The sequence below is a fragment of the Streptomyces sp. NPDC050549 genome (assembly GCF_040655035.1).
Taxonomy (GTDB): Bacteria; Actinomycetota; Actinomycetes; order Streptomycetales; family Streptomycetaceae; genus Streptomyces.
The window spans coordinates 722,309-776,397 of sequence record NZ_JBFAJD010000001.1 but is presented as its reverse complement, the minus strand read 5'-3'; the positions used below and the strand labels follow the sequence as shown (position 1 = coordinate 776,397).

Below are 54,089 nucleotides of genomic sequence, written 5' to 3'. Positions count from 1 at the left end.
ACGGTGCCGGCTGCGGCAGTACGCCGGCCATCGCGGACAGGTCCGAGTGGCACAGCCCCGTGGCGCGCACCCGGATCCTGACCCGGCCGGGCCCGAAGCCCGTCGCCTCGACGTCGTCGAGGACTTCCAGTTTGTCCTGGCCTATCTCGTGCAGTACGGCTGCGCGCATGGGGCGCTCCCCTCGACTCTGCTCAACTCGGGCCTGGTTCAGGAGTGTTCGACGGTCGTGTCGGCCAGGACGGGCGCGTCGTCCCGCTCCACGGCGCTCACCGCGACCCGCACCCCGGTGTCGCCCTGTCGCCACATGCGGATGCGCAGCGTCTCGCCGGGGAAGACGACTCCGGCGAACCGGGTGTCGTAGGCGCGCACCCGGGTCACATCGCCGTCGAGCAGGGTGTCGACGACGGCCTTGAGCGTCATGCCGTAGGTGCACAGCCCGTGCAGGATGGGCCGGTCGAATCCGGCTACCTTGGCGAACTCCGGGTCGGCGTGCAGTGGGTTCCAGTCGCCGGAGAGGCGGTACAGGAGGGCCTGGTCCTCGCGGATGTGCCGCTCGACCACCTTGTCGGGGGCGCCCGTCGGCGGTTCGAGGCGGGTGGAGGGGCCGCGGTCGCCGCCCCAGCCACCTTCTCCCCGTACGAAGATCTGCGCGTCGTTGGTCCACAACGGGCCGCCGGCGTCGGCGACTTCGGTGCGCATGACGAGGACGGCCGCCTTGCCCTTGTCGTACACGGCGGCGATGCGGCCGGTGCTGGTCGCGGTGCCCTGGACGGGGATGGGCCGGTGCAGGCGCAGGGACTGCCCGCCGTGCAGGACGCGGGCGAGGTCGACCTCGATGCCGGGCATGGACAGGCCGCTGATCACGCCGGGTGAGCCGTTGCCCGCGACGGTGGCGAAGCTCGGCAGGACGTGCAGCCGGGACTCCAGGGTGTAGCGCAGCTCGTCGGGGTCGGTCGCCGGGGTGCCCGCGCCGAGGCCGAGGTGGTAGAGCTGGACGTCCTTGGTGGTCCAGGAGATCTCGCCGGTCCGGGGTTCGGCCGCGAGGGCCAGGGCTGCGTCGATGGGCATGGGGCTCCTGATCGCCGGTGGTCGAAGACCTCGGTGCGGCCGTCCGCACCGTCGGCCGCACCGAGGTCGTCACGGGCCGACCTAGAACGCGTTCCAGTCCGGCGACCCTTGTATAGCCGAGCGCCCCCGAGTTGTGAAGGCTCCTGACACTGTGTCAGGTCTGCGGGGCGATGACATTTGTCCTGCCCGAGTCCGTACAAGCGCATCTGCCGCGCGAGGGGTGCGGCTTCGTAGCGTCGTACCCATGACACAGACAGGTGGGACAGAGCGTGCCGTGTCCTTCGCGGGGGCGGTCAAGACCTTCGGCGCGGTGCGTGCCGTCGACGGGGTGGACCTGGAGATCGGTCGCGGCGAGACGGTCGCGCTGCTCGGCCGCAACGGCGCGGGCAAGTCGACGACGATCTCGCTGCTGCTCGGGCTGAACGCGCCCGACGCCGGCACGGTCGAACTGTTCGGCGCGGCACCGGAGTCGGCCGTACGAAATGGCCTGGTCGGGGCGATGCTGCAGGAGGCGCGGGCGGTGCCCCGGGTCACCGTCGGCGAGCTGGTCGCGTTCGTCGCCCGGCGCTATCCGGCGCCGATGCCCGTCGCCCGGGCGCTGGAGCTGGCCGGGATCGGCGAGCTGGCCGGGCGGCGGGTGGACCGGCTGTCGGGCGGGCAGACGCAGCGGGTGCGGTTCGCCGTGGCGCTGGCGGGGAATCCGTCGCTGATCGTGCTGGACGAACCGACCGCCGCCCTGGACGTGGAGGCGCGGCACGCGTTCTGGCAGTCGATGCGGGCGTACGCGCGGCGCGGCCACACCGTCCTGTTCTCCACGCACTACCTGGAGGAGGCCGACGCGCACGCCGACCGGATCGTGGTCATCGACCGCGGGCGGATCGTCGCCGACGGCACCGGCGAACAGCTCAAGCGGGCGGCCGGCGGCAGCCTCGTCTCCATCGACCTCGCGGGCCGCTCCACCGAGGGCCTGGACCGGCTGCCCGGCGTACGGACCCTCGAAGTGCGCGGCGACCGCGCCCTGTTGCGCACGGACGACTCGGACGCGACGGTACGCGCGCTGGCGGACCTGGACGCGATCCACGGCTTGGAGGTCGCACCGGCGTCGCTGGACGACGCGTTCCTGGCATTGACAGCACGCCAGGCAGAGGGCCCGCGAACCGAAGACGCTGTGGTGACCGACCGTCCGCCGCTGGGAGCAGCCTTTGCCCACCTGAAGGACACGGAGACCGTCCGATGATCGACTACCTGCGCCTCGAAGTCCGCCGGACCCTGCGCGACCTCGGCTTCGTGATCGGCGGGATCGCGATGCCCGTGATGATGTATCTGCTGTTCACCAACCTCGGCGGCGACGACAGCGGCTACAAGGCGACGGCGATGGTCGGCATGGCCGCCTACGGCGCGGTCGGCTCCGCGCTCAACACCGGCGGCGGGGTCGCCGAGGACCGGGCGATCGGCTGGCTGCGGCAGCTGCGGGTGACGCCGATGACCCCGCGCCAGGTCGTCCTGGGCCGGGCGCTGACCGGTTCGGTGACCGTGCTGCCGGCGATCGTCGCGGTGCTCGCGGCGGGCGGCCTGGTCAACGGCGTACGACTCGACGCCTGGCAGTGGGCGCTGATCGCCCTGCTGCTGTGGCTGGGCTCGGTCCCCTTCACCCTCCTCGGTCTCGCCAACGGCTACGGCCTCACCTCCCAGACCACCGGCGTCGCCAACATGGCCTGCAACCTGGGGCTCGCGGTGGTCGGCGGCCTGTGGTTCCCCATCAGCCTGTTCCCCGGCTGGCTGCGTGCGATCTCGAAGTACACCCCCACCAACCGCTTCGCCCAGCTCGGCACCTCCGTCGCCGACGGGCACGCTCCCGCGCTCGGCGCGATCGTGGTGCTGACGGCCTGGCTGCTCGCCTTCGGTTCGTACGCTGTGCTGGCGTACCGCCGGACCGGGCGGACCGTGTGACCGGGGGAGCGGGAAAGATGTCCTGGATGCGAGGGATCAGGTGCCAGGTACGCGCCTGGCGGGCGGCACGGGCCCGGTGGCGGGCCGACATGGCGGAGTTCAAGGCCGCGCAGAAGGAGGCGCGCCGCAAGGGCGAGTGGCCCGAGAACCCGGGTCCGCCGCCGACCGGCTTCTCCCTGCTGCCGTGGCTGCTGATGGGCTTGGGCTCCTTCTCCAACCTCCTCCAGGGCAAGACCTCCAACCCATGGATCGGCGGCCTGGGCCTGCTCGCCTTCAACTCCCTCTACATCTACGTCGTCTTCCGCTCCTTCGTGAAGGAGAAGCGCGAGGCGGTCTCCACCCGGGTGGCACTCGTCGTGATGGGCCTGGTCACCTGTGGCCTCGCCCTCGGCTACGGCGGCACCTGGCTGTACTTCTTCCCGCTGCTCGGTCTCGCCACGGGAGCCTGCGTGCGCGGCCCCCGCCTCGGCCAGGTCGGCCTCGCGCTCACCGCGCTCGCGGCGGCGGTCTCCGTGTTCCGGGCGGGCTGGGACGCCATCAACGTCGCCTACGGCACGTTCCTGTCGACGATGGTGACCGCGGCGATCCTCTCCCTCTCCGAGGCCGTACGCGAACTGCGCGCCGCCCGGGAGGAGTTGGCGCGCCGCGCGGTCGAGAAGGAACGGATGCGGTTCTCCCGCGACCTGCACGACCTGCTCGGGCACACCCTCTCGGTGATCGTGGTGAAGTCGGAGGCGGCCCGTCGCCTCGCACCCCGCGACATGGAGGCCGCGCTCGGCCAGATCACCGACATCGAGGCCGTGGGCCGGCAGGCGCTCACCGAGATCCGCGAGGCGGTCACCGGCTACCGCGAGGGCAGCCTCGCCACCGAACTGGACCGCGCCCGCTCCGCGTTGTCCGCCGCCGACATCGACCCGGTCGTCCGCCAGTCGGGGCCGCCACTGACCCCGCAGACCGAGGCCCTGCTCGGCTGGGTGGTCCGCGAGGCGGTCACCAATGTCGTACGGCACAGCGGCGCGACCCGCTGCGAGATCACCCTCGACGGCGTCCTGGACCGCGCCCGTCTGACCGTCGCGGACGACGGCACCACCGGTTCCTCCCCGGCCGCTCCCGCCGAGGGCGTCGGCGGAACCGGCCTGAAGGGGCTGACCGAACGCCTCGCGGCGGCGGGCGGCTCCCTGCGGGCCGGCCCGTCGCCACGCGGCGGTTTCACAGTGACCGCCGAACTCCCTGTGGAGCAGGCGGACTTGACGTCCTCGGTCGTGGCTACGGCGCCCAGGGAGCCGTGACGACCCAACTCACGTCGTCCGTCCACGAGGTGGCGCTGTCGAAGGCGTTCGAGCCGCCGTCGCTCGCGATGTAGACGTTGTAGTTGTAGTGCCGGAGGTATCTGGTCGGGTAGTTGTACGACGCGAACGAGGTGCCCGTGCCGCTCTTGCCGGTCGAGGCGCAGAACGTGGCGTCCTGTCTGAACTGCGCTGTCCCGACCATGGGTTGGCGGTACAGCTGGTAGTTGTAGTGGCGCAGGAAGTCGCCGGGGTAGTTCCGTGACTCGAAGGAGTAGCAGGAGCTGTCGGCCAGGCCCCGGCGGACGATCCAGGTGGCGTCGCCCTTGTCGAGCGCCGCACTGCTCGACGTGATGGCCGAGAGGACCGCCGCGTTGTTCTGGTGGCGGATGTAGTCGGCCGTGCAGCACGAGGTGGTCGCCCGCAGCGAGATCTCCGAACCGGCCGCGAGCGTGCCGGTGGTGCCGGTCGAGCCGCCGTAGCCGACGGACACGATGTTGGCCTGTACGGAGTTGTCGGCGGCGTCCGTCGGGATGCCGGCCGTCATGACACCCTCGAAGAACGAGCCGATGGAGCCGTTGCTGTTGTCGCCGCCGGTACCCAGGACGATCGCGCCCTCCTGGTGCATGGGCGAGTAACCGCTCGTGGTGGGTTCACCCCCGGAATAGGTGGTCGTGAGACTCCCCGACTGCGCGTTCCCGTATTTCAGCGCGAAATGGTCCTGACCGTTGTTTTTCAGCAAAGCGGTGACGAAGGGCATCGCCCCGGTGCCGGTGTTCGCGGTGTTCTTGCTGTACCCGGAGTCCGACTGGAACAGCCCGTTCTCCAGGTCGGCCTGCACCCAGGGGCCGCTGCCGTAGCAGGGCGCGAACCAGCACTCCGTGCCGAAGTTGATCGCGTCCATGTGGCCGTTGCCGGTGTCCTGGTTGTTGGTCTCGGCGTTGCCGTAGTCGAAGCAGCAGCTGCCGTTGACGTGGGTGCCCGAGGTCACCATGTACATCCCCTCGGCGGCGCCGTTGGTGGCCACGCCCGAGGTGGAGTTGTCGCGGTAGCCCATCCCGGCCGAGATCTCCAGGCCGTAGACCTGATGCCCGCCGACGGTCACCGGCAGGGCGTCCGCGGGCGCCCCGACATCGGCCACGCCTGCCCCGCCCGCGCCCTCGATCGTGAGGTCGTTGTGGCGCGAGGACTGGTCGTAGATCTTGGTGATGATGCACGTCGTACCGGAACAGAACGAGTCCTGGGCCGCCGCGTTGGCGTATCCCCCGGCCGCCAGCAGGCCTATGTTCGCGGTGGCGCTGTCGGAGGCACGCTGCACCTGGTACAGCGAGCCGTTGTACGACGAGTAGAGCGCCCGGACGAGGCTGTGCGCGGCGACGCAGGGTGTCCCGGCGGTGGCGTAGATGTCGCACGGCAGCGAAGTGGCGGCCGACGCCTGCGGAACACCGACGGCCAGTGCGAGGACGGTCACGAGCGCCGACAGCGCGGCCAGGGCCGCGTTTCTCAGCCGGCGCGGCCGAGTGCGGAGGAGTCTCAAGAACACGGTGCACCTCTTTTTCTGTTCCTGGTAGGGCGGTGCGGGGTGGCCGACATCCGGAGGAGCAGACGGTCGATATACCGAACGCCGTTCGATCGAAATTCCGAACCAATTCGCGATCGAAATGTCTAACTGTCGAAAGTTTTCCGAAAGCGGCCTTGCTCGGGGAATTCCAGGATGCCGGTGGAATGCCGAGGCGATTGTTTGCCCGCAGCCGAAGGCCGTCAAGACTCGCGGACGCGAACAATGAAGAGTTTTTGATAACCGCTCCGGGCCTTACGCTTGCCCCGTGGATGAGATGCCCCGGGACCACCGGCCCGCCAAGTCCGTCAGAGTGCTGCTCGCCGAGGACCAGGGCATGATGCGCGGCGCCCTCGCCCTGCTGCTCGGCATGGAGGCGGACCTGGAGGTCGTCGCCCAGGTCGGGAGGGGCGACGCGATCGTGGACGCCGCACTGACCCACCGCCCCGATGTCGCCCTCCTGGACATCGAGCTCCCCGGCATGAGCGGCCTGGACGCCGCCGCCGAACTCCGCGAACAGGCCCCCGCCTGCCGGGTGTTGATTCTCACCACCTTCGGCCGCCCCGGCTATCTCCGCCGGGCGATGGAGGCGGGCGCGGCGGGCTTCCTGGTGAAGGACGGTCCGGTGGAGGACCTGGCCGCCGCGATCCGCCGCGTCCTCACCGGCGAGACGGTCGTCGACCCGGCCCTTGCCGCCGCCGCGCTGAGCGCCGGCCCGAACCCGCTGACCGCCCGCGAATGCGACGTCCTCAAGGCCTCGGTGGACGGCGCGACGGTCTCCGACATCGCCACGAAACTCCACCTCTCCGAGTCCACCGTCCGCAACTACCTCTCGTCGGCGATCGGCAAGACTGCCACCCGCAACCGCATGGAAGCGATGCGGGAGGCCCGTCAGCAGGGCTGGCTGTAGCCCGGCCCTACGCTTCGGGGGCCCGGCGGAACAGCGCCGTCCAGAGGAAGTCCTCCCCGAAACACGGGGATTCGGCCGGTTCGTCGCGCATCCGGCGCAGCTCGACCACCTCCAACTCCCCGAAGATCCACCGCAACTCGTCGGCCGTGTAGGCCAGTCCGCCCTGCAGACCGGAGCCGCGATAGAGCTCGGCGTCGGACAGCTCCGAGCCCATCCCGCCCGCCGCGAAACAGGTCAGCGCGAAGTGACCGCCGGGGGCGAGGACTTGGTCCAGCAGGGCGAGGTAGCTGATGCGCCGGTGCGGGGGCAGGTGGTGGAAGCAGCCGGAGTCGTAGACGAGGTCGTAGGGGCCGGGGAGTTCCGCGCCGACGAGGGCGAACGCGTCCCCGCAGTGGAACCGGACCCGGGCTCCCGAGTCGCGGGCTCTCTCCTCCGCCCACGCGACAGCGGCCGGCGACAGATCCACCCCGTCCACCTCGAAGCCCCGCGCGGCCAGTCGAAGAGCGTTGCGCCCCGGACCGCACCCCAGGTCCAGGGCACGACCACCCCCGGGTATCAGCCCCCGGTCGAGATACCCGGCCAGGCTCTCGTCCGGCTTCGCCACGAAGAACGGCACCGCCCTGTCCCGATCGGCATAGAAGCCGTCCCACCAGGAGGCACCCCGAGAACTCCAACGGTCAGCCTCCGGCGCGAACAGCCCGTCCAGAAGCCGAAGTACGTCGTCGACCGTGCGTATGTCCCGCCGGTGCTGGTTCTGGTCCACCCGGTCCCCCGTTCCGACTCTCCGACTCTCCAAGGCGTCGAGCGTAGAGTCGGACGGACCGGAAGCCCAGGTCAGCCCTCATCCGGGACGTTCGCGTGGAGCCGTCAACTGCCCCCTGCGGGGCCGGAGTCGGCGCCGCGAGGGCGTCACTCCGGCACCGCACCGAACCCCTGCCGGCACCCCGCCCGAGGGCCGCCGGGACGGCTTTCCGGGCCACGGCGACCGCACTTTTCCACGGCACCGGTCAGCCCGAGGCACCGTGCTACTGCGTCACCTTCACCGAGTCGAACTTCGCCCCCTCCGCCCCCACGCACACGAACCAGTTGTCCGGAGAACCGGCCGCCGGGCGGATCGTCGCCTCGTCGCTGTTGACGTCGGCGCCCGCGGCCACCCTGTGGGCCTCGGTGGACGTGCCGTCCTTCCAGGTGCAGAGGACCGTCTGTGCGGTCTTGGCGACCTGGCCGACCACCAGACGCTGGGGGCCGTCGGTCTTCTTCGGGTCCAGGGTGGAGGCGCCCGACTTGAGGTCCGTGCCCGCCATGGTGTCCTGGGGGGAGGCCGAGTCGCCCATCAGGAGGGTCGGGGCTCCGCTCCCGTAGCTCCGCCGTACGAAGTACGTGATCTTGCCGACCAGTGCGGACGCCTTGTCCTTGTCCCACGGCTCCTCGCCGCGATTGGACATGGCACTCAGCTGGGCCTGGGCCTCCGCCTCGGTGCGGGGGGCGCCCCACACGTCGACCGTGACGTACCACGTCTCGCCCTTCTCGGTGCCCGCCGCGAGCATCGTCTCCTGCGGCAGGTACACGTGCCGCTCCTCCGGCGTCGACGGAACCGTCGGTTTCTGAGTCACCGCGGGTGTCACCTCCGCGCCGCCGCCGTCGCGCAGCGAGGCCAGGGCCAGGGTGCCCGACGCGCCCGTGATCACCAGTGCCGCGGCCGCGGCGAGCGCCCAGCGGCGGGCCCGGCGGCGGCGGCCGCCGCGGATCACCGCCTCGTAGGGGGCTGTGCCGATCTCGACCTCGTCCGCCGCGTCGGCCAGCAGGAGGGCGATGTCTGTGTCCGTCATGGTGTGGTTCGTCTCCCGGTCCGCGCTCATCACTTCCGCCCTCCCTGCGTCACCGTCTCGGCGAGTCCTGGTATGGCGCGGAGTTTCGCGATCCCCTTGGCCGCGTTGCTCTTCACCGCGCCGACGGAACAGCCCATCGCCTGTGCCGTCTGTGTCTCGGTGAGGTCCTCCCAGTACCGCAGCACCACCGCCTCCCGCTGCCTCGCGGGCAGTTGGGCCAGCGCCTTGAGCAGGGTGTTGCGGTCCTCGGCCTGGGCGATGCGGTCACCGGTGTCGGCGATCTCGCGGACCAGTCCCGAGTCGTCCTTCGGGGCCAGGAACTCCTTGAGCCGTCTGCGGTGTTTGCGTGCGTGCGCGTTGATCATCACGCGCCGTACGTACGCCTCCGGATCGTCCGCCGTGGCGACCTTGCGCCAGGCCACGAAGACCTGCTCCAACGTCGACTGGACCAGGTCCTCCGCCGCGTGCTGCTCCCCCGTGAGAAGAAATGCCGTCCGCATCAACCGCGGCCAGCGGCCGATGACGAAGCTCTGGAACTCGTCGTCCCGAGTCCCCCGAGCCTCCTTGCGATCCCCCATGGGCACCTCCTAGATGTCTGAAGGAGTCCATGAGCCGCCCGGACCGTTGCCTCATCCCGCAGAACTCTTCGAGATTCTCCTGGGAGCCCACGGCAGCCACACCAGCATCAGCACCACGCCGCCGAGCAGCACCCCCGCCCCCGTACGGAACGCCAGCGCGTACCCCTCCGTCAGCGCCTCCGTAAACACCTCCGGCACACGGCCGTCGCGCCCCGCCGTACTGATCGAACCGACCGCGCCGGCCGCACCCATCGCGCTCGCCGTACGCGCCGCCGCGATCGTCGACATCACGGCGAGGCCCAGCGAACCTCCCATCGTGCGCGAGGTGTTGATCAGCCCGGAGACGAGACCGGCCTCGCCCGGCGCGGCCCCGGACGTGGCGAGCGCTGCGAGCGGGGTGGCGGTCAGGCCCGCGCCCAGCATCATCAGGATTCCGGGGAGCATGATCTCGGTGAGGTAGTCGCCCCGCGCGGTCATCAGCGACTGCCAGCCGAAGCCCACCGCCGCGATCAGTGTCCCGAGGACGGCGACGTTGCGCGCGCCGAAAACCGGCATGAAGCGGGGCGCCGACTTGGAGCCGACGAGGACGGCGAGGGAGCTCGGCACCAGTGCGAGCCCGGCCTCCAGCGGGCTGTACCCGAGGACGTTCTGCGCGTACAGCGTCATGAAGAACCACATGCAGAACATCGCGGAACCGCTCAGGAACATCGCCGCGTTGGCCGACGACACCGCCCGCGACCGGAACAGCCCGAGCGGCATCAGCGGAGCCGCCGTGCGGGCCTCGACGACCAGGAAGAGCGCGATCAGCGCGAGTCCGGCGGCCAGCGGCAGCAGGGTGGCCGCGGCCGTCCACCCCTCGGCCCCGGTCTGCGAGATGCCGTAGGCCAGCACCCCGAGGCCCGCCGTGACCAGGACGGCGCCGGGCAGGTCGAGGCGCCGCCCGTCCCCGGCCCGGCTCTCCGGGAGCCAGCGCAGTGAGCTGAGCAGGACCACCGCGCCGACGGGCACGTTGATCAGCAGCACCCATCGCCACGACAGCGTGTCCACGAGCACTCCGCCGACGAGTCCGCCGGCCGCCCCGCCGCCCGCGCCGACCGCGGTCCAGGTGGCGATGGCCCGGGCGCGGGACGCGCCCTCCGGCACCGCCGAGGTGACGATCGTCAGCGTCGAGGGCGCCAGCACGGCGGCGCCGAGTCCCTGCGCGGCGCGGGCGAGGAGCAGTTGCCAGCCGTCCTGGGCGAGTCCGCCGGCCAGCGAGGCCAGCGTGAACAGCGCGAGCCCGACGAGGAACATCCGCTTGCGGCCGTAGAGGTCACCGGCGCGCCCGCCGAGCAGCATGAACCCCGCGAAGGCGATGGCGTACGCGTTGACCACCCACTGCAGTCCGGACGCGCTCATGCCCAGGTCGGCCCGCATCGACGGCAGCGCCACGTTGACGACGGACACGTCGAGCACGACGAGGAATTGTCCGGCGCACGCGAGCGCCACGACCAGCCAGGCGGGCGGTGCCGCGCCCCTGCTGGACAGGCGGGATATTCGGGAGACATCAGCGGCTCGGGGCATGGTCGTCATACTCTCAACCGGCCTGCGCCCCTGGCATCGGCATTTCGCCTCAGCCGTACCACCGCCGTAGGACCTAAGCCGCCCGCAGCAGGGTGACCACCGCCGCCCCGCCCAGCCCGATGTTGTGGGCGAGCCCCACCTCGGCACCCGGCACCTGCCGCTTCCCCGCCGTCCCCCTCAACTGCCACACCAGCTCGGCGACCTGGGCGATCCCGGTGGCGCCGAGTGGATGCCCCTTGGAGATCAGGCCGCCGGACGGGTTGACCACCCAGCGTCCGCCGTACGTCGTACCACCGGACTCGACGAGCTTCCCCGACTCCCCGGGTTCGCACATGCCGAGGGCCTCGTACGTGAGCAGTTCGTTGATCGAGAAGCAGTCGTGGAGTTCTACGACGTCCACGTCCTCGATGCCGAGTCCGGACCGTTCGTAGACCTGGCGGGCGGCGGCCCGGGACATGGGCTGTCCGACGACGTCGACGCAGGAGCCGGAGGCGAAGGAGTCCTCGGTGTCGGTGGTCATCGCCTGGGCGACGATCTCGACGGGAGAACCCCTCAACTCGCTTTCCTGCGCGAAGCGTTCGGAGACGACGACCGCCGCCGCGGCTCCGTCCGAGGTCGGTGAGCACTGGAGTTTCGTCAGCGGGTGGTGGACGACACGGGCCGCGAGGATGTCGTCGACGTCGTAGACGTCCTGGAACTGGGCGTTCGGGTTGTGCGCGGAGTGCCGGTGGTTCTTGGCGGCGACCGCTGCGAGCTGTGCCTCGGTCGTGCCGTACTTCTCCATGTGTTCACGGGCCGCGTCGCCGAAGATCTGGGCGGTGGGCGGGGTCATCTCGAAGCCGTGCCGGGCGGCCATGACGCCGTAGTGGCGGGCCACGGGGGAGGTCGCGAAGTCGCCGCCGTCGGAGCCACCCCCCAACGCGCCCCTCTTCATCTTCTCGAAGCCCACCGCCAGCACGCAGTCGGCGGCCCCGCCCTCCACGAGCTGGCGGGCGAGCATCAAGGCGGTCGAGCCCGTCGCGCAGTTGTTGTTGACGTTGTAGACGGGGATGCCGGTGAGACCGAGTTCATAGGCGGCGCGCTGGCCGGCGGTCGAGGGCTGGAAGCAGTATCCGATCGGAACCTGTTCCACCTGGTCGTAGGAGATCCCGGCGTCCGCGAGGGCGGCGCTCCCCGCCTCCCGGACCATGTCCCAGTACTGCCACTCCCGGCTCTCCGGCTTCTCGAACTTCGTCATCCCGACGCCGGCGACATAGGCCTTCATGGCGGGCGAGATTAGAACACGTTCCAGTAAATGGCCAGGGGTGACGGAGGGTCAGATATTCATGGGACGGTCAAGGATTCGTTAGTACGCCGAAGCATCGGAATAGTTGCTCATGCATACGAGGTTTACCGTGCACTTATCCCGCACGGATCACTTCACACTTACGGCCTGGAGGCCTCACTCCATGACGCACACGTCGACCGACCAGCCCGCACGGAGGCCGTCCGGCGCCATCGTGCCGGTGCTCGCCTTCGCGGGCATCGTTGTCGCGGTGATGCAGACCCTGCTCGTCCCGGTCATCAAGGACCTGCCGCAACTGCTGAGCACCGAGCCCAGCAACGCCACCTGGGTCCTGACCTCGACACTCCTGTCCGGAGCCGTCGCCACGCCGATCATGGGCCGCCTCGGCGACCTCTACGGCAAGCGGCGGATGCTGATCACCAGCCTGGCCATCATGGTGGTTGGCGCCCTCGTCAGCGCCCTCACCAGCGATCTCCTCACGATGATCGCGGGCCGTACGCTCCAGGGCTTCGCGATGGGCGCGATACCGCTGGGCATCGGCCTGATGCGCGACATGCTGCCCCGCGAGAAGCTCGGCTCGGCCATGGCCCTGATGAGCTCCTCGATCGGCGTCGGCGGCGGCCTCGCGCTCCCGCTCGCAGCCCTCGTCGCGCAGCACGCCGACTGGCACGCCCTCTTCTACGGCGCCGCCGGCCTCGGTGTCCTCGCCATCGTCCTCACCCTCCTCGTCGTACCGGAGTCCCCGATGCGCGCCGAGGGCACCTTCGACGTGCTCGGCGCGATCGGCCTCTCCGCCGGTCTCGTGCTCTTCCTTCTCCCCATCACCAAGGGCAGCGACTGGGGCTGGACCTCCGGCACCACGCTCGGCCTGTTCGCCGCGGCGGCCGTCGTCCTGCTCCTCTGGGGCGTGATGGAACTGCGCGTGAAGGCCCCGCTGGTGGACCTGCGCACCACGGCCCGCCCCGCGGTCCTCTTCACCAACCTCGCCTCGATCATGGTCGGCGTCTCCTTCTACGTCGTCTCCCTCGTCCTGCCCCAGCTGCTCCAGCTGCCGAAGGCCACCGGCTACGGCCTCGGCCAGTCGATGGTCACCGCCGGTCTGCTGGTCGCGCCGCTGGGCCTGACGATGATGTTCACGGCCCCCGTCTACGCCCGGCTCTCGGCGAAGTACGGCCCCAAGGTCACCCTGATCCTCGGCATGCTGATCATCGGCATCGGCTACGGCGCGGGCCTCGGCCTCATGAGCGCCGCCTGGCAGAGCCTCGTCATCGCGGTCGTCCTGGGCGCGGGCATCGGCCTCGCGTACTCGTCGCTGCCCGCGCTGATCGTGGGTGCGGTGCCGGCCTCGGAGACCGGCGCGGCGAACGGTCTCAACACCCTGATGCGGTCCATCGGTACGTCCGTCTCCAGCGCCGTGATCGGCATGGTGCTGGCGAACACCGCGAACCATGTGGGCGGGGTCGCCGTCCCGACCATGCACGGGTTCCGGGTGTCCTTCATGATCGCGACGGGTGCGGTCGCCGTGGGCCTGCTGATGGCGCTGTTCCTCCCCAGGCCGAACCGGGCGCCGCAGCTGAACTTCAGCAGCGAGGAGGAGGCCAATCTTGAGCGTGCGGCGGAGGCGCTGCGGGGGTTTCGGGGGCGTGTTCTGGGCGCCGACGGGTCGCCTGTCGCCCGGGCGAAGGTCACGTTGATCGATCGGCGGGGGCGGCAGGCGGGGGCGACGCTCTCCGACGAGGACGGCATCTACGCCCTCGCGGTCCCGTCCCAGGGCGCGTATGTCCTGGCGGCGCGAGCAAGCGGGCACGGGCCGCTTGCCTCGTCCGCGACGCACGGCGGTGACGAGGTTGCGGTTGACCTTGATCTGTCGTTGCCCGGTGAGAGTGTCAGCGCGTAGTCGGTAGTTCGTTGGGTGCGGGTGTGTGGGGGCTGGTCGCGCAGTTCCCCGCGCTCCTCAAAAGCGCTGCCGTACCCTTGGCCGGGCCCGCCCGCCCTCATCGAAGGAACCCCTATGCCTCCGGCCCCCAAGCCCGAAATCCTCGCCGCGTTCGAGGCGGCGAAGGGATTCATGCCGGCCGGCGAAGGACTGGCCCTGTATGCCGCCGCCGTCGAAGCCGGAAGCCTCGGGCTGCCGTTGCTGGAAGTCGGGACGTACTGCGGGCGCTCCACCATCCTCCTCGCCGATGCCGCCCGCGCGGCCGGTGTCGTCGCACTCACCGTGGACCATCACCGGGGCAGCGAGGAGCAGCAGCCGGGCTGGGAGTACCACGACCCGGAGACGGTCGACCCGGAGATCGGGCTGATGGACACGTTGCCCACGTTCCGCAGGACCCTGTACCGGGCGGGGCTCGAAGAGCATGTGGTGGCCCTGGTCGGGCGGTCGCCGCAGGTGGCGCGCGCGTGGGGCACTCCTCTCGGCCTCGTGTTCATCGACGGCGGGCACACCGACGAGCACGCGAACGGCGACTACGAGGGCTGGGCGCCCCATGTCGCCGAGGGCGGGCTGCTCGTCATCCACGACGTGTTCCCGGACCCGGAGGACGAGTTCACCGGGCAGGCCCCGTACCGCGTGTACCAACGGGCCCTCGAATCGGGCGCGTTCACGGAGGTGTCGGTGGCTGACTCATTGCGGGTGCTACGGCGTACGGGCGCCGGCATCTGAGAGCGACCGCGACTCCTGGCGGCGCCTGCCGCCGCTTCGGCGGGACCGCACCGTCGGACGGCTAGGGTGGCTTCCGTGTCGTACGTTGGTCCGGACTTCGATCCTCCGCAGCCCCGTCGTTTCCGTCGAGGGCCCCTGACCGTGGCGCTGGCCGCGCTGGTGCCGGGGGCGCTGATCGGGTGGTTCGTGTACGAGGCGGTGGGTGGCCCGGGTGACTCGGGCGGGGCGGCGGCCGGTTCGTCGGCACCGGCGTCCAGCGCGACCGCGACCCCCTCGGGCACCGCCTCGAACGACGACAAGCCGCCGAACTCCAGGCCCCTCACGGGCAAGGTCGTCGTCATCGACCCGGGGCACAACGTCACCAACTTCCAGCACACCGCCGAGATCAACCGCAAGGTGGACATCGGCACGAACCGGAAGGAGTGCGACACGACCGGGACGTCCACCAACTCGGGTTACGCGGAAGCCCAGTTCACGATGGACGTGTCCCACCGGCTGCGGAAGATCCTGGAGCGGCAGGGCGCCACGGTGAAGCTGACCCACGACGGCGGCTCCCCGGCCTGGGGACCGTGTGTCGACCAGCGCGCGAGGATCGGCAACGCCGCGCACGCGGACGCGGCGATCTCCATCCACGCGGACGGCGCACCGGCCGGCGACCGCGGCTTCCATGTGATCCTGCCGGCCTCCGTGCACGCGGGCGGCGCCGACACCCGCGCGATCGTCGCCCCCTCCGCCGCGCTCGGCCGCGCCATCGAGGGCGCCTACCGTCGCGCGACGGGCGAACAGCCCTCCAACTACGTCGGCGACGGCACCGGTCTCGTCACGCGTAAGGACCTGGGCGGTCTCAATCTGTCAACGGTTCCCAAGGTGTTCATCGAGTGCGGCAATATGCGCGATAGCAAGGATGCCGCACTGCTGACGAACGGCGCCTGGAGACAGGCGGCGGCGCAGGGTATCTCTGAGGGAATCGTGAGTTTCCTGCGCGGGTAACGATCAGTGGGCCGATCCGGGCGGACACCCTGGCAAGGTGGACGATAGGGTCAACCGACGACGAGACGACCTACGAAGGACCTGAAGTGAATATCCGCTCCCTCACACGAGGCGACGGTGTGGTGATCGGGGCAGCGGTATTGCTCTTCATCGCGTCGTTCCTCAAGTTCTACACGGCCAACGGGTACAACCTGGACATCACCGCGTGGACGAGCCTCGGTAACGGCCTCGGTACTTACATGGGTGGCGTCATCGGTGCCGCTCTCATCGTCGTCAACCGCAGCCTGCCCCAGCCGCGCAAGATCCTGGGTCTGGACCTCGGAACTGTCGGCGTGGCGTTCACGGTTCTCACCGCGTGGGCCCTGTTCTGGACGCTGGTGGACGTCGGGGACAACCTCAGCGCCGGCGCGGGCCTCATCCTCGGCTTCATCGCGGCCCTCGCCCTGGCCGGTGCCGCCGTCGCGACCCCCCTCGTCCCGGCCCTCCAGGCCGCCCTCGTCCCCGCGCCCAAGCCGGCCGCCCCGCAGCCCTACGGCGCCCAGCCGCCCGGCGGCTACGGCTACCCGGGTGCCGGTGCGCCGCAGCCGTCGTACGGCACTCCGCCGCAGCAGGCGCAGACGGCACAGCCGTTCGGGCAGCCCCAGCCGCAGCCGACGCCCCCTCCGGCCGGGGACTTCTCGCCGTTCTGGTTCGCCGTGCCGGTGGCCCGACCGCTGTTCGCGGAGGACGGCTCGCCGTCGCCGATCGCCGAACTCGCGCCGGGTACCTGGTACTTGGCCGTCGAGCAGCGCGGTCCGGCGCTGATCGCGCAGACGCAGGACGGCCGTCGTGGCGTACTGCAGGACACTTCCGGGATCCAGCGCGGCTGAGCCCCGCACCGTCTCCCACGGCCCCTCGCCCTTCCGGGTGGGGGGCCGTTGTCGTACAGTCGCAGCCGTCCCGTCCAGAAGCTGACGACCCGTCAGATGATTGTCTGTGGAGGCGACATGCGGCTCGGTCTCGCACTCGGGTACTGGGGGCGCGGGCCCCGTGCCGACCATGTGCCGCTGGCCCAGGAGGCGGAGCGGCTCGGCTACGACTCGGTGTGGACGGCCGAGTCGTGGGGTTCCGACGCCTTCACTCCGCTGACCTGGATCGCCGCGCAGACGTCAAGGATCAAGCTGGGGACGGCAGTTGCGCAGATGGCGGCCCGCTCACCGACCACCACCGCGATGCACGCGCTCACCCTCGACCATCTGTCGGGCGGACGGATGATGCTCGGGCTCGGGCTGTCGGGGCCGCAGGTGGTGGAGGGCTGGTACGGGCGACCGTTCCCCAGGTCGCCGCTGACCGCGACCCGGGAGTACGTCGAGGTCGTACGGCAGGTGCTGCGGCGGGAGGCGCCGGTCGAGGTGGAGGGGCGGTTCCACGCGCATCCGTACCGGGGCGCGGACGGTACCGGGCTCGGCAAGGCGCTCAAGTCCATCACCCACCCGCTCCGTTCGGACCTGCCGGTCCTGCTGGGTGCCGAGGGACCGAAGAACGTGGCGCAGACGGCCGAAATCGCCGACGGGTGGCTGCCGTTGTACTGGTCGCCGAGCCGACCCGAGGTGTACGGCACGACCGACTTCCGGGAGGGCTTCCTCGTCGCGCCCATGGCGCAGGTGAAGGTCTGTGACGACGTCGCCGAAGGCCTGCTCCCCGTGAAGATGATGCTCGGCTTCTACATCGGCGGGATGGGGCACGCGGCACGCAACTTCCACGCGGACCTGATGGCACGCATGGGGTACGCGGAAGAGGCCCGGCGCATACAGGAGTTGTTCCTCGCGGGACGCCGGGAGGAGGCGGTCCTCGCCGTGCCGGACGCGTTCGCCGACGAGATCTCGCTCGTGGGCCCGCGCGAACGGATCGCGGAGCGGCTGGAGTCGTGGCGCAAGGGCCCGGTGACGGACCTGCTGGCCCTTGCGCCCGACCCGCACACGCTGCGGGTGCTGGCCGAGCTCAACTCCTAGGAGCCACCCGCCAGTTGGCCTGCCGACGGCACCTTCTCGGTCACCTCGGCACCGGCGCTCTTCCCGGCTTCCTTGACCTTGTTGATGATGTCGTCGAAGGAACTCGCCGTCGCGTCGGTCGAGTCGCCCTTGCGCAGCTTGGACGGCAGGTCCTTGAGGGAGTCGATGCCGGCGGTCAGCGGGGCGAGCGCCTTGGAGAGCGTGGGGTCGCCCTGGGCGTTCTTCTTGGCCGCCTTGAGCCGGTTGTACGCGAACGCGCCCGCGAGGCCCGCCTTGACGAGGGCGAACCTGCGTCCGCTCGCCCCCTTCTTGAACTTGCCGGCCTTCCAGGGCTTCACGATCCACTGGTAGGTGGCCCCGGCGGCGAGCCCCGCGTTCGCGACGAAGCGGGTCTTGGCGAGCTTCTGGCGCTCGACGGTGGTGCTGGGGCTCGGGGTGGCAGCGGCGGCCACGACGGCCGCGGCGTTCTGTGTGGCGTCGTCGGTGGCGCTGCCGCAGGCGGTGGCGCCGGCGAGCAGGGCGCAGCACAGGGTGAGCGCCACGCAGAGGCGCCGTATCGGTACGGGCACGGAATCCTCCGGGGTTTTCCCCGAGTGGGTGTCCTTACCCCGGCAGCCTCACCCGGCCCGGGGCGTTGCGCCACCCGGGGGACGCCGTTCGGGTTTCATCACCGTGGAAGCGGCAATCCGGTGGTCATGTCCCCCTACTACCGACGCGGTTCGAATTCCGCCGGCAATGTCATCGTGATCATTGCCGACACCATGGCCCTCATCCTGGGGCTCTGGATTCTGATGTACCTGTTGGACGCCAACCGCGCGAACGACCTCGTGCAGTTCGTCCACCGCACGGCCAACTGGCTCGCGGGCTGGTCCCGCGATCTGTTCACTTTCAACGAGGCGTGGGCGCGAGTCGTGTGCGGTTACGGTCTCGCCGCGATCGTCTACCTGTTCATCGGCCATGCGATCGCCAACCGGGTGAACCGTTCCTGACGGGTTGGCGGCTGCGGGCCGGTGGGGCTGGCCGCGCCTAACAACAATCCGGATCCAGCCCCAGAGGCAAATGCTCGGCGCCGAAGACCGCACACGTCGCGTCATGCCCACCCAGCGCCGCCACCGCGAGCAGCAACGACCCCGCAGTCCACGTAGTCAGCTCACGCGGCCAGATCGCGTCGTCCTCGAAGACGTACCCCGTCCAGTACAGCCCGGTCTCCGCATCGCGCAGGTGCTGTATCGACTGGAGAATCTCCAACGCACGGTCGGACTCCCCCAACACCCAGAGCGCCAGGGCGAGTTCGGCGGACTCGCCGCCCGTGACCCACGGGTTGGGGACGACGCACCGCACCCCGAGCCCGGGCACGACGAAGCGGTTCCAGCCCTCCTCCACGCGGGACTTGGCCTCCGTACCGGTCAACGCACCGCCCAGGACGGGGTAGTACCAGTCCATCGAGTAGCGGTCCTTGTCCAGGAACCGTTCCGGATGCCGGCGGATCGCGTGCCGCAGTGCGCCGACCGCCAACTCCCAGTCGGGCTGCGGCTCTTCGCGCTGTTCGGCGATCGCGAGCGCGCAGCGCAGCGCCTGATGGATCGAGGAGGAACCGGTCAGCAGCGCGTCCGAGGTGTCCGTGCCGTCGGCGTCGCGCTTCCAGCCGATCTGCCCGCCCGGCTGCTGTAGGCGCAGCACGAACTCGACCGCCGCGTAGACCGTGGGCCACAGCCGGTCCAGGAACGTGTCGTCGCCGGTCGAGAGGTAGTGGTGCCACACCCCTACGGCCACGTAGGCGACGAAGTTGGTCTCGCGGCCCCGGTCGGTGACGTCGCGCGCGTCACCGTCGGCGTAGGCCGCGTACCAGGAGCCGTCCTCGTTCTGGTGCCGGGCGAGCCAGCTGTACGCCCGCTCGGCGGCCTCGTGTTCGCCCGCCGCGTCCAGTGCCATCGCGGCCTCGGTGTGGTCCCAGGGGTCGAGGTGATGGCCCCGGAACCAGGGGATCGCCCCGTCCTCCCGCTGCACGGCGAGGATGCCGGCGACGGTCGCGGCGGCCTCCTCCGCGGTGAGGACCCCGGGCAGGACGAGGTGTTCTGTCCGGGGAGCGGTCACTTGGTTTCCGCCAGGGGGAGGTGCGGCTTGGTCGCGTAGGCCACGAAGCTCTTGCCGATCAACGGGTTCAGCGCCTGCTCGGCGACCCGGGTGGCGAGGGGTTTCTTCATGATGTCCCAGACCAGGAGCTTGTGGTACGCCTGCACCGGCAGCACCTTGTCGTTGTCCACGCCGAACGCGCACTTCAGCCACCAGTACGGCGAGTGCAGCGCGTGCGCGTGGTGGGTGCCGTAGGGCTTGAGGCCGGCCTCGCGGATCTTGGCGAGGAGTTCGTCCGCCTTGTAGATGCGGATGTGGCCGCCCTCGACCTCGTGGTAGGCGTCGGACAGCGCCCAGCAGACCTTCTCGGGGCCGTAGCGCGGGACGGTGATGGCGATCCGGCCGCCGGGCTTCAGGACCCGGACCATCTCGGCGAGCACACCCTTGTCGTCCGGGATGTGCTCCATCACCTCGGAGATGATCACGACGTCGAACGACTCGTCGGGGAAGGGGAGTTGGAGCGCGTCGCCCTCCATCGCGGTGGCGGTGGCGCCGGCCGGGGCCTCGCCGGCCTCCTTCATCGCCGCGAACCACTTGGCGACCTCGCGGATCTCCTCGGCGTTCTGGTCGAGGGCGACGACCTGTGCCCCTCGCCGGTAGCACTCGAACGCGTGCCGCCCGGCACCGCACCCGAGGTCCAGGACACGGTCGCCAGGGGCGAGCGGGAACCGGGAGAAGTCGACGGTCAGCACGTGGCCCTGCTTTCGGGATAGACGCCGGTAACACTGGTCGGAGACGGGGATGGAGAGGTCGTACGGCCCGCGATCACCTCGCGGTACCTGGCCGCCGTGCCCTCGGCCGCCTTGGCCCAGGTGAAGCGGGCGAGTACGCGTTCCCGGCCGGCCCGGCCGAGCCGCACCCTCAGTTCCGGGTCGCTCAGCAGTCGGCTCAGGGCGGTGGCCAGCGCGCCGGGGTCGCCCGGCGGTACCGCGAGGCAGGTCTCGCCGTCGCGTCCGGCGACCTCCGGGATCGCTCCGCCGGTCGTCGCGACGAGCGGCGTCCCCGTGGCCATGGCCTCGGCCGCCGGGAGCGAGAAGCCCTCGTACAGCGAGGGCACGCAGGCGACCTCCGCCGAGCGGACCAGGTCGACGAGTTCGGCGTCCGAGATGCCCTTGACGAACTCGACGGCGCCTTCGAGGCCGTAACGCTCGACGGCCTGGGCGACCGGGCCCTCCGCCGGACGTTTGCCCACGACGATCAGGTGGGCGTCGGGGTGTTCGGTGCGGACCTTGGCGAGGGCCTCGACGAGGAAGACGAGGCCCTTGAGGGGGACGTCCGCGCTGGACGTGGTGACGATCCGGCCCGGCACCTGCGGTACGGCGGGGTCCGGGGAGAACTGGTCGGTGTCGGCGCCGATGTGGACGACGTGGATGCGGTCGTCGCGGACACCGAGGTGGTCGATGATCTCCTGGCGGGAGGTGCCGGAGACGGTGAGGACGGAGGGCAGACGGCGGGCGACCCGCTTCTGCATCTGCGTGAAGGCGTACCAGCGGCGCTTGGACATCCGCCGGCGCCAGTTCTCGGCCGCGTCCAGCTCCAACTGCCGGTCCACGGTGATGGGGTGATGGATCGTCGTCACCAGCGGGGCGCCGACGTCGCCCAACAGGCCGTAGCCGAGCGTCTGGTTGTCGTGCACGACGTCGAACTCGCCGCGTCTGGCGCGGAGATGGCGGCGGGCGCGCAGCGAGAACGTGAGGGGCTCGGGGAAGCCGCCGGTCCACATCGTCGCGACTTCGAGGGCGTCGATCCAGTCCCGGTACTCGTCGCGCTTCGGGGTGCGGAAGGGGTCCGGGGAGCGGTAGAGGTCGAGCGAGGGCAGCTCGGTCAGGGAGATGCCGGGGCAGCCCTCGTCGAGGACGGGGTACGGCTGGGAGCCGATGACCTCGACGCGGTGTCCGAGGCGGGCCAGTTCGCGGGAGAGATGGCGGACGTAGACGCCCTGACCGCCGCAGAACGGGTTCCCTTTATAGGTGAGGAGTGCGATACGGAGCGGTCGCTCGCCGTCTGCGGCCGGGCCCTCCTGGGGGCCCGCCTGACTGGCCTCAGCGGTCACTCTGAGCCCCCTTCTGCCTGCACTGTCCCGCGAGATTACGCCGGGACGCTAATCTAGAACAAGTTTCAGACTTGATCGTCCAGGAGGTTCTGAATCTACCGGCCGGTACGGGCGCTGTGAGAAGTGGATCAGGTGATTCACGCCACGGCGGAGACCCTGCCATGATCGGTCCGATCACTCGCCCTCACCGACAGTCACGGGAACAGTCACGGAACGGGAGCCATGCCAGTGGAAGCCAAGCCCGAAGCCACTGCACGGACCTCGCCGCCCCTCACCGAGCGGCAGGAGGCGCGCCGGCGCCGCATCCTGCACGCGAGCGCGCAGCTGGCGAGCCGGGGCGGTTTCGACGCCGTGCAGATGCGGGAGGTCGCGGAGTCCTCGCAGGTAGCGCTCGGCACGCTGTACCGGTACTTCCCGTCCAAGGTGCATCTCCTGGTGGCCACGATGCAGGACCAGCTGGAGCACATGCACGGCACGCTGCGCAAGAAGCCGCCGGGCGGCGAGACGGCGGCCGAGCGGGTCGCGGAGACCCTGATGCGGGCCTTCCGCGCGCTCCAGCGCGAGCCGCATCTCGCCGACGCGATGGTCCGCGCGCTGACCTTCGCGGACCGCAGCGTCTCCCCCGAGGTCGACCAGGTCTCCCGGCAGACCACGGTGATCATCCTTGACGCGATGGGCCTGGAGCATCCGACGCCGGAGCAGCTCTCCGCCGTCCGCGTGATCGAGCACACCTGGCACTCGGCCCTGATCACCTGGCTGTCGGGCCGCGCCTCCATCGCCCAGGTGAAGATCGATATCGAGACAGTGTGCCGCCTGATCGACCTCACGGAGCCGGGCGCGGACCGATAATTCCCCCATGGCGATCATCCACCACACCCACCTCAGGCCCACCAAGCTCGAACTCCTCACCACCTGGCTGCCCACCCGCCCCTGGTACCACGGCCCCGCCGCACCGGAGTTGGTGAAGGCCGGCGGGTTCCGGCTCGACGACCCCGAGGGCGAGGTCGGCATCGAGTTCATGGTCGTCACCGACGGCTCGGGGGCCTACCTCGTGCCGCTCACCTACCGGGCCGCCCCGCTCCCCGGCGCCGAACACGCCCTCGTCGGCACCATGGAGCACGGCGTGCTCGGTCCGCGCTGGGCCTACGACGGCTGCCACGACCCGGTGCTGACCGCCGAGTTGGTCGCGTTCGTCGAGGGCCGCACTGAGGCGCAGGCGCAGAGCGTCTCCCACACTCTGGACCGCGAGGTCGCCCGCTCCTGGACCGGTACGACACCCCTCCGCGCCCTCGGCGATCCCAACGACACCGACGAGACAACCGAGTTCGCCGTACCGGACGGCCCGACCCTGCGGCTGCACCGGGTGCTGAACCCCGGCTCCACACCTCCCGAGGGCGCGCTCGGCCAGGTCACCGGCGCCTGGGCGCAGGCCGACGGCACTCGGGTCCGGGCGCTGTTCGCCACCGTCCAGGACTCCTAGGACGCCAACTCCCCCACTGCCGCTACTCCTCCGGCGGGAACACCGGCTCCCCGCTGCCCAGCAGTGTGATCATGATGGCCTCCACCGGGCAGCCCTCCGCCGCCGCGAGGATCCGCTCGTTGGCGTCGGTCTCCGGTTCGGCCGGGTGGGACTGCATGGCCGAGTCGAGGCGGAAGCGGTCGGGGGCCTGGTGGACGCACTGGGCCGAGCCGATGCAGACGGAGCGGTCGACCTCGACCTGCCAGCGGTCGCCCGCCCCCACGCTCGAATACGCTCGCGCGGGAGGTACCCCCATCCGGCTCACCCCTCCCAGCCGGCCGGCAGGTGGATCATCTTGTGTTCGAGGAACTCGGAGAAGCCCTCGGGCCCGAACTCCCGTCCCAGACCGCTGTTCTTGTAGCCGCCGAAGGGGCCGAGCATGTCGAGACTGAAGGTGTTGACGTTGTAGGTGCCGGTGCGGACCTGGCGGGCGATGTCGATGCCGTGGGCCACGTCGCCCGTCCACACGCTGCCGCTCAGGCCGTAGTCGGAGTCGTTCGCGATCTTCACGGCCTCGCTCTCGTCGCCGTACGGGAGCAGGCAGATGACCGGGCCGAAGATCTCCTCGCGGGCGATGCGCATGGAGTTGTCGACGTCTCCGAAGAGGGTCGGCTCCACGTACCAGCCGCGGTCGAGACCTGGTGGACGGCCGCCGCCCGTAAGGATTTTGGCGCCCTCCTCCTGGCCGATGCGGATGTAGTCGAGGTTGCGCTGCTGCTGGCGTTTGGCGACCAGCGGGCCGACCTGGGTGGCGGGGTCGAGCGGGTCGCCGACCACGAGGGCGCTCGCCGCCGCCGCGAAGGCGTCCGCGAACTCGTCGTAGCGCGAGCGGGGTACGAGGATGCGGGTCTGGGCGACGCACGCCTGGCCGTTGTTCATCCAGGCCGCCGAGACGATGCCGGGGACGGACGTGGCGAGGTCCGCGTCTGGCAGCACGATCGCCGCCGACTTGCCGCCCAACTCCAGTGTCACGCGGGTGAGATGACGGGCTGCGACCTCCATCACGCGCTTGCCGGCCGCGACCGAACCGGTGAAGGAGATCTTGTCGATGCCGGGGTGTCCGACGAGGTACTCGCTGACCTCGCGGTCGGCGGGGAGGATCGACAGGACGCCGTCCGGCAGCCCTGCCTCCTTGGCGATCTCGCCCAACAGATAGGCGTCCAGGGGCGCTTCGGGCGACGGCTTCAGGATCACCGTGCAGCCGGTGAGCAGCGCGGGCGCGAGCTTGGCGGCGGCCACGAACTGCGGAACGTTCCAGGGGACTACGGCCGCGACCACCCCAACTGGCTCCCGCCGTACGAGGATCTTGCCGAGGACGCCGTCCCGGTACTCCTCGTAGGTGAAGTCCTTCGCGACGGTGATCGCCGCGTCCCACACCATCATCGCGCCGAGGGCCTGGCCGAGGATGCTCCAGGAGTACGGCGATCCGTTCTCCGAGGAGATGACGCGGCCTATCTCCTCGTACCGGGCGGCGATCGCGTCCTTGATGCGGGTGACGACCGCGACCCGTTCGTCCAGGGTCATGCGCGGCCAGGGTCCCTCGTCGAAGGCCCGGCGGGCCACGGCGACCGCGCGGTCCACGTCCTCCCTCGACGCGTGCGGGACGCGTCCGATGACCTCCTCGGTGTGCGGGGAGATCACCTCGATGACGTCCTTGCCCAGGGGGTCGGTCAACTCCCCGCCGATGAACAGCTGTCGGTGTTCCACGAGCTCCGTCATGGCCGAACGCCTCCCCGGTGCCGCTGCCTGAACCGCTGTCTGACGATCCATCAGATACGAGGACTGAATACCAGTTCCCGTCGATGGAGTCCACGTATAGTGGCCGGAAGGCGGCGATTGGGGAGTCCATGACGTCCACGGGTCTGGTCCACGACCACGGCGGCGGTGTTCGTTCCATCGAAGTCCCCATCCCCGACAACCCACTTGGGACCACGCTCGTCTACGTCGTCGACACCGACCGCGGCCCGGTCCTGGTCGACACCGGCTGGGACGACCCGGCCTCCTGGGACACCCTCGTCGCGGGTCTCGATGCCTGCGGTACGCAGGTCGGCGAGGTGCACGGCGTGATCATCACCCACCATCACCCCGACCACCACGGTCTGTCCGGGCGGGTGCGCGAGGCGTCCGGGGCGTGGCTCGCGATGCACGCGGCGGACACCGCGATCGTACGGCGGGCCCGTTCGACGGAACCGGGCCGCTGGCTGAGGTACATGACCGCGAAGCTCGCGGCGGCCGGTGCCCCCGAGGAGCACCTCGCCCCGCTCCGGGCGGCCCGTCCGCGCAGTGTGCCGGGGCTCGCGCCCGCGCTGCCCGACCGGGAGATCGTCCCCGGCGAACTCCTCGACCTGGCGGGCCGGCGGCTGCGCGCGATCTGGACGCCGGGCCACACGCCGGGCCATGTCTGCCTGCACCTGGAGGAGGAACACCCGGCCCGGCTCCCGGGCCACGGACGGCTGTTCTCAGGCGACCACCTGCTCCCCGAGATCACCCCGCACATCGGCCTGTACGAGGACCCGGACGACACCACGATCGCCGACCCCCTCGGCGACTACCTCGACTCCCTGGAGCGGGTCGGCCGTCTCGCGCCCGCCGAGGTGCTCCCGGCCCACCAGCACACCTTCACCGACGCGCCCGGCCGGGTACGGGAGTTGCTCACCCACCACGAGGACCGGCTGACCGGACTGCTCGCCCTGCTCTCCGAGCCGCTCACCGCCTGGCAGGTCGCCGAGCGGATGGAGTGGAACCGTCCCTGGGCACAGATCCCGTTCCCGTCAAGGAACATCGCGGTGTCCGAGGCGGAGGCGCATCTGCGGCGGCTGGTGAAGCTGGGCCAGGCGGAGCTCGTGACGGGCAGCGAGCCGGTGACGTACGTGGCGGTGTAATTCGGTCGTGGGGCGAGGGGTCCGGCTGGTACCAACGACCCCATGGACCTGGACCCTTTGCAGCGACTGCTCGCCGAACGTGCCTGCGAGCGCGTCGTCCTGGACTTCGTCCGCCGGCTGGATCTCGGTGAACCGTCCTCCGTCGCCGGGCTGTTCACCGAGGACGGCCGCTGGGAGTGGCCGGAGGGTGACAGAGTGGTCGAGGGACGAGAGGCGCTGCGGAAGTACTTCGGCGCCCGTCCCGCAGGCCGGCTCTCGCGCCGCCTGATGTCGAACGTCCTGGTCACGCTCACCTCCCCCGACACGGCTATCTCGACCGCGTACTTCACGACGTACCGCGTCGACGGCCACCACGGCGGCATGGTCACGGCCGGTCCCCCGGTCCAGGTCGGCCACTACCAGGACACCTTCCGCGAGGTGGACGGGAGTTGGCTGATCAGCGCCCGCACCCTGTTCCTGCCGTTCGGCGGCCCCACACCGCGTCACTGACCGCCGCGTCACCGGCTGACGGCCGCGTACGCGATTCCCTCGTCGTACGTCATCGCCAGGCCCGTCCGGTAGCCGGTCGCGTAGGCGTCGTCGCCGAGGCGTTCGCGGACGCGGAGTTCGCAGGTGCGGCGGGTGGCGATCAGGTCCGGTGAGTCCATCTGGGCACGGCCGGTGAGTTCCCACAGGCGGGTGCCGATGCCGAGGAGACGGGCCGCGCGGTGGGCGTCACCGGCGGTGACGACGGCGGCGGCCAGCAGGTCCAGGGACATGGCGGCGCCGACCGTGTTGTGCAGGAGGGCATGGCCCGCGATCGAGGTGCGGGCGCCGCTCACCGCGGCCCGTATGTCGCCGCGCGCCAGGTCCGCCTGGGCGATCAGGTAGTCGGCGAAGGCCCCGCACCAGTGCTCGCCCTGTATCCGGCTGGCCGTGCGCACCTCGTCGGCGACCTCACGGCCGCGCTCGAACTCGCCGCGCAGCACGTGCGCGAGGGACAGCGCGAGCCGGGCCTGGAGCTGGGCGGCGCCGAACCCGTCGTCCTGGACGGGGAGCCGGGGTGCCGCGTCGAGGACGTCGATGGCCTCGGCCTGCCGGCCGGTGAGTGCCAGGTGACCGCCCCTGAGGTAGGCGGCGGCGACCCGGGCGACCGGGGAGCCCTGTTCGCGGGCCGCGTCGGCGCAGCGCACCGCCCAGTTGGCCGCCGCCTCCTGGTCGCCCTGGAGGATGGCGACCGCGCCGCGCGACCACAGGGCGAGGGTGCGGCCGGGGCCTGGCGGCGACTCGGCGGCGAGGGCCTGGTCGAGGCAGTGCTGGGCCTCGCGGAGGTAGCCGCAGTGCCGCCACAGGAAGCCGACGTGGCCTGCCATCTCCACTGCCGTGGACCGCCTTCCCCCGTCCGGCTCGGCGAGCGCGCAGTCGACGGCCGTGCGCAGATTGGCGTGTTCGGTCAGCACGCGCTCGCACCAGGCGACCTGCCGTCCGGTGTTCCACTCGGCGCAGCCCTCGCGGGCGAGGCGGGCGTAGTGGTCGCGGTGGCGCCTGCGTACGGCGCGTTCCTCGCCGAGGGCGTGCAGCCAGTCGGCGCCGTACTCGCGGACGGTGTCGAGCATCCGGTAGCGGGACGAGATGACGGGGTCGGGCAGCACGATGGACTGGGCGACGAGCCGGTCGAGCAGCCCGGCGATCCGCTCCGGGGGCAGCGGGCCGCCCGCGCAGACCTGCCGGACGGCCCCCAGGAAGAAGCCACCGCTGAAGACGGAGAGCCGCGCCCACAGCAGCCGTTCGAGCGGAGCGCACAGCTCGTGGCTCCAGCCGATGGCGGTACGCAGGGTCTGGTGGCGGGGCGGGCGTTCGCCCGGGGCGGATGCGAGCAGGTCGAGGGGCGAGGACGGGGCGGGTGTGCCCGGCGGCGCGGACGGGTCGGGTAAGGACGGGAGGGTGGGCAGGCGTTCGCCGAGGCGGGTGTGGAGTTCATCGAGGGTGAGGTCGGCGAGGCGGGCGGCGGCGAGTTCGAGGGCCAGGGGGATGCCGTCGAGGCGGCGGCAGACGGCGGCGGCGGTGGCGCGGGCGGCCGGGTCGTCGTCCCTCAGGGGGCGTCCGGCGGCTGCGGCGCGCTCGGCGAACAGGGCTACGGCCTCACCGGCACCGGTCGGGTCGCCGGGCCGGCCGTCCACAGGCAGTGGTTCGAGGTGGAGGACCTCCTCGCCGGGCACTGCGAGCCGTTCCCTGCTGGTGAGCAGGACGCGCAGGCCGGGCAGGCGCGAGCGCAGCGCGGCGGTGAACCTGGCGCAGTCGGCGAGTACGTGTTCGCAGGAGTCGAGGATGAGCAACAGCCTTCTGCCGTGGGCCCATTCGGTGATGACGTCGATCACCGGGCGCGTCGACTGGTCGGCGAGCCGAAGGCTCTCCATGACGGCGAGGTCCACGAGTCCCGAGGTGCGCAGCGGGGAGAGTTCGGTCAGCCAGACGCCGTCGGGGTAGGCGTCCCGGACCCGCGCCGCCGCGCGCAGCGCGAGCCGGGTCTTGCCGACCCCGCCGACCCCGACGACGGTCACCGGCCGGGCCGGCCCCGCGTCCGGGTCCAACGCGGCGCACAGCCGGGCGAGTTCGGCGCCCCGCCCGACGAAACTGTGCGTCTCGGGCGGCAGATTCCCAGGCCTCCCCGGCCTGTTGGAGTTCCCAGGGTTCCCGGGGGTGTGGGAGTCGCCTGGGTTCCCATGGTCAGTCCTGTCCGGCACGAGGCCAGTGTGTCCGTAGGTCACCGGCTCCATGCGAAGGTCCCGGAACGCGGCCCACGGCTGCCCGCAAAAGTCCTCGCGATACCGAAGCCGCCACCCTTTTAGATCATCTTTCGCCCTGATTTGACCAGTTGTGATCGAGAGCCGGTCAACTCCCCGGTGCCGCGGGTACGGAGCCGTGAATTCCGCGATCGTCGTGGCGTGAACGCGATGGACACGAACGCGATGGACGGGGGACGCCGCTTGCTCGTCGCACCGGCCGGCTGTCTGCTGGCGGCCACGCCGGGTCTGCTGATCGGCCGGGTGCAGCCGATCCTGCCGCTGCTGGCGATCGGACCGCTGATGGCCGCCACCTTCCTGGGTGTCCGCCGTACGCTCCTGGTCTGCTGCTGGACGGTGCTGCTCGCGCTGGCGGCGGGGCTCGGCTCGGGGGCACAGCTGAACGCCGGTTTCGCCGTCCGCTGGGGCGGGCTGCTCCTCGGCTGCGCGTGCAGTGTGTACGCGGCGAGACAGCGCGGCCGGCTGCGGGAACGCCTCGCCGAGGCGCGGGAGGTGGCCCGGATCACCCAGGAGGCGATCCTGCGGCCCGTCTCCCGCACCCTCTCCGGCACCCATGTCAGCACCCGCTACCACTGCGCGAACCGCGAGTCCTCCGTCGGCGGCGACCTGTACGACCTCGCGGTGACGCCGTACGGCCTGCGGGTGCTGGTCGGGGATGCGCGCGGGCACGGGCTCGACGCGCTGCGGACGGCGGCCGACACACTCATCGGGTTCCGTGAACTCGCCTATACGGCACCGGACTTGACGACTCTGGCGAAGGCGCTGGACGCCCGGCTCGCCCCGGGTCTCGGCCCCGAGGACTTCGTGACGGCGGTGCTGGCCGAGTTCGGGCCGGGCGAGGTACGGCTCGTCAACTGCGGTCATCCGGCGCCCCTGCGCTCCGGGCAGCGCCTCGAACTCCTCGAACCCCGGGTCCCCGCACTGCCGTTGGGCCTGTGCCCGGACCCGCGGCAGTACCGGGTCCGCCTCCAGCCCGGCGACCGGCTCCTCCTCTACACGGACGGCCTCACCGAGTCCCGCGCCCTCGACGGCACCCCGTTCGCCCTGCTCACCGAGTGCGCGACGGCGTTGAGCGAGCCGACGCCGGACGGGGCGCTGCACGCGCTGTACGACCGCCTGCTCGCGCACGCCGGCGGCCCGCCCACCGACGACCTGGCCCTCGTCCTGTGCCAGCCGACGGGGGTGGCGGCGCCGGTGCGGGTCTGAGTCCGGCCCCCCGTCACCAGTCCCGGATCGGCCCAACTTGCCGACGGAAGGGCGTCGGCCGGTAAGCCTGCCGGTACGACACATCGCTCGGGCGCCCTCAGTCGCGGTAGCGCGGCGCGGGCGGGTAGAAGTCGCCGTAGGGGCCCAACCACCGTTCGTGCAGGGCGCGGAGCGTGCCCGAGGCGCGCAGGTGCGCGAGGACGCCGTTGACGAAGCGGACGAGTTCCGGTGTCGTCTTCGACACGGCGATTCCGTGCGGCTCGTAGGTGAACCGCGGTCCGGTGATGCGGGTGGCGGGGTCCTGGGCGCTCAGTCCGGCGAGGACGTTGTCGGTGGTCGACACGGCGGCCACCTCGCCCTGCTGGAGCAGCAGGAGGCAGTCGGTCCAGTCGGAGACGGTCACCGGCCGCACCTTCGGGCGGGCGCGTTGCAACTCGGTCAGTGAGGTGGTTCCCCGGGCCGTGCACACCTTCTGTCCGGCGAGATCGGCCAGGGTCTTCACCGGGGAGGTGTCGGTGACGAGGACGCGTTGGCCTGAGTCCAGGTAGTCGCTGCTGAACAGCACCTGCTTCATGCGCTCGCAGGTGATCGTCATGGAGTGCGCGACGAGGTCGACCTCGCCGCGTTGCAGTAACCCGATCCGCTGCGCGGACGGCACGGCCCTGAACTGCACCCGGTCGGGCCGCCCGAACAGCGCGCGGGAGATCTCCCGCACCAGGTCGATGTCGAGCCCGTCCAGCTGTCCGGTCTCGGAATTGCGGTAGCCGAAGAGATAGGTGTTCTGGTCCACTCCCACGATCAGCCGTCCGCGGGCGACGATCCGCTCCATCGCCGAACCGCTGGGCATCCTGCCACCCGGCGTCGGCATGCGGGCCGGCGGTTTCAGCGACAACAGCGGATCGCAGTTCTCGGCGGTCCCGGTTCGTGTGCTCGCGGTCGCGCTCTCGGCCGGCGCGCGCTCCTCGACGGGTGAACGGTGATGCGGGGCGGCCGAGTCCGCACAGGACACCGTCAGCGTCATCGCGGCCAGCGACGCCACGACGGCGGCAAGAACCCGGCGGGCAGCCGGCGACCCGCTCTCTTCTCCACGTGCCCGAAGTTCCCCCACACTGCCCCGCAGCCCTCGGAACCCATCCGAAGCCGCCGTCCGGCGCCCCGGCCCCTCACGCACTCGTCGGCGGTGACGCGTTCACGTCGATTCACGGTTCCCGAGGAGATGCGAGCGATCGGATCAACTCCTCTGCCGCACCGAGGAGTTCGACCTCGCGCGGAGTCATCGTCGGGTTCGCCGCACGCCTCCGCCGGGCTTCCGCGAGACCCTCCTCCGTGAGATCGGCGGGGTCGGCGAGGAGTGCGGCGAGCATCGCGCGGGCCGGGTCGGCGATCGGCAGGTCGTCCACGGCGACCTGGGCGATGATGATCGCGGAGAGCCCCCAGTCGAGTCCGGGGTCGCCGTCCTCGGCGGTGCCCCAGTCGATGACCCGGGGACCGTCGGCGGTGAGCAGCACGTTCTCCGGGTGGAGGTCGAGGTGCAGGACCCGGGTGCCGGGGCGTCGGCCGGGGATCGCGTGCAACTGCCGTAGCAGCGCGGCGAGTACGGCCCCCGCCTCCCGGACGTCGATCGTGCCCGCGACCAACGCCTCCAGCATGGTGGGCCCGGTCAGCCGTTCCATCACGAGGTCGGTGCGCGAGGTACGCGAGTCCCCCGGCCGCACCCGGGGCACGGGGTAGCCGTGCGCCCGTACATGCTCCATCACCGCGCCCTCGGCCGCCGCGTCCCCCCAGTCCTCCCGGTTGCGGCGCAGCACCCATGCCTCGTCGATCTCGTACACGTCCGCGGTACGGCCGGACCCGATCAGCTTCCCCGTCACCGACATGGCCAGAACCTATCGGGCCCGCAGGACCGGGCAACCCCCACTCACAGCGCGCGCTCAGGTTGCCCGTACAGTGGCCGGGTCGTCATCACACCCGTACGGGGGAAAGCCGGTGCAATTCCGGCGCTGACCCGCAACCGTGATCCGTCCCCCTCCCGGGGCCGGTGAGCCGGACCGCCCCGCACGGCACGTGACCGGCTCACACGCACCGTCGAGGAATACGGAGCCGAGCCGCCCGGGGGTGATCCCGTGCGCCGCCCTGCTCCCCAACAGGGGAAGGCACCCGCCGATCATGAACGTCCGCCGCAAGGCCGCGGCCCTGGCCGCCGGCATCACCGTCACCGTGATCGCCGCGACGCCCGCCGTCGCCGCAGGTCCGTCGCCGTCCGTGGCGATACCCGCCGGGCTCTACGGCACCTCCGACCCCACCTACGACGGCGTCTGGCGCCAGTCCCTCGCCCTGCTGGCGCAGGATGCCGTCGGTGTACAGCCCGCCGACAAGGCGGTGGCGTGGCTGGCCGGGCAGCAGTGCGCGAGCGGCGCCTTCGCGGCGTTCCGCGCCGACCCCGGCAAGGCGTGCGACGCCAAGGTCATGGTCGACACGAACAGCACGGCCGCCGCCGTACAGGCACTCTCGACGCTGACCGTCTCCTACGACGCGCAGGTGGCCAAGGCCGTCAAGTGGCTGAAGTCCGTCGAGAACGCCGACGGCGGCTGGGGCTACTCCGCGGGCGGCGCCAGTGACGCGAACTCCACCGCCGTCGTCATCGGCGCGCTCGGCGACGCCGGGGTGACCGTGCCGAACGTCCGCAAGGACGGGAAGTCCCCTTACGACGCACTGCGCAAGCTCGCGCTGCCCTGCGACAACGGCACGGACGCGGGCGCCTTCGCCTACCAGCCCGACAAGAAGGGCAGGCTCCTTGCCAACGCGGACGCGACCGCCGCCGCCGTGCTCGGCCTGGACGGCGAGTCGCTGACCGGGAGCCGGCAGGACGACGCCGAGGCCCCCACGGGCTGCGCCGAGCCGGATCCCCATGTCCCCGAGACGGCGCTGAGCCTCAACGGTGCCCGCTGGCTCACCCGGGCCATGGCCAAGGACGGTCATCTGACCTCCCCACTCCCCGGCGCCAAGCCGCAGCCCGACTACGGCAACACGGCCGACGCGATCGTCGCCCTGTCGTCCCTCGGCCTGCACGACCAGGCGGCGAAGCCCCTGCACTGGCTGGAGACCCACTCCAAGGCGTGGGCCGCGCAGAGTGGTCCGGCCGCCTACGCCCAACTCGTCTTCGTGGCGACCACGGCGAAGGGCGCCGACGTCCACGACTTCGGCGGCCAGGACCTCGTCACCCTGCTGAACGCGACCGGCCCGACCCCCGCGGACATCGAGGAGCGGGTCACCGCCGGCCCGGAGGAGAAGACGGCATCCGACGACAACGACGGTTCCCTGAACGTCGCCTGGGCCGTCGGCGGCGCTCTCCTCGTCGTCGCGATCGCCGGTTTCGTCCTGGTCGCCCGTGGCCGCAAGCGCGGACAGCAGCAGTGACCCGCCGCCCCTCCCTCACCCTCCTCCTCACCGCGCTCCTGCTCACCCTCACCGCCAACTCCCCCGCCCAGGCGGCCGGTTACCGCTACTGGTCCTTCTGGGACCGCACCGGCACCCACTGGACCTACGCCACCCAGGGCCCCTCCACCACCCGCCCCGCCGACGGCGACGTCCAGGGCTTCCGCTTCGCGGTGAGCGAGGACTCTGCGGACGCGAAGCAACCCCGGGCCTCATCGGCCGACTTCACGACGATCTGCGCCAACTCCCCGGCCGTGGAAGGGAAGAAGCGCGTCGCTCTCGTCCTCGACTTCGGTACGGCGTCCGACGCGCCCTCCGGTGAGACCCCACCCGCCGGCCGCACCGCCTGCGCCACGGTGTCTCCCGACGCGACGACGGCGGAGGCACTGGCATCGGTCGCAAAGCCCCTGCGCTACGACACGAACGCCCTGTTGTGCGCGATCAGCGGCTATCCGGAACAGGGCTGCGGAGAGCAGATCACCACAACCCATCACGACGGCCCGTCGGTGGGCGTGCTGGCAGGCACGGCAGCCGTCGCACTCCTGGCCACGGCAGCGATATGGCAGACCCGCAGGCGCAAACATGCGTGACTGCAGCACCCCGAACCCCACCCACCCCGGCGCCTGGTGGACCTGGTCCCTCGGCCTCGCCACCGCCGCCACCCGCACCACCAACCCCCTCCTCCTCGCCCTCCTGATCACGGTCACGGCCTACGTCGTGGCAACGAACCGCACCCCCACCCCCTGGTCCCGCTCCTACACCGCCTTCGCGAAACTCGCCCTGGCCGTACTCCTCATCCGCCTCCTCTTCGCGATCGCCCTCGGCTCCCCCGTCCCCGGCACGCACACCCTGCTCACGCTCCCCGAAGTCCCGCTCCCCCACTGGGCGCAGGGCATCCGCCTCGGCGGCAAGGTCACCGCAGAAGGCCTGGCTTTCGCGTTCTACGACGGCCTGAAACTGGCCACGCTGCTCATCTGCGTCGGCGCGGCGAACGCCCTCGCAAACCCGGCGCGGCTCCTCAAGTCCCTGCCGGGCGCCCTGTACGAGACCGGCGTCGCGGTGGTCGTGGCGCTCACCTTCGCCCCGAACCTCGTCGCCGACGTCCAGCGGCTGCGTGCCGCCCGCCGCCTCCGTGGCCGCCCCGACCGGGGCCTGCGCGGCCTGCTCCAGGTCGGACTCCCGGTCCTGGAGGGCGCGTTGGAGCGCTCGGTCGCCCTCGCCGCCGCGATGGACGCGCGCGGCTACGGCCGTACGGCACAGGTGCCCGCCTCCGTACGGCGGACGACGGCCGCCCTCACGCTCGGCGGGCTGCTCGGTGTGTGCGCGGGGACGTACGGGCTGCTCACCGCCGAAGGCGGGGTCTACGGGCTGCCGTTGCTGCTCCTCGGGGTCGTCGCCGCGGCGGCGGGGCTGCGGCTGGGGGGCCGCCGTACGCTGCGCACCCGGTACCGCCCCGACCCGTGGGACGCGCGGGCGTGGCTGGTCGCGGGCTCGGGTACGACGGTCGCCGCGCTGCTGACGCTGGCCTCCGTCCGCGACCCAGGCGCGCTCACTCCCGGTGTGGTGCCGCTGGTCGCGCCGACCCTTCCCCTCTGGCCGGCGGCTGCCGTACTGCTGGGCCTGGCCCCCGCGTTGCCCACTTTCAAGGAGCCGTCGTGATCCGCTTCGAGGATGTCTCCGTGACGTACGAAGGCACAGCCCAACCGGCCGTCCAGGGAATCGACTTCGAGGTCCCGGAAGGCGAACTGGTGCTGCTGGTGGGCCCGTCGGGGGTCGGCAAGTCCACGGTTCTCGGCGCGGTGAGCGGACTGGTCCCGCACTTCACCGGCGGCACCCTGCGCGGCCGGGTCACGGTCGCCGGCCGTGACACCCGCACCCACAAGCCGCGTGAACTCGCCGACGTGGTGGGCACAGTGGGCCAGGACCCGCTCTCCCACTTCGTGACGGACACGGTCGAGGACGAACTCGCCTACGGCATGGAGTCGTTGGGCATCGCCCCGGACGTGATGCGCCGCCGCGTCGAGGAGACCCTCGATCTGCTCGGCCTCGCCGACCTGCGCGACCGCCCCCTCGCCACCCTCTCCGGCGGCCAGCGACAGCGCGTCGCGATCGGTTCGGTCCTCACCCCGCACCCCCAGGTCCTCGTCCTCGACGAACCGACCTCGGCCCTGGACCCGGCCGCCGCCGAGGAGGTGCTCGCCGTCCTCCAGCGCCTGGTCCACGACCTCGGGACCACGGTCCTGCTGGCCGAACACCGCCTGGAGCGGGTCGTCCAGTACGCCGACCAGGTCGTCCTGCTTCCGGCCCCGGGTGCGGCGCCGGTCCTCGGCAGCCCGGCGGAGGTGATGGCGGTGTCCCCCGTGTACCCACCGGTCGTGGCCCTGGGCCGGCTCGCCGAGTGGACGCCGTTGCCCCTGACTGTGCGGGACGCGCGGCGCCGGGCGGACGGACTGCGGGGGCGCCTGGCCGGACGCGAACCGGCCCGTGGCGCAACCCCGTTCAACGGGCAGCTCCCCAACTCCCGCCCGCCAAGCTCCCGTTGGCGCGCACGCAAAAGCCCCGCCCCGACTCCCGTCCACACGGCGGAAGTCCGCGCCCTCTCAGTCCGCCGTGCCGGTATCGACGCCCTCCGCCGCGTCGACCTCACCATCGCCCCGGGCGAGACCGTCGCCCTCATGGGCCGCAACGGCGCCGGCAAGTCCACCCTCCTCAACACCCTCGTCGGCCTGGTCGCGCCCACCTCCGGATCGGTCCGGGCCGGCGGCCTCACCCCGCATCGCACGGCGCCCCGGGACCTCGTACGCCGCGTGGGCCTGGTCCCGCAGGAACCCCGTGACCTGCTGTACGCCGACACGGTCGCCGCCGAGTGCGCCGCGGCCGACGCGGACGCGGGCGCCGAGCCGGGTACCTGCCGTGGCCTCGTCTCCGGCCTCCTCCCCGATGTGACCGACGACACCCACCCCCGCGATCTCTCCGAGGGGCAGCGCCTCGCGCTCGCCCTCGCGATCGTGCTCACGGCCCGGCCGCCCCTCCTCCTGCTCGACGAGCCGACCCGGGGTCTCGACTACGCGGCCAAGTCCCGCCTGGTCACGATCCTGCGCGCGCTCGCCGCCGAGGGCCACGCGATCGTCCTCGCCACCCATGACGTGGAGCTCGCCGCCGAACTGGCCCACCGGGTCGTCCTCCTCGCCGACGGAGAGGTGATCGCGGACGGTCCGACCGCGGAGGTGGTCGTGGCGTCCCCGTCCTTCGCCCCGCAGACGACGAAGATCCTCGCCCCGCAGCAGTGGCTGACGGTCGCCGAGGTACGGGAGGCCCTGACATGAGGGAGACGAGGGGCATGAGGCCGATCCCCCTCACTCCCCGCTCCGCCGCCGCCCTCACCCTCGTCACCGTCACCGGGATCGCGGCCTTCACCTGGCCCTTCCTCGCCCCGCCCGGCTCACAGGTCGCCGCGCACTCGCAGGACGCGCCCTGGCTCTTCGCGGGCCTGCTCGTGCTGCTCGTCGCCGTCGCCGCCGCGGCGATCTCGGAGTCGGGGCTCGGCCCGAAAGCCGTGGCCATGCTGGGCGTGCTCGCCGCGACCGGTGCCGCGCTGCGCCCCGTCGGCGCCGGTACGGCCGGCATCGAGCCGATGTTCTTCCTGATGGTGCTGAGCGGACGCGTCCTGGGACCCGGTTTCGGGTTCGTGCTGGGCAACGTCACGATGTTCGCGTCGGCGCTGCTGACCGGCGGGGTCGGCCCGTGGCTGCCGTTCCAGATGCTGGCGATGGGCTGGTTCACGATGGGCGCGGGCCTGCTGCCGGGCCGGGAGCTGCTGCGCGGCCGTAGCGAGATCGCGGTGCTCGCCTGCTACGGCTTCCTCGCCGCGTTCGCCTACGGCACCGCCATGAACCTGGCGGGCTGGCCCTTCATGGGGGCGCTGGCCTCGTCGGTCGCCTTCGACCCGGGGGCGACGGTTCCCGCGAACCTGGCCCGTTTCGTCGCGTACTGCGTGGCCACCTCGCTGGGCTGGGACCTCGGGCGGGCGGTCGTCACCGTCGTCCTCACGCTGACCGTCGGTCCGGCGCTGCTGCGGGCGCTGCGCCGGGCGACCCGGCGGGCCGCCTTCGAGACGCGGGTCACTTTCGACGGACGAACCGGGTGAAGCGTCCCACATGACCCAAGTCACCAACGATGCGGATTAGTAGGACATCGGCGTGACATGTACGCAGCCCACAGGCCTCTGACCTGGGGTTTGAGAGCCACGTCACACAGTTGACGATTCACCCACATGCGACCACAACTAGTAAAAGGGGTCTTTGCGGACACCGATCGAGAGTGCTTCTGTGGAGCAGTCGCACGGCGCCGACGAGTCCTCACGGGCCTCGGCGCCGACGCCTTGCCGGGGCCTCGCCCCGCGTGACACCGGCAGGCATACGACGTCTCTGTCCCCGAAGAAACAGGTTCTCCGTGTCCGTCTCCCGCATCGTCGCTCGCATCGCCTCCCCGAAGAAGGCCCTGACCGCCGCCGCTCTGGCCGCCGCCACCACCGGTCTGGTGCTGACCTCGGCTCCCGCTCAGGCCGCGACGACCTCCGCCTCCTCCGCCCAGGCGATCGCGCACAAGATGATCCCGAGCGCGGCGCAGTACAACGCGTTCAGCAAGATCGTCGAGCACGAGAGCGGCTGGAACGTCACCGCCACGAACTCCTCGTCCGGCGCCTACGGCCTGGTCCAGGCGCTGCCCGGTTCGAAGATGGCCTCGGCCGGCTCGGACTGGAAGACCAACCCCGCCACGCAGATCAAGTGGGGTCTGAACTACATGAACTCCCGCTACGGCTCCCCCGCCGCGGCCTGGAGCTTCTGGCAGTCCAACGGCTGGTACTGATCACCGGCCCACACACACGCGCACGCAGCGGCGGCCCCCGGCATTCCGGGGGCCGCCGCTACATTGCGTTCATGGACCAGAAGACACAGCCCAAGTCCTACGACCGTGAGGCGCGCGGACTCCGGCTGGTGGTCGTGCTGCTGGGTCTGACCGTGGTCAGCGGGCTGATCGACGCGGTGAGCTATCTGGGCCTCGGTCATGTCTTCACCGCGAACATGACCGGCAATGTGGTGGTCCTCGGCTTCGCCGCCGCCGGGGCACCCGGCTTCTCGGTGTCGCGCACCCTCACCTCGCTCGGTGCCTTTCTGGTGGGCGCGGCGGCCGGCGGCAGGCTCGCGGTGCGGATGGACACCGGCTCGCGCCGGACCTGGGCCCGGGTGAGTCTCGGCGCGGAGGCGCTGCTCGTGGGCACGGCCGCGGTGATCGCGTTCGTGGCGCCGGGCGACAGCGCCACCACGCATCCCTTGATCGCGCTCACGGCCTTCGCGATGGGCCTGCGCAACGCGGTGGTCCGCAAGCTCGGGGTCACCGACTTCACGACCACCACGGTCCTGACGATGACCCTGACCGGACTGGTCGCCGACTCCGTCGCGGGCGGCGGCCGGGGCCCCGGCACCTTCCGCCGTCTCTCGGCGGCCGTGGCGATGGCCGCCGGCGCGTTTCTCGGCGCATGGCTGATCCTGCACCACGATCTGCGCTACCCGCTTCTGCTCGCCGCCCTGGTCGCCGGGGTGTTCGCGGTAATCGCCTCCGGACGGGAGTAGCCCAAAGCCCGCCCAAGAAGGCAGAATTCGTGCGTCTGAGTCCCACGATCAAGAGGATCGATCACACATGATCACGCTCACGAAGGAAGACGGTCCGGCGGATCTGGACGGAGTGACCCATCTGGAGATCGGGGCGTCCTGGGACCCCACCGTCGGCAGCAGCGGCGGCATCATCGGGAAGCTGCGGCAGAAGGCCGGTACGGACCTCGATCTCATCGCCATCGCGATGCAGGGCGCCGACCCGGTACGGCTCGCGGGGCTCGACTCCGTGGACCCGCTGGGCAACGGCTCGCTGGTGCACAGCGGTGACAACCAGACCGGCAAGGGCGAGGGCGACGACGAGACGGTGACCGTCGACCTCGCGCGGATACCCGGCAACATCACGTCGATCGTCTTCGTCGCCGCCGCCTACAAGAAGGGCAGTTCCTTCCAGAAGGCACGGAACATCGCCTTCAAGGTGTACGACGCGACGGGCGGCAGCACCCAGCAGGTCGCCGAGATCTGGCCCAACCTGCTCAGCGACCACAACGGTTGCGCGGTCGCCAAGGCGATCCGGGACGGCGCCAGCTGGAAGCTCCAGGTCATCAACGAGACCGGGAAGATCAAGCAGGGGGACGAGCGGGAACTCATGAAGTTCGCGGTACGGAAGTAAGCACAGCGGTGAACGAGGACGGGCCGGCGGCGCCGGGATGCCGCCGGCCCGAGCTGTGAGTTCACCTCAACCGGCGGTCACCTGAAGCTCTTTGACGCCGTTGATCCAGGCGGAGCGCAGCCGGCGCGGGTCGCCCGTCAGGGTCAGGTTGGGCATCGCGTCCGCGATCGCGTTGAAGATCAGGTCGATTTCGAGGACCGCGAGGGACTTGCCGAGGCAGTAGTGCGGGCCTCCGCCGCCGAAGCCGAGGTGCGGGTTCGGGTCGCGCATGACGTCGAACTCGCCCGGGTTCTCGAAGACTTCGGGGTCGTGGTTGGCGGAGGCGTAGAAGATGCCGACGCGGTCGCCCTTCTTGATGTGTTTGCCGCCGAGTTCGGTGTCCTGGGTCGCCGTCCGCTGGAAGGCGTTGACCGGCGTGGCCCAGCGCACGATCTCCTCGGCGGCGGTCGACGGACGCTCGCGCTTGTACAGCTCCCACTGCTCGGGGTGGGTGAGGAACGCGTGCATGCCGTGGGTGATGGCGTTGCGGGTCGTCTCGTTCCCGGCGACCGACAGCATGAGCACGAAGAAGCCGAACTCGTCGGAGTTCAGGTTTCCCTCGTCCTCGGCGGCGACCAGGGTGCTGACGATGTCGTGGGCCGGACACTGCTTGCGTTCGGCGGCCATTCCCATGGCGTACGCGATGAGTTCGGCGGCGGACTCGGCGCCGACCTGCTCCGTGATGGCGTACTCGGGATCGTCGTAGGCGATCATCTTGTTGGACCACTCGAAGATCTTGACGCGGTCGTCCTGCGGGATGCCGATGAGTTCGGCGATGGCCTGGAGGGGCAGTTCGCAGGCGACCTCGGTGACGAAGTCGAAGGGGCCGGAGTGGGTGCGGGCGTTCGCCACGATGGCCTGGGCCCGGTTGCGCAGGCGTTCCTCCAGAGCGCGGATCGCGCGGGGGGTGAAGCCACGCTGGACGATCTGGCGGACGCGGGTGTGTTCGGGCGGGTCCATGTTGAGCAGGATCAGCCGCTGGGCGTCGATCGAGTCGCGCTCCATGTGCTCGTGGAAGCGGATGATCGCCGTGTTGAGGGTCGAGGAGAAGATCTCCGGGTGAGTGGAGACGTACCGGACGTCGGCGTGCCGGGTAACGGCCCAGTAGCCCTCGTCCTGGAACCCCGCGATGCCCGCGGCTTGCGGAATCCAGCGGACCGGTTCGGCCGCGCGCAGTTCGGCGAACTCCGGTAGGGGCACGCGGTGGTGGAGCAGATCGGGGTCGGTGAAGTCGAACCCTTCGGGCAACGCTGGACAGGGCATCGGCAACTCCCGTCATCTGACGGTCCATCAGGAACCCGGCTGCCGTGAAGGTAATAACGGGTTCTACAAGTAGCAAGAGGCACGGCAGGCCGAATTCCCTGCACGACCCTTGCGGTTGTGGACGGCCTGTCAGCAGACTGCACACAGAACTAGAACGCGTACTAGTTCTGCGTGGCGGGTGGCCGGGACGCCCGCGCCGCGCGGTGGACGAGGAGAGGACGTGTCCCATGGCCGCGGAACCCGTCATCGTGGAAGCCGTACGCACCCCCATCGGCAAGCGCGGCGGCGCGCTCGCCAATCTGCATCCCGCCTATCTGCTGGGCGAGACCTACCGTGAACTCCTTGGCCGCACCGGCATTCACGCCGACTGCGTCGAACAGATCATCGGCGGCACGGTGACCCACGCCGGCGAGCAGTCCATGAACCCCGCGCGCACGGCCTGGCTGACCATGGGCCTGCCCTACGAGACGGCGGCGACGACCGTCGACTGTCAGTGCGGCTCCTCGCAGCAGGCCTCGCACATGACCGCCAACCTGATCGCGGCGGGCGTCATCGACGTCGGGATCAGCTGCGGTGTCGAGGCGATGTCGCGGGTGCCGCTGGGCTCGGGGTCGAAGCACGGACCGGGGAAGCCGTTCCCGGACGAGTGGAACGTGGATCTGCCCAACCAGTTCGAGGCCGCCGAACGCATCGCCCGCAACCGGAAGCTGACCCGCGAGAACGTCGACTCGCTCGGCCTGATCTCGCAGGAGCGGGCGGCCGTCGCCTGGTCCGAGGAGCGGTTCAAGAAGGAGACGTTCGCCGTCCAGGTGCCGACGACGGAGGACGAGCAGCGCGCGGGCCTCGGCATGTGGCGGCTCGTCGACCGGGACGAGGGGCTGCGCGACACGACGATGGAGGCGCTGGCGCGGCTGAAGCCGGTGATGCCGACGGCCGTCCACACGGCGGGCAACTCCTCGCAGATCAGCGACGGCGCCTCGGCGATCATGTGGGCGTCGAAGCGGATGGCAAGGGCGCTCAAACTCCGCCCCCGCGCCCGGATCGTCGCCCAGGCACTGGTCGGCGCCGACCCGCACTACCACCTCGACGGCCCCATCGACGCGACGCGAGCCGTCCTCGGCAAGGCCGGCATGACCCTCAAGGACATCGACATCGTCGAGATCAACGAGGCTTTCGCGTCAGTGGTGTTGAGCTGGGCGCAGGTCTTCGGACAGGACCTGGAGAAGGTCAACGTCAACGGCGGTGGGATCGCGCTCGGCCATCCGGTCGGGGCGACCGGCGCCCGCCTCATCACCAGCGCCCTGCACGAACTGGAGCGCGCCGACAAGGAGTTCGCGCTGATCACCATGTGCGCGGGCGGGGCGCTGGCGACCGGCACGATCATTCAGCGCCTGTAGCCGACCGGTCGGCGGGGGCCAGATGGTCCTCGGCGCAGGCGCGGAAGGCCGCGAGCAGTCGGCGGTTCTCCTCGCCTGCGCGGGTGGCCAGGACGACCGGGATGGGATCCACGCCCTCCAGCGGAACCGTGGTCAGATCGGGCCGCAGGCCCTTCCTGATGGCGCCCACCGGAACGAGCGCGACCGCCTCGCCGGCGGCGATGACTTCGAGCTTGTCCTCCAGATTCTCGACCAGCGGACCGTCCGGCACCCGCCGTCCGTCCGGGCGGGGATCGACGCGCCAGAACGCGTTGAACTCCGGGTCGGGGAAACGGGGTACGGGCTCGTCCGCGATGTCGTCGAGGGTGACGTACTCCTTGCCGGCCAGCCGGTGGCCGACCGGTATCAGCAGCACCCGGGGCTCCTCGAAGAGGACCGTCACGCTCAACCCCTCGGTGGCGAACGGGAATCGGCCCACCACCACGTCCACCCGGTGCTCCAGCAGGGCGGCCGGCATCTCGCCCCAGCCGAGAAAGGAATGCTGCACGTCGGCGTCCGGGAAGCGCCCGCGCAGGGCGCGCACCGCCGGGGTGACGATGAGCCCGGTCATGTACCCGATGACGATACGACTCGGCGCCCCGGCCGCCCGCGCCACGGCGGTCGCCTCCGCCGCGGACCGCAGCAGCGCCTCGGCCCGGGGCAGGAACGCCGCCCCCGCTTCGGTGAGTCGGGTGCCCTGCGTGGTCCGGTCGAAGAGCCGCACCCCCAACTCGCCCTCCAGGCGCCGGACATGACGGCTCAGGGACGGCTGCGCGAGATGCAGTACGGCAGCGGCCCGGCCGAAGTGCAGTTCCTCGGCGACGACGGTGAAACAGCGCACCAGACGCAGGTCCAGGTCGGTCATACATCGACTGTACGACGGCAGGAGCTGCGCTGATACCGGAAGTGAATCACGTCTTCCGGAGTCGGTCTTGGACGGGCCCGGCCAGGCGGGCGCAGGCTGGGAGCACACCACTTCCCGACCCACCTGGGGTGATTTCGTCATGCGTGTTTTCGTCACCGGCGCGACCGGATTCGTGGGCGGCGCGGTCGTCCGCGAACTGCTCGGCTCGGGACACCAGGTCCTCGGCCTGGCCCGCTCCGACACCTCGGCGGAACGGCTGGCCGCGACCGGAGCGGAGGTCCACCGGGGTTCGCTGGAGGACCTCGACGCACTCCGCACGGGTGCGTCCGCCTCCGACGGTGTGATCCACACCGGTTTCATCCACGACTTCTCGAACTACGCCGCGTGCGTCGCGACGGACCTGAGCGCGGTGGAGACCCTGATCGAAGCACTGGCCGGTTCGGACCGCCCCCTGGTCATCAGTTCCGTGATGAGCCACGGCCGCACCGAGGACGAGATCCCCGACCTCGCCGCCCACCCCGAAATGCCGCGCCTCGCAGCCGAGTTGACGACCCTGGCCGCAGCGGACCGGGGCGTGCGCACATCGGCGATACGGCTGCCGCAGGTGCACGGCGAGGGTGACCACGCCTTCGTCCCCACCCTCATCGACATCGCCCGCGCCAAGGGCGTCTCCGCCTACGTCGGCAACGGCACCAACCTCTGGGCCGCCGTCCATCGCGAGGACGCCGCGCTGCTGTACCGGCTGGCGTTGGAGAACGCCCAGGCGGGTTCGGTCCTGCACGCGGTCGCCGACGAGGGCGTACCGGTACGGGAGATCGCCGAAGTCATCGGCAGGCGGCTGGACATACCGGTGACCAGCGTGCCGGTCGAGCAGGCCGGGGACCACTTCGGCTGGCTGGGCCACTTCGTCGCGTCCGACCTCACGGGAACGAGCACGCTCACGCAGAAGCGGTTCGGGTGGACTCCGACCCGACTGGGACTACTGGCCGACCTGGACCACGACTACTACTTCAACCAACCGTCGTAGCGGTCCAGTTGACGAAGGTGGCGAACGCGGCGGGGTCGAGGGTGAGGATCGGCCCCGCCGGGGTCTTGGAGTCGCGGATGGCGAGGGTGGCGGAGGTTGTGGAGCAGGGGGTTTCGGCGATCTCTACGCAATTGCCGCCCTGGTCACTGCTGTAGCTGGACTTGCGCCAGGCCAGCGGGCCGAGCGGCGCGCACTCGATGCAGTTGCCGCCCTGATCACCGCTGTAGCTGGACTTCCGCCACTGCGTCCCCGTCGGCATCGCGTTGTTCCCCATAACGTTCCTCCATCACGCGCCGGATCAGCTCCGCCGAGTCCCTGAGGGAGAGGGCGGCGGCCTGGAGATGATCGTAACGGAGCGAACAGTCCTTGACAGTGTCCGGGTTGGCTGTGGGATGCCCGCTTCCGTAGCTCTCGGTGTAGACGATGGGCGGGTCGCTCGGGAAGCGATAGAGGTCATACGAGCCTTGTAGTCCCGCGTGCGCTCCGGTCGAGTGCGGCAGGATCTGGATGTTGATCCGAGGATTGTTCTCGTGGGCCAACAGGCGGGCCAGTTGGTTCCTCATGGTCCTCCGGCCGCCGATCTCCAGATACAGCGCGGCCTCGCTCAGGATCGCCCAGAAGACCGGCGGCTCCCCCTTCTGGAAGATGCGCTGACGAGCCATGCGTACGGCGGTCCGGTCGTCCAGGTTGCTCTGGTCCAGCGTGCCGAGCACGGCGCGGGCGTACTCCTCGGTCTGGAGGAGACCGTGGATCATCTGCGCCTCGAAGGAGCAGATCTCCAGTGCCCGCGCCTGCAATTCGGCCACCTGCTGGAACCAGGACGGGAGTTGGCTGCGCAGCACCAGATCGAGCAACCGGGTAAGCAGCCCACCCGTGTCGAGCGCCGCATCCACCCGCTGGCTGAACTCCAGCGTGGGCAGCTTGCGGGCCGTCTCGATCTGGCCGATCAGTGACCCGGTGTAGTTGACGATCTTGCCGAGTTCCCGTTGCGTGAGACCGGCCGCCTCCCGGTAGCGGCGCAGCTCGAAGCCGTAGTAGTCCAGCGGCGACGCCCCTGGATCGAGGGTGTTGATGTGCACGCGAAGCCCCTGCCTCCCGACAACCGACCAGAAGTGTCCACCCGTGAACGGGTTGTATTCGTACCGTTGCCGAGGGTAGCGGCGGGACGTCAGCCTCGTAGTGTGAATGAACCAACTCCCCCCGCCATGCTGGCCTTTCCCGACCGCCGGCAGTACGTCATGCACCTCACCGTGGGTGAACACTCCGCCCGGCACATCCGCCGTATCGTCCGCTCGTTCCTGCTGGAGTGGGGCATGCAGGAGCTGTCGGACGCGGTGGAACTGGCCGTGACGGAGCTGCTCGCCAACGTCGTCCGGCATGTCCCGGACCGGCGCTGCGGACTGCGACTGCAACGCCAGGTGGCCGGAATCCGGGTGGAGGTGACCGACAGCTGCCCCGAACTCCCGGCGCTGAACCCGGAGTTGGACACCGAGTCGGAGAACGGCCGCGGGCTGGTCATCCTGGACGCCGTGACCGACAAGTGGGGGGTGTCACCGGCGTCCCGGGGCGGGAAGGTGGTGTGGTTCGAGTGCTCGTGAACTCGGGCCGTCAGCCACCGAGTTCGGCGGTGTCGTCGGCGGGCGGGGTCTTGACGGTCACCTTCTGGTTGATGTCGAGGAAGGTGACGGTCAGGTCGAGCGTGCTGCCGTCGGTGTCGTTCTGCGTGGGATAGGTCTTGCCCCGTACCCGGAACTGCTTGGGCTGGTCGTCGCCGTCGACCCACAGGTCCATGGTGAGGGTGCCGTCGACGCGCAGGGCGACGAACTGGTCGATGCTGTCGGTCCGGCGTTGCCAGGACGCCTTGCCCTTGGCTGCGCTCTGGGCCGCGCGCAGCTCGCGAGTGGTGACCGTTCCCCGGTAGTGCACGGCCTTGGTGCCGTCGACCGACTCGGCGCCGATCCTCCGCACGTTCTTGGAGCCCGCCATGATCGTGGACTGCACGACCGGGCTCCCCTCCATCGAACCCGGCAGCACGCCATAGGAGTTGTTGTCCGCCGCGCCACGCCCCCACACGGCCGGCTCGGCCTTGAGCCAGCTCTTGTTGCCCCACTTGGACGTGTCGACGCCGCTGCCGCCGAGGTAGATCGTCTTGCCGACGAACCGGATGTCCAGCTCGCCGGGCCTACGAGCGCCGACCACGGTCATCACCATGGTCATGACCGCCGGTTTCGTCTTCATCGACGCCTCGGCCGTCAGCCGCCCCCGCTCGGGCACGGTCCCGCTGACCCGATAGTGGAGCGAGGTGATGTCCTCGGCCTTGTCCACCGCCTTGGCCACCGCCGCCGAGGGCGTCAGCTCGGCCGAGTCCTCCTTCGCGGAGTCGCCCCCGCAGCCGACCGCTCCCCCACCGAGCAGCACGGCGGCGAACGCGACACCGGTCGTCGCTCTCCGTGGTACGGACCCCCGAGCCGAAACCCCCACAACTCCCCCTGAAATCAGACGTGTTCACGCCAACCAAGAACACGATCTCATGCGGGGACGGCAGACTGGGCGACGTGACCAGCTTGTCGCGCTTCCAGGACAGACGATTCAACGGATACCTGGGAGTCAGGCTCCCGCATGCACTGGACGCCGAGGTCGATGTTTTCGTCACCGCGTACATGAGCTCTCCGAAGCCGCTCGACATGGGCCCACGGGCCGCAGGCGTGCTGAGCGCCTACGGCCGGCGCATGGCGTCGGTGGCGGTCAGGACCCGGTCCGCCGAACCGCTGCGGCGCGGACTCGTCGCCGTAGGCCTGGCCGAGGCGTGGCTTGAGGACCCGCGCAACAATCTGTACGGGCTCGCCGCGCTCCATGACGGCGCGTCGCTGATCGGCACTCCGTTCTCAGGTCTCATCACCGAGGTGTCCCGCTGTCTCCCGCCGTCCGGCCTGGCGGCACTGCGCGACTTCGACGGACGCCAGGAACGCGCGAAGTCCATCGAAGTGATGGGGATCAGACGGACCGGCGAGGGTGAGACCTTCCTCTACCGGTAGGCCGTCGGCTCCAGCTCGGTGTTGATCTCCGCCGGTTGAGGTCTCGACAACCGCGCCCGCGGCCCCTGGAAGAGGTACGCCAGCCCGAAGCCAGCCGCCACGACCGCCGCGCCGCCGACCGCGTCCAGTACCCAGTGGTTGCCGGTCGCGACGATCGCCGAGACGGTGAAGAACGGGTGCAGGAGGCCCAGAGCCTTCATCCACCACTTCGGGGCGATGATCGCGATGACGACGCCGCACCACAGGGACCAGCCGAAGTGCAGGGACGGCATCGCCGCGTACTGGTTGGTGAGGGCGGTGAGGGTGCCGTAGTCCGGCTTGGAGAAGTCCTGGACGCCGTGGACCGTGTCGATGATGCCCAGGCCCGGGAGCAGGCGCGGTGGAGCCAGGGGGTAGAGCCAGAAGCCGACCAGGGCCAGGAGGGTGGCGAAGCCGAGGGAGGAGCGGGCCCAGCGGTAGTCGACCGGGCGGCGCCAGTACAGGACGGCCATCACGCTCAGCGGGACCACGAAGTGGAAGGACTCGTAGTAGAAGTTGAAGAACTCCCGCAGGAAGTCGACCTTCACGACCCAGTGGTTGACCGCGTGCTCGATGTCGATGTGCAGGAACTGCTCGATCGAGAGGATCTGGTGGCCGTGGTGCTCGGCCGTGGCCCGGCCGCCCGCGTTGGTGCCGCCCGTCGCCGCGAGGCGGACCTGCTGGTAGGCGGCGTAGGTGACGCGGATGAGGAGGAGTTCGAGGAGGAGGTTCGGGCGGGTCAGGACGCGGCGCAGCTGCGGGATCAGCGGGACGTGCTGCCGGCGGGCCGGGACCGGCTCGGCGTACTCCGTGGGGATCGGCCGCCGGTAGTACTCCGAGGTGCGCGGCAGGAACGGCACGACGGTCGCCGCGGCGAGCGCCATGAGCAGGACGACGTTGTCACGCAGCGGATAGACGGCCGCCATGTTCGGCAGCATCATCTTCGCGGGCAGCGTGACCACGAGGACCACCGCCACCGGCCACACATACCGGTCCGAGGCCCGCTTGCCGACCCGGCCGACCACCGCGAGCAGCACCCACAGCAGCTGGTGCTGCCAGGTCGTCGGCGAGACGGCGATCGCCGCGCACCCGGTGACCGCGACCGCGAGCAGCAACTGTCCGTCGCGTGCGTAGCGCACGGCCCGGCGCAGGCCCAGGTAGGCGACGACGGCTCCGAGCGCCAGGAAGACACCGATCTCCAGCGGCCCGGTCAGGTCGAGGCGCAGCAGCGCGCCGTGCAGCGACTGATTGCCGAGACCGTCCGCCTTGCCGCCGAGGCCGACGCCGGCCATGTGGTGCACCCAGTAGGTGTACGAGTCGTGCGGCATCGCCGCCCAGGCGATCACCACGCTCGCGGCGAACGTCAGCGCGGAGGTCACGGCGGCCCGGCGCCGGTCGGTGAACCACAGCAGCGGCGCGAACAGCAGCACCGTCGGCTGGAGCGCGGCGGCCAGACCGATCAGCACGCCGCTGGCCCGCTCGCCGCGCACCGTGAAGCAGGCGAGCAGCACGAGCAGGACCGGGATGATGCTGGTCTGGCCGAGCCAGAGCGTGTTGCGCACCGGCAGCGACAGCATGAGCAGGCTGATCGCGACGGGCGCGGCCAGCAGCGAGGCACGGCGGGTGACGGGCTGCGGCAGGGCCCGGGAGACGACCAGTCCGAGCGCGACGACGAGCAGCAGCGTGCCGAAGGTCCAGCCCCAGCCGAGGGCCTGCTCGGCGGCCCGGGTGAGCGGTTTGAGGACGAGCCCGCCGAAGGGGGTGCCGGTGAACTGCGTCGAGTCGTACAGCGAGCCCTTCACATGCAGCACGCCGTTCGGCCCGACCCAGGTCTCCAGGTCGGTCAGCCGGTCCCCGCGCGGGGTGCTGAGGACCACGGCCACCTGCCGTACGGCCAGGACCGCGGCCACCAGCCACAGGACCAGGCGCGCAACGCGCAGCCGTGCTCTGGCCGTCCCGGCGGCCGTCGACCCGAAAGCTCCTACGGCTCCCGCCGGTCGCCCGCTGTGCTCCACGTTCGCCACGCCTCGTAGGCCTCCCGCCCCGCTCGTCCCACGCGTCACACGCGCGGCTGTTCCCTCTCGGAACCCTATGAGGTTCGCACCCCCTGCGGGAGAGACGCAGGCAACCCCCTCTTCACCTGACGGCCGCCCTCCTTTTGTCCGGATGACGATAGTCGGCCCCGGGTTGCCTGGGCACGGCAAATAACGGCGTATCCGTACAGTGAGTGATTGCACACGAACGGGTCGCAACAATTCTCACCGGATTCACGATCATCGGATTCACGAAGGGCACCGGCACATGAGCGAGTCGCAGCTGTGGAACGACGTCGACGACTATCTGATCGGCCATCTCTCCCCGCACGACGAGGTTCTGGAGGCGACCCTCCGCGACAGCGACTCCGCCGGCCTCCCGCAGATCGCTGTGTCCGCCGCCGCGGGCAAGCTGCTGCATCTCCTCGCCCGGATCCAGGGCGCCGCCCGCATCCTGGAGATCGGCACCCTCGGCGGCTACAGCACGATCTGGCTGGCCCGCGCGCTGCCCGCCGACGGCCGCCTGATCACCTTGGAGTACAGCCCGAAGCACGCCGAGGTCGCAGGCCGCAACATCGCCCGCGCGGGCCTCGACAAGCTCGTCGAGGTCCGGGTCGGCCCGGCCCTCGACTCACTGGCCGCACTCGCCGGCGAGAACGCGGCCCCCTTCGACCTCGTCTTCATCGACGCCGACAAGGCCAACAACCCGCACTACGTGGAATGGGCCCTCAAGCTGACCCGCCCCGGCAGCCTGATCATCGTCGACAACGTGGTCCGCGGCGGCCGGGTCGCCGACCCGGCCAACACGGATCCGGACGTCCTGGGCACGCGCGCGGCGATCGAACTGATCGGCTCGCACCCGCGCCTGTCGGGCACGGCGATCCAGACGGTGGGCGAGAAGGGTTACGACGGGTTCGCGCTGGCCAGGGTCGTTGACTGAGAACTCTTCGCCGGACGTCTCAACTCTCGTGATAGAAGCCGACGTTGACGCTGCGCGGCCCGGTGCGGTCCTTGATGACGATCTCGCCGCTGCCACCACGGGGCAACGGGACGCTCCCGCCGTAACCGACGGTCTGGGCGTACTCCCCGACGATCAGCCGTACCTCGGAGGACGGGTCGGGCTGGGAGCCGCGCAGCCAGCTCACCTGCCAGATGCCCTCGGGTCCGCACAGGAACTCCAGATGGACCCGTGAGATGAACAGCCAGTCGTCCGGTGTCACCAGCCGGCACACCGACTCGTCGCGGCCCACCCGCAGCACCGCGCCCGGGTCGCTGGGCGCCTCGGCCATCAGCATGCCGGCCGTGGCACCCTCTTCCGTCCCGGAGACCGAGGCCATGGTGAGTTCGAGCACGTGCGCTTCCCCCTTGAGGTGTCCTTACACAGCCGCCGCATGATAAATCCCCCGGCCACGCCACGTCCGGCACAATGGAGTCATGACCGAGCGAAAGCCACCGGGTGTGTCCTTCGAGATGGGGGTCCCCCCGCTCGAACGTAGTTGAGAGTGGGGGAGGGTCGACAAGCAGATCCGGGACGTCGAGCGAGCCGGCGAGTTCGCCCAACTCCCGGGCGCGGGCAAGCCGTTGCCCTCCGGTTCCGACACGACGTACGACGAACTGTGGTGGATCAAGCAGAAGATGGCCCGCGAGGGCATCTCCGTGCTCCCGCCGACGCCGGCACTGCGCAAAGAGGCCGAGGACGCCCTGGCTGCGGCGTACTCGGCCCCTTCGGAGCGGATCGCTCGGCAGATCATCACCGAAGTCAATGTGAAGATCCGCGACATGATGTTCAAGCCGCCGCCCGGCCCTCCGCTGGGGATGGAGCCGTACGACGTGGAAGAGGTCGCACGGGAGTGGCGGGAGCGCCGGGCGGTTGACGGGGCCGGTGGACCGGGCGGGTCAGATGTGTAGAAGCCGCTCCGTCAGTTCGCGGTAGTCCCGCAGGGCCAGCCGGAGTTGCTCGGTGTCGTCCGAGCCCTTGGACTCCCAGGAGCTGTGCAGGGTGTCACGGCGCTTGGTGACGGCCTGCGTGAGGCGGTCGGCGACCTCCTCCAGGACGTGGGCGGCCTCCTCGACGGCGGAGCGGGGCTCGTCGACGAACCCGGTGACCGCGTGCTGCAGCCGCAGGTTGAACTTGTCGCTCTCGTCGTGCGGCAGCAGGTTCCCGTTCCCGGTGTCCAGCCGGTCGTGCCGCTTGTCGGCGGCGCCGGACGCGGGAGGGGGCTCGGGGGCGTGCACGGGGGCCGCCTTGTCGGCCTGGCGATCGGCCTGCCGGTCCGACGGGCGGTCGGTCTGCCGGTCCGACGGGCGGTCGGTCTGGCGCGGGATCGGGGTGACGGTCGTGGCCTCCCGCCGGTCGCCGGCCTTGGCCGGGTCCCGCGGGTCAGTGCCCGTGCCCGTGCCCGTGCCCGTACCGATACCCGTACCGATGCCCGTACCGATGCCCGTACCGGTGTCCGTACCGGTGTCCGTACTCGCGCCCTTGCGCTCGCCGCTCTCGTCGCTCGTGTCGCCGTTGGGTCGTGTCACATCGGTCATGCGGCTCAACTTCCCTTCACTGCTTGCTTGTTGAATGAGCCGAACGTGTGGCGCCCGGTATGCCCGCGGCTGTCGCCGGTGCCGCGCCCGCCGCCGTTGTCAGCGCCGATCAGGTCGTCGAAGAGGGCGCGGGCTTCGAGCATGGCCTCGCGCATCTCCTCGGTGCCGGCCTGGCTGTCCGGTGTGCCGTTGGTGCGCGACTGGACGACGCGGTGCACGCGCCGGTAGCCGTGGACGTGGTCCGCGTGGTGCACGGACAGCGCGTCGAACTGCTTGTCGTACTCCTCGACGCCGGGGAAGCCCCGGGCCCCGGCCACCTCGCCGAGCAGCTGGTCGACGTCGGCCACGGCCTGGCGGGGCGAGTCGACGAAGAGCTCCTGGGCGGCGGCCCAGCGGGCCTGGTACTGCTCACGGGCCGCGGGCTCCAACGGCTGCTCCTGCAGCGAACCGTGCTGCTGGACGCGCTCGCCGAGCTCCCGCTCGGCGGCCTTCGTGTCGCCGTCGTGCCGGGCCACGGTCCGGTCGTACTCGGGCCCGAAGCGCCGCTTCAGACCCGAGCCGCCCATCGCGCCCCGGGCACGCGGTACCAGGGCCGCCGCGGCAGCGACCACGCCGACCAAGATCACGATCAAAACGATGATCACGCCTGTGGACATGAGTGCCTTCCGGATTCTTGGCCAACCGGCTCTCGTAGTCGGTCGGTTCCCTTACCGGGTTGCCGCAAAGGCCCCCTTCAAACGACGGCCACGGCTACGGGGATTCCGTGGTGCCGGTGTGTCGATTCCGCCCCGGCCCGATCGACGCATGAGTAAAGAACCGGTTGAGGAAATCGAGGAGATCGTCATGGGTGAGGTCATCGCACGGCTGGCCATGTCGCTGGACGGGTACATCGCGGGACCGGAGTCGGGGCGGGAGCATCCGCTCGGGATCGGCGGGGAGCGGCTGCACTCGTGGGTGTTCGGCCTGCGGAGCTTCCGTCGTATGCAGGGCATGGCGGGAGGAGACACCGGGCCGGACGACGCACTGCTCGCCGAGTGGATCGAACGACCGGGCGCGGTGGTCATGGGCCACGGCATGTTCATCACCGGGGAGATCCCGTGGGGCGACGAACCCCCCTTCCACGCCCCCGTGTTCGTCGTCACCCACCACCCGCGCGAACCGGTCGTCAAGAAGGGCGGCACGACCTACCACTTCGTCACCGAAGGCCCCCACCGCGCACTCGAGCTGGCCCGAGAGGCGGCCGGCGGCCGGGCCGTCTCCCTCGCCGGCGGCGCCGACCTGGTCCAGCAGTTCATCCGTGCCGGGTGGCTGGACGAACTCCTCCTCCATGTCGTACCCGTGCTCGCGTGCGGCGGACGACGCCTGTTCGACAACGTGGGCGACCAGCACATCGAGTGGCGGAAGACGCAGGTGCTGGACTCTCCGGAGGTCACCCATATTCGGTTGCGCAAGGCCGACCCGGTCGACTGACATACGGCCCATGACCTGGACCATCACCCCCGAGCCCTACGACTCCCCGGTCGCCGCCGCGCTCTGGCGGGCGTACTACACCGAGGTCAGCGACCGCTGGTACCTGCTCCACGAGAACCGGCGGACGGATCCGGCGGAACTGGAGCGCGAGATCGCCGCCGTCACCGGCGCCGAGCTATCCCCGCCCGGCGGCCGGTTGCTCGTCGCGTGGCACGAGGGAGCGCCGGCCGGATCGGCGGGCGTACGGCTCCTCTCCCCGACAACCGCCGAGCTGAAGAGGGTCTTCCTCTACGAGGGGATGCGCGGCCGGGGCGGCGCCGCAAGGCTCGTGACGGCGGCGGAGCAGGCCGCCCGCGACCTCGGAGCCAACACCATGATCCTCGACACCCGCCACGACCTGGTCGAGGCCCGCACCCTCTACAC

57 protein-coding genes and 1 riboswitch (2 of these 58 running past the window's edge) are annotated in these 54,089 nt (G+C 70.7%); of the genes, 31 read left to right on the top strand and 26 right to left on the bottom strand.

Features of this window, described 5'->3' with window-relative positions:
- Both AB0I51_RS03515 and AB0I51_RS03510 read right to left on the bottom strand, forming a co-directional pair.
- Positions 1-169: the 5' portion of a Zn-dependent alcohol dehydrogenase gene (locus AB0I51_RS03515; protein ID WP_362970934.1), read on the bottom strand. The gene continues 908 nt to the left of window position 1, outside the view; 169 of the gene's 1,077 nt are visible here — the first part of the coding sequence; its start codon is at positions 167-169; its stop codon lies beyond the left edge, outside the window.
- A gap of 38 nt (positions 170-207) precedes the next feature.
- Positions 208-1,068, bottom strand: coding sequence for a MaoC/PaaZ C-terminal domain-containing protein (locus AB0I51_RS03510; RefSeq protein WP_362970932.1), 861 nt, complete (start codon positions 1,066-1,068; stop codon positions 208-210).
- Positions 1,069-1,312: 244 nt separating this feature from the next.
- Here AB0I51_RS03510 and AB0I51_RS03505 point away from each other — a divergent pair, with 244 nt between their 5' ends.
- Genes AB0I51_RS03505 through AB0I51_RS03495 form a run of 3 tightly spaced genes read left to right on the top strand, consistent with a single transcriptional unit; the run spans position 1,313 to position 4,307 of the window.
- On the top strand, positions 1,313-2,305 hold the full coding sequence (locus AB0I51_RS03505; protein ID WP_362970930.1) for an ABC transporter ATP-binding protein: 993 nt from the start codon (positions 1,313-1,315) through the stop codon (positions 2,303-2,305).
- Positions 2,302-3,018, top strand: a complete 717-nt coding sequence (locus tag AB0I51_RS03500; RefSeq protein ID WP_362970928.1) for an ABC transporter permease — start codon at positions 2,302-2,304, stop codon at positions 3,016-3,018. The genes AB0I51_RS03505 and AB0I51_RS03500 overlap by 4 nt, the downstream gene beginning before the upstream one ends.
- A 17-nt stretch (positions 3,019-3,035) precedes the next feature.
- On the top strand, positions 3,036-4,307 hold the full coding sequence (locus AB0I51_RS03495; protein ID WP_362970926.1) for a sensor histidine kinase: 1,272 nt from the start codon (positions 3,036-3,038) through the stop codon (positions 4,305-4,307).
- On the opposite strand, the gene AB0I51_RS03490 is transcribed toward AB0I51_RS03495, so the two are convergent.
- Positions 4,285-5,847 carry an alpha-L-arabinofuranosidase B gene (locus AB0I51_RS03490; protein ID WP_362970924.1) on the bottom strand — a complete coding sequence of 521 codons (1,563 nt, stop codon included), beginning with the start codon at positions 5,845-5,847 and terminating at the stop codon, positions 4,285-4,287. The genes AB0I51_RS03495 and AB0I51_RS03490 overlap by 23 nt on opposite strands.
- A 292-nt stretch (positions 5,848-6,139) precedes the next feature.
- On the opposite strand from AB0I51_RS03490, the gene AB0I51_RS03485 reads away from it, so the two are divergent.
- Positions 6,140-6,772: a response regulator transcription factor gene (locus AB0I51_RS03485; RefSeq protein WP_362971147.1), complete on the top strand. Its 633-nt coding sequence runs from the start codon at positions 6,140-6,142 to the stop codon at positions 6,770-6,772.
- A gap of 7 nt (positions 6,773-6,779) precedes the next feature.
- Here the strand turns inward: AB0I51_RS03485 and AB0I51_RS03480 are convergent, their stop codons facing one another.
- The 5 genes from AB0I51_RS03480 to AB0I51_RS03460 all read right to left on the bottom strand — a co-directional run bounded on the left by AB0I51_RS03480 (position 6,780) and on the right by AB0I51_RS03460 (position 12,006).
- Entirely contained in the window at positions 6,780-7,568 is a 789-nt protein-coding gene (locus AB0I51_RS03480; protein WP_362970922.1) for a class I SAM-dependent methyltransferase, read from the bottom strand.
- A 229-nt stretch (positions 7,569-7,797) separates the two neighbouring features.
- The gene (locus AB0I51_RS03475; RefSeq protein WP_362970920.1) at positions 7,798-8,601 is read right to left on the bottom strand and encodes a hypothetical protein; all 804 of its coding nucleotides are present in this window, start codon (positions 8,599-8,601) and stop codon (positions 7,798-7,800) included.
- A 29-nt stretch (positions 8,602-8,630) separates the two neighbouring features.
- A complete protein-coding gene (locus AB0I51_RS03470; RefSeq protein ID WP_362970918.1) occupies positions 8,631-9,179 on the bottom strand; it encodes a SigE family RNA polymerase sigma factor in 549 nt (182 codons plus the stop codon).
- A gap of 51 nt (positions 9,180-9,230) precedes the next feature.
- The gene (locus AB0I51_RS03465; protein ID WP_362970916.1) at positions 9,231-10,751 is read right to left on the bottom strand and encodes an MFS transporter; all 1,521 of its coding nucleotides are present in this window, start codon (positions 10,749-10,751) and stop codon (positions 9,231-9,233) included.
- Positions 10,752-10,815: 64 nt separating this feature from the next.
- Positions 10,816-12,006 (bottom strand): lipid-transfer protein, encoded by a 1,191-nt coding sequence (locus AB0I51_RS03460; RefSeq protein WP_362970914.1) that lies wholly within the window; start codon positions 12,004-12,006, stop codon positions 10,816-10,818.
- A 184-nt stretch (positions 12,007-12,190) separates the two neighbouring features.
- Here AB0I51_RS03460 and AB0I51_RS03455 point away from each other — a divergent pair, with 184 nt between their 5' ends.
- From AB0I51_RS03455 to AB0I51_RS03435, 5 genes are all read left to right on the top strand, one after another.
- Positions 12,191-13,924: an MFS transporter gene (locus AB0I51_RS03455; protein ID WP_362970912.1), complete on the top strand. Its 1,734-nt coding sequence runs from the start codon at positions 12,191-12,193 to the stop codon at positions 13,922-13,924.
- A 114-nt stretch (positions 13,925-14,038) separates the two neighbouring features.
- Positions 14,039-14,689 carry a class I SAM-dependent methyltransferase gene (locus AB0I51_RS03450; protein WP_362970910.1) on the top strand — a complete coding sequence of 217 codons (651 nt, stop codon included), beginning with the start codon at positions 14,039-14,041 and terminating at the stop codon, positions 14,687-14,689.
- A 75-nt stretch (positions 14,690-14,764) separates the two neighbouring features.
- Entirely contained in the window at positions 14,765-15,679 is a 915-nt protein-coding gene (locus tag AB0I51_RS03445; protein ID WP_362970907.1) for an N-acetylmuramoyl-L-alanine amidase, read from the top strand.
- A gap of 86 nt (positions 15,680-15,765) precedes the next feature.
- Positions 15,766-16,548, top strand: coding sequence for a hypothetical protein (locus AB0I51_RS03440; protein WP_362970905.1), 783 nt, complete (start codon positions 15,766-15,768; stop codon positions 16,546-16,548).
- A gap of 117 nt (positions 16,549-16,665) precedes the next feature.
- Positions 16,666-17,670 carry an LLM class F420-dependent oxidoreductase gene (locus tag AB0I51_RS03435; protein WP_362970903.1) on the top strand — a complete coding sequence of 335 codons (1,005 nt, stop codon included), beginning with the start codon at positions 16,666-16,668 and terminating at the stop codon, positions 17,668-17,670.
- Here AB0I51_RS03435 and AB0I51_RS03430 read toward each other — a convergent pair.
- Positions 17,667-18,239 (bottom strand): hypothetical protein, encoded by a 573-nt coding sequence (locus AB0I51_RS03430; RefSeq protein WP_362970901.1) that lies wholly within the window; start codon positions 18,237-18,239, stop codon positions 17,667-17,669. The genes AB0I51_RS03435 and AB0I51_RS03430 overlap by 4 nt on opposite strands.
- Before the next feature lie 126 nt (positions 18,240-18,365).
- Here AB0I51_RS03430 and AB0I51_RS03425 point away from each other — a divergent pair, with 126 nt between their 5' ends.
- Positions 18,366-18,659: a hypothetical protein gene (locus AB0I51_RS03425; RefSeq protein WP_362970899.1), complete on the top strand. Its 294-nt coding sequence runs from the start codon at positions 18,366-18,368 to the stop codon at positions 18,657-18,659.
- 37 nt (positions 18,660-18,696) lie between these two features.
- On the opposite strand, the gene AB0I51_RS03420 is transcribed toward AB0I51_RS03425, so the two are convergent.
- The 3 genes from AB0I51_RS03420 to AB0I51_RS03410 are packed head-to-tail and all read right to left on the bottom strand — an operon-like array spanning position 18,697 to position 21,856.
- Complete coding sequence (locus AB0I51_RS03420) at positions 18,697-19,764, bottom strand: prenyltransferase (protein WP_362970897.1); 1,068 nt, start codon at positions 19,762-19,764, stop codon at positions 18,697-18,699.
- On the bottom strand, positions 19,761-20,495 hold the full coding sequence (locus tag AB0I51_RS03415) for a class I SAM-dependent methyltransferase (RefSeq protein WP_362970895.1): 735 nt from the start codon (positions 20,493-20,495) through the stop codon (positions 19,761-19,763). The genes AB0I51_RS03420 and AB0I51_RS03415 overlap by 4 nt, the downstream gene beginning before the upstream one ends.
- Positions 20,489-21,856 carry a glycosyltransferase family 4 protein gene (locus AB0I51_RS03410; RefSeq protein WP_362970893.1) on the bottom strand — a complete coding sequence of 456 codons (1,368 nt, stop codon included), beginning with the start codon at positions 21,854-21,856 and terminating at the stop codon, positions 20,489-20,491. Before AB0I51_RS03410 ends, AB0I51_RS03415 begins: the two co-directional genes overlap by 7 nt.
- A gap of 222 nt (positions 21,857-22,078) precedes the next feature.
- On the opposite strand from AB0I51_RS03410, the gene AB0I51_RS03405 reads away from it, so the two are divergent.
- Together AB0I51_RS03405 and AB0I51_RS03400 are read left to right on the top strand one after the other, a co-directional pair.
- A complete protein-coding gene (locus AB0I51_RS03405; RefSeq protein WP_262057802.1) occupies positions 22,079-22,705 on the top strand; it encodes a TetR family transcriptional regulator in 627 nt (208 codons plus the stop codon).
- A 7-nt stretch (positions 22,706-22,712) separates the two neighbouring features.
- On the top strand, positions 22,713-23,336 hold the full coding sequence (locus AB0I51_RS03400; protein WP_362970891.1) for a 1,4-alpha-glucan branching protein: 624 nt from the start codon (positions 22,713-22,715) through the stop codon (positions 23,334-23,336).
- 22 nt (positions 23,337-23,358) lie between these two features.
- On the opposite strand, the gene AB0I51_RS03395 is transcribed toward AB0I51_RS03400, so the two are convergent.
- A complete protein-coding gene (locus AB0I51_RS03395) occupies positions 23,359-23,631 on the bottom strand; it encodes a ferredoxin (RefSeq protein ID WP_362970889.1) in 273 nt (90 codons plus the stop codon).
- 5 nt (positions 23,632-23,636) lie between these two features.
- Positions 23,637-25,094 (bottom strand): aldehyde dehydrogenase, encoded by a 1,458-nt coding sequence (locus AB0I51_RS03390; RefSeq protein ID WP_362970887.1) that lies wholly within the window; start codon positions 25,092-25,094, stop codon positions 23,637-23,639.
- A gap of 128 nt (positions 25,095-25,222) precedes the next feature.
- Between AB0I51_RS03390 and AB0I51_RS03385 the strand changes: the two genes are divergently transcribed.
- Positions 25,223-26,257, top strand: coding sequence for an MBL fold metallo-hydrolase (locus tag AB0I51_RS03385; RefSeq protein WP_362970885.1), 1,035 nt, complete (start codon positions 25,223-25,225; stop codon positions 26,255-26,257).
- A 42-nt stretch (positions 26,258-26,299) separates the two neighbouring features.
- Positions 26,300-26,746: a nuclear transport factor 2 family protein gene (locus AB0I51_RS03380; RefSeq protein ID WP_362970883.1), complete on the top strand. Its 447-nt coding sequence runs from the start codon at positions 26,300-26,302 to the stop codon at positions 26,744-26,746.
- An 8-nt stretch (positions 26,747-26,754) separates the two neighbouring features.
- Here AB0I51_RS03380 and AB0I51_RS03375 read toward each other — a convergent pair whose 3' ends face one another.
- Positions 26,755-28,980, bottom strand: a complete 2,226-nt coding sequence (locus AB0I51_RS03375) for an NB-ARC domain-containing protein (protein ID WP_362970881.1) — start codon at positions 28,978-28,980, stop codon at positions 26,755-26,757.
- A 210-nt stretch (positions 28,981-29,190) separates the two neighbouring features.
- Here AB0I51_RS03375 and AB0I51_RS03370 point away from each other — a divergent pair, with 210 nt between their 5' ends.
- A complete protein-coding gene (locus tag AB0I51_RS03370) occupies positions 29,191-30,246 on the top strand; it encodes a PP2C family protein-serine/threonine phosphatase (RefSeq protein WP_362971145.1) in 1,056 nt (351 codons plus the stop codon).
- A gap of 97 nt (positions 30,247-30,343) precedes the next feature.
- Here AB0I51_RS03370 and AB0I51_RS03365 read toward each other — a convergent pair whose 3' ends face one another.
- On the bottom strand, positions 30,344-31,267 hold the full coding sequence (locus AB0I51_RS03365; RefSeq protein WP_362970879.1) for a glutamate ABC transporter substrate-binding protein: 924 nt from the start codon (positions 31,265-31,267) through the stop codon (positions 30,344-30,346).
- Between the two features lie 178 nt (positions 31,268-31,445).
- Positions 31,446-32,123, bottom strand: a complete 678-nt coding sequence (locus tag AB0I51_RS03360) for a phosphotransferase (RefSeq protein ID WP_362970877.1) — start codon at positions 32,121-32,123, stop codon at positions 31,446-31,448.
- A 59-nt stretch (positions 32,124-32,182) separates the two neighbouring features.
- A riboswitch (cobalamin riboswitch) is annotated at positions 32,183-32,317 on the top strand.
- A 95-nt stretch (positions 32,318-32,412) separates the two neighbouring features.
- Here AB0I51_RS03360 and AB0I51_RS03355 point away from each other — a divergent pair.
- The 8 genes from AB0I51_RS03355 (at position 32,413) to AB0I51_RS03320 (ending at position 39,966) form a co-directional block, all read left to right on the top strand.
- Complete coding sequence (locus tag AB0I51_RS03355; RefSeq protein ID WP_362970875.1) at positions 32,413-33,663, top strand: prenyltransferase/squalene oxidase repeat-containing protein; 1,251 nt, start codon at positions 32,413-32,415, stop codon at positions 33,661-33,663.
- Complete coding sequence (locus tag AB0I51_RS03350) at positions 33,660-34,271, top strand: SCO2322 family protein (RefSeq protein WP_362970873.1); 612 nt, start codon at positions 33,660-33,662, stop codon at positions 34,269-34,271. Before AB0I51_RS03355 ends, AB0I51_RS03350 begins: the two co-directional genes overlap by 4 nt.
- Positions 34,264-35,340: an energy-coupling factor transporter transmembrane component T gene (locus AB0I51_RS03345; protein ID WP_362970871.1), complete on the top strand. Its 1,077-nt coding sequence runs from the start codon at positions 34,264-34,266 to the stop codon at positions 35,338-35,340. Before AB0I51_RS03350 ends, AB0I51_RS03345 begins: the two co-directional genes overlap by 8 nt.
- Positions 35,337-37,007: an ATP-binding cassette domain-containing protein gene (locus tag AB0I51_RS03340; RefSeq protein ID WP_362970869.1), complete on the top strand. Its 1,671-nt coding sequence runs from the start codon at positions 35,337-35,339 to the stop codon at positions 37,005-37,007. Before AB0I51_RS03345 ends, AB0I51_RS03340 begins: the two co-directional genes overlap by 4 nt.
- Before the next feature lie 14 nt (positions 37,008-37,021).
- A complete protein-coding gene (locus tag AB0I51_RS03335) occupies positions 37,022-37,828 on the top strand; it encodes an ECF transporter S component (protein WP_362970867.1) in 807 nt (268 codons plus the stop codon).
- 305 nt (positions 37,829-38,133) lie between these two features.
- Positions 38,134-38,550, top strand: coding sequence for a transglycosylase SLT domain-containing protein (locus tag AB0I51_RS03330; RefSeq protein WP_362970865.1), 417 nt, complete (start codon positions 38,134-38,136; stop codon positions 38,548-38,550).
- 71 nt (positions 38,551-38,621) lie between these two features.
- On the top strand, positions 38,622-39,314 hold the full coding sequence (locus AB0I51_RS03325; protein WP_362970863.1) for a YoaK family protein: 693 nt from the start codon (positions 38,622-38,624) through the stop codon (positions 39,312-39,314).
- Positions 39,315-39,381: 67 nt separating this feature from the next.
- Complete coding sequence (locus AB0I51_RS03320; RefSeq protein ID WP_362970861.1) at positions 39,382-39,966, top strand: TerD family protein; 585 nt, start codon at positions 39,382-39,384, stop codon at positions 39,964-39,966.
- 66 nt (positions 39,967-40,032) lie between these two features.
- Here AB0I51_RS03320 and AB0I51_RS03315 read toward each other — a convergent pair whose 3' ends face one another.
- Positions 40,033-41,268, bottom strand: coding sequence for a cytochrome P450 (locus AB0I51_RS03315; RefSeq protein ID WP_362970859.1), 1,236 nt, complete (start codon positions 41,266-41,268; stop codon positions 40,033-40,035).
- A gap of 227 nt (positions 41,269-41,495) precedes the next feature.
- On the opposite strand from AB0I51_RS03315, the gene AB0I51_RS03310 reads away from it, so the two are divergent.
- Positions 41,496-42,665: a steroid 3-ketoacyl-CoA thiolase gene (locus AB0I51_RS03310; protein ID WP_362970857.1), complete on the top strand. Its 1,170-nt coding sequence runs from the start codon at positions 41,496-41,498 to the stop codon at positions 42,663-42,665.
- On the opposite strand, the gene AB0I51_RS03305 is transcribed toward AB0I51_RS03310, so the two are convergent.
- A complete protein-coding gene (locus tag AB0I51_RS03305; protein ID WP_362970855.1) occupies positions 42,649-43,548 on the bottom strand; it encodes a LysR family transcriptional regulator in 900 nt (299 codons plus the stop codon). The genes AB0I51_RS03310 and AB0I51_RS03305 overlap by 17 nt on opposite strands.
- Before the next feature lie 139 nt (positions 43,549-43,687).
- On the opposite strand from AB0I51_RS03305, the gene AB0I51_RS03300 reads away from it, so the two are divergent.
- Positions 43,688-44,575, top strand: a complete 888-nt coding sequence (locus tag AB0I51_RS03300) for an SDR family oxidoreductase (RefSeq protein WP_362970853.1) — start codon at positions 43,688-43,690, stop codon at positions 44,573-44,575.
- Here the strand turns inward: AB0I51_RS03300 and AB0I51_RS03295 are convergent.
- Both AB0I51_RS03295 and AB0I51_RS03290 read right to left on the bottom strand, forming a co-directional pair.
- Positions 44,559-44,834, bottom strand: a complete 276-nt coding sequence (locus AB0I51_RS03295) for a DUF397 domain-containing protein (RefSeq protein ID WP_362970851.1) — start codon at positions 44,832-44,834, stop codon at positions 44,559-44,561. The two genes, AB0I51_RS03300 and AB0I51_RS03295, sit on opposite strands and share 17 nt — an antisense overlap.
- Positions 44,791-45,654 carry a helix-turn-helix transcriptional regulator gene (locus AB0I51_RS03290; RefSeq protein ID WP_362970849.1) on the bottom strand — a complete coding sequence of 288 codons (864 nt, stop codon included), beginning with the start codon at positions 45,652-45,654 and terminating at the stop codon, positions 44,791-44,793. The genes AB0I51_RS03295 and AB0I51_RS03290 overlap by 44 nt, the downstream gene beginning before the upstream one ends.
- 126 nt (positions 45,655-45,780) lie before the next feature.
- Here AB0I51_RS03290 and AB0I51_RS03285 point away from each other — a divergent pair, with 126 nt between their 5' ends.
- A complete protein-coding gene (locus AB0I51_RS03285) occupies positions 45,781-46,173 on the top strand; it encodes an ATP-binding protein (RefSeq protein ID WP_362970847.1) in 393 nt (130 codons plus the stop codon).
- 10 nt (positions 46,174-46,183) lie between these two features.
- On the opposite strand, the gene AB0I51_RS03280 is transcribed toward AB0I51_RS03285, so the two are convergent.
- A complete protein-coding gene (locus AB0I51_RS03280) occupies positions 46,184-47,056 on the bottom strand; it encodes a hypothetical protein (protein ID WP_362970845.1) in 873 nt (290 codons plus the stop codon).
- A 74-nt stretch (positions 47,057-47,130) separates the two neighbouring features.
- Here AB0I51_RS03280 and AB0I51_RS03275 point away from each other — a divergent pair, with 74 nt between their 5' ends.
- Positions 47,131-47,610 (top strand): hypothetical protein, encoded by a 480-nt coding sequence (locus AB0I51_RS03275; protein WP_362970843.1) that lies wholly within the window; start codon positions 47,131-47,133, stop codon positions 47,608-47,610.
- Here AB0I51_RS03275 and AB0I51_RS03270 read toward each other — a convergent pair.
- The gene (locus AB0I51_RS03270) at positions 47,601-49,652 is read right to left on the bottom strand and encodes a phosphatase PAP2 family protein (RefSeq protein WP_362970841.1); all 2,052 of its coding nucleotides are present in this window, start codon (positions 49,650-49,652) and stop codon (positions 47,601-47,603) included. The genes AB0I51_RS03275 and AB0I51_RS03270 overlap by 10 nt on opposite strands.
- A 277-nt stretch (positions 49,653-49,929) precedes the next feature.
- Here AB0I51_RS03270 and AB0I51_RS03265 point away from each other — a divergent pair, with 277 nt between their 5' ends.
- The gene (locus tag AB0I51_RS03265) at positions 49,930-50,601 is read left to right on the top strand and encodes an O-methyltransferase (RefSeq protein WP_362970839.1); all 672 of its coding nucleotides are present in this window, start codon (positions 49,930-49,932) and stop codon (positions 50,599-50,601) included.
- Between the two features lie 19 nt (positions 50,602-50,620).
- Here the strand turns inward: AB0I51_RS03265 and AB0I51_RS03260 are convergent, their stop codons facing one another.
- A complete protein-coding gene (locus AB0I51_RS03260; RefSeq protein WP_362970837.1) occupies positions 50,621-51,013 on the bottom strand; it encodes a hypothetical protein in 393 nt (130 codons plus the stop codon).
- 172 nt (positions 51,014-51,185) lie between these two features.
- Between AB0I51_RS03260 and AB0I51_RS03255 the strand changes: the two genes are divergently transcribed.
- Positions 51,186-51,569, top strand: a complete 384-nt coding sequence (locus AB0I51_RS03255) for a DUF1992 domain-containing protein (protein WP_362971143.1) — start codon at positions 51,186-51,188, stop codon at positions 51,567-51,569.
- Here the strand turns inward: AB0I51_RS03255 and AB0I51_RS03250 are convergent.
- Together AB0I51_RS03250 and AB0I51_RS03245 are read right to left on the bottom strand one after the other, a co-directional pair.
- A complete protein-coding gene (locus tag AB0I51_RS03250; protein ID WP_362970835.1) occupies positions 51,558-52,196 on the bottom strand; it encodes a hypothetical protein in 639 nt (212 codons plus the stop codon). The genes AB0I51_RS03255 and AB0I51_RS03250 overlap by 12 nt on opposite strands.
- Before the next feature lie 5 nt (positions 52,197-52,201).
- Positions 52,202-52,852 (bottom strand): hypothetical protein, encoded by a 651-nt coding sequence (locus AB0I51_RS03245; protein ID WP_362970833.1) that lies wholly within the window; start codon positions 52,850-52,852, stop codon positions 52,202-52,204.
- A gap of 187 nt (positions 52,853-53,039) precedes the next feature.
- Here AB0I51_RS03245 and AB0I51_RS03240 point away from each other — a divergent pair, with 187 nt between their 5' ends.
- Together AB0I51_RS03240 and AB0I51_RS03235 are read left to right on the top strand one after the other, a co-directional pair.
- Positions 53,040-53,666: a dihydrofolate reductase family protein gene (locus AB0I51_RS03240; RefSeq protein ID WP_362970831.1), complete on the top strand. Its 627-nt coding sequence runs from the start codon at positions 53,040-53,042 to the stop codon at positions 53,664-53,666.
- 10 nt (positions 53,667-53,676) lie between these two features.
- Positions 53,677-54,089 carry the 5' portion of a GNAT family N-acetyltransferase gene (locus AB0I51_RS03235; protein ID WP_362970829.1) on the top strand. Its footprint extends 88 nt past the window's final position, so 413 of the gene's 501 nt are visible here — the first part of the coding sequence; its start codon is at positions 53,677-53,679; its stop codon lies beyond the right edge, outside the window.

What these genes read in the sequence shown, in the direction of transcription:
- AB0I51_RS03510 (WP_362970932.1), bottom strand. Translation starts at nt 1,068, where the DNA reads ATGCCCATCGACGCAGCCCTGGCCCTCGCGGCCGAACCCCGGACCGGC.
- AB0I51_RS03505 (WP_362970930.1), top strand. Translation starts at nt 1,313, where the DNA reads ATGACACAGACAGGTGGGACAGAGCGTGCCGTGTCCTTCGCGGGGGCG.
- AB0I51_RS03500 (WP_362970928.1), top strand. Translation starts at nt 2,302, where the DNA reads ATGATCGACTACCTGCGCCTCGAAGTCCGCCGGACCCTGCGCGACCTC.
- AB0I51_RS03495 (WP_362970926.1), top strand. Translation starts at nt 3,036, where the DNA reads ATGTCCTGGATGCGAGGGATCAGGTGCCAGGTACGCGCCTGGCGGGCG.
- AB0I51_RS03485 (WP_362971147.1), top strand. Translation starts at nt 6,140, where the DNA reads ATGCCCCGGGACCACCGGCCCGCCAAGTCCGTCAGAGTGCTGCTCGCC.
- AB0I51_RS03475 (WP_362970920.1), bottom strand. Translation starts at nt 8,601, where the DNA reads ATGACGGACACAGACATCGCCCTCCTGCTGGCCGACGCGGCGGACGAG.
- AB0I51_RS03470 (WP_362970918.1), bottom strand. Translation starts at nt 9,179, where the DNA reads ATGGGGGATCGCAAGGAGGCTCGGGGGACTCGGGACGACGAGTTCCAG.
- AB0I51_RS03465 (WP_362970916.1), bottom strand. Translation starts at nt 10,751, where the DNA reads ATGACGACCATGCCCCGAGCCGCTGATGTCTCCCGAATATCCCGCCTG.
- AB0I51_RS03460 (WP_362970914.1), bottom strand. Translation starts at nt 12,006, where the DNA reads ATGAAGGCCTATGTCGCCGGCGTCGGGATGACGAAGTTCGAGAAGCCG.
- AB0I51_RS03455 (WP_362970912.1), top strand. Translation starts at nt 12,191, where the DNA reads ATGACGCACACGTCGACCGACCAGCCCGCACGGAGGCCGTCCGGCGCC.
- AB0I51_RS03450 (WP_362970910.1), top strand. Translation starts at nt 14,039, where the DNA reads ATGCCTCCGGCCCCCAAGCCCGAAATCCTCGCCGCGTTCGAGGCGGCG.
- AB0I51_RS03435 (WP_362970903.1), top strand. Translation starts at nt 16,666, where the DNA reads ATGCGGCTCGGTCTCGCACTCGGGTACTGGGGGCGCGGGCCCCGTGCC.
- AB0I51_RS03425 (WP_362970899.1), top strand. Translation starts at nt 18,366, where the DNA reads ATGTCCCCCTACTACCGACGCGGTTCGAATTCCGCCGGCAATGTCATC.
- AB0I51_RS03405 (WP_262057802.1), top strand. Translation starts at nt 22,079, where the DNA reads ATGCCAGTGGAAGCCAAGCCCGAAGCCACTGCACGGACCTCGCCGCCC.
- AB0I51_RS03400 (WP_362970891.1), top strand. Translation starts at nt 22,713, where the DNA reads ATGGCGATCATCCACCACACCCACCTCAGGCCCACCAAGCTCGAACTC.
- AB0I51_RS03395 (WP_362970889.1), bottom strand. Translation starts at nt 23,631, where the DNA reads ATGGGGGTACCTCCCGCGCGAGCGTATTCGAGCGTGGGGGCGGGCGAC.
- AB0I51_RS03390 (WP_362970887.1), bottom strand. Translation starts at nt 25,094, where the DNA reads ATGACGGAGCTCGTGGAACACCGACAGCTGTTCATCGGCGGGGAGTTG.
- AB0I51_RS03385 (WP_362970885.1), top strand. Translation starts at nt 25,223, where the DNA reads ATGACGTCCACGGGTCTGGTCCACGACCACGGCGGCGGTGTTCGTTCC.
- AB0I51_RS03380 (WP_362970883.1), top strand. Translation starts at nt 26,300, where the DNA reads ATGGACCTGGACCCTTTGCAGCGACTGCTCGCCGAACGTGCCTGCGAG.
- AB0I51_RS03370 (WP_362971145.1), top strand. Translation starts at nt 29,191, where the DNA reads ATGGACACGAACGCGATGGACGGGGGACGCCGCTTGCTCGTCGCACCG.
- AB0I51_RS03365 (WP_362970879.1), bottom strand. Translation starts at nt 31,267, where the DNA reads ATGACGCTGACGGTGTCCTGTGCGGACTCGGCCGCCCCGCATCACCGT.
- AB0I51_RS03360 (WP_362970877.1), bottom strand. Translation starts at nt 32,123, where the DNA reads ATGTCGGTGACGGGGAAGCTGATCGGGTCCGGCCGTACCGCGGACGTG.
- AB0I51_RS03355 (WP_362970875.1), top strand. Translation starts at nt 32,413, where the DNA reads ATGAACGTCCGCCGCAAGGCCGCGGCCCTGGCCGCCGGCATCACCGTC.
- AB0I51_RS03345 (WP_362970871.1), top strand. Translation starts at nt 34,264, where the DNA reads ATGCGTGACTGCAGCACCCCGAACCCCACCCACCCCGGCGCCTGGTGG.
- AB0I51_RS03335 (WP_362970867.1), top strand. Translation starts at nt 37,022, where the DNA reads ATGAGGCCGATCCCCCTCACTCCCCGCTCCGCCGCCGCCCTCACCCTC.
- AB0I51_RS03325 (WP_362970863.1), top strand. Translation starts at nt 38,622, where the DNA reads ATGGACCAGAAGACACAGCCCAAGTCCTACGACCGTGAGGCGCGCGGA.
- AB0I51_RS03320 (WP_362970861.1), top strand. Translation starts at nt 39,382, where the DNA reads ATGATCACGCTCACGAAGGAAGACGGTCCGGCGGATCTGGACGGAGTG.
- AB0I51_RS03315 (WP_362970859.1), bottom strand. Translation starts at nt 41,268, where the DNA reads ATGCCCTGTCCAGCGTTGCCCGAAGGGTTCGACTTCACCGACCCCGAT.
- AB0I51_RS03310 (WP_362970857.1), top strand. Translation starts at nt 41,496, where the DNA reads ATGGCCGCGGAACCCGTCATCGTGGAAGCCGTACGCACCCCCATCGGC.
- AB0I51_RS03305 (WP_362970855.1), bottom strand. Translation starts at nt 43,548, where the DNA reads ATGACCGACCTGGACCTGCGTCTGGTGCGCTGTTTCACCGTCGTCGCC.
- AB0I51_RS03300 (WP_362970853.1), top strand. Translation starts at nt 43,688, where the DNA reads ATGCGTGTTTTCGTCACCGGCGCGACCGGATTCGTGGGCGGCGCGGTC.
- AB0I51_RS03295 (WP_362970851.1), bottom strand. Translation starts at nt 44,834, where the DNA reads ATGCCGACGGGGACGCAGTGGCGGAAGTCCAGCTACAGCGGTGATCAG.
- AB0I51_RS03285 (WP_362970847.1), top strand. Translation starts at nt 45,781, where the DNA reads ATGCTGGCCTTTCCCGACCGCCGGCAGTACGTCATGCACCTCACCGTG.
- AB0I51_RS03265 (WP_362970839.1), top strand. Translation starts at nt 49,930, where the DNA reads ATGAGCGAGTCGCAGCTGTGGAACGACGTCGACGACTATCTGATCGGC.
- AB0I51_RS03250 (WP_362970835.1), bottom strand. Translation starts at nt 52,196, where the DNA reads ATGACCGATGTGACACGACCCAACGGCGACACGAGCGACGAGAGCGGC.
- AB0I51_RS03245 (WP_362970833.1), bottom strand. Translation starts at nt 52,852, where the DNA reads ATGTCCACAGGCGTGATCATCGTTTTGATCGTGATCTTGGTCGGCGTG.
- AB0I51_RS03240 (WP_362970831.1), top strand. Translation starts at nt 53,040, where the DNA reads ATGGGTGAGGTCATCGCACGGCTGGCCATGTCGCTGGACGGGTACATC.